This is a genomic window from Rhizobium sp. SRDI969, assembly GCF_025152725.1.
Lineage (GTDB): Bacteria > Pseudomonadota > Alphaproteobacteria > Rhizobiales > Rhizobiaceae > Rhizobium > Rhizobium leguminosarum_I.
The window spans coordinates 1,572,151-1,628,280 of sequence record NZ_CP104035.1 but is presented as its reverse complement, the minus strand read 5'-3'; the positions used below and the strand labels follow the sequence as shown (position 1 = coordinate 1,628,280).

Annotated in this window: 53 protein-coding genes and 1 pseudogene (1 of these 54 only partly in view); 25 read left to right on the top strand and 29 right to left on the bottom strand. The window is 60.1% G+C overall.

Annotated features, from left to right (window positions below; translation table 11 throughout):
• Positions 1–195: 195 nt before the first annotated feature.
• A complete protein-coding gene (locus N2A41_RS08195; RefSeq protein WP_170258133.1) occupies positions 196–477 on the bottom strand; it encodes a hypothetical protein in 282 nt (93 codons plus the stop codon).
• Between the two features lie 121 nt (positions 478–598).
• Here N2A41_RS08195 and N2A41_RS08190 point away from each other — a divergent pair, with 121 nt between their 5' ends.
• The 6 genes from N2A41_RS08190 (at position 599) to N2A41_RS08165 (ending at position 9,717) form a co-directional block, all read left to right on the top strand.
• Entirely contained in the window at positions 599–4,414 is a 3,816-nt protein-coding gene (locus tag N2A41_RS08190; protein WP_260110689.1) for a vitamin B12-dependent ribonucleotide reductase, read from the top strand.
• A 367-nt stretch (positions 4,415–4,781) separates the two neighbouring features.
• Positions 4,782–5,849 (top strand): patatin-like phospholipase family protein, encoded by a 1,068-nt coding sequence (locus N2A41_RS08185; RefSeq protein WP_260110688.1) that lies wholly within the window; start codon positions 4,782–4,784, stop codon positions 5,847–5,849.
• Positions 5,846–6,898, top strand: a complete 1,053-nt coding sequence (locus N2A41_RS08180) for a cyclic GMP-AMP synthase DncV-like nucleotidyltransferase (RefSeq protein WP_260110687.1) — start codon at positions 5,846–5,848, stop codon at positions 6,896–6,898. Before N2A41_RS08185 ends, N2A41_RS08180 begins: the two co-directional genes overlap by 4 nt.
• A 2-nt stretch (positions 6,899–6,900) precedes the next feature.
• Positions 6,901–8,601 carry a ThiF family adenylyltransferase gene (locus N2A41_RS08175; RefSeq protein ID WP_260110686.1) on the top strand — a complete coding sequence of 567 codons (1,701 nt, stop codon included), beginning with the start codon at positions 6,901–6,903 and terminating at the stop codon, positions 8,599–8,601.
• The gene (locus N2A41_RS08170; RefSeq protein WP_260110684.1) at positions 8,601–9,119 is read left to right on the top strand and encodes a Mov34/MPN/PAD-1 family protein; all 519 of its coding nucleotides are present in this window, start codon (positions 8,601–8,603) and stop codon (positions 9,117–9,119) included. The genes N2A41_RS08175 and N2A41_RS08170 overlap by 1 nt, the downstream gene beginning before the upstream one ends.
• Positions 9,120–9,300: 181 nt before the next feature.
• Positions 9,301–9,717 carry a hypothetical protein gene (locus tag N2A41_RS08165; protein WP_260110683.1) on the top strand — a complete coding sequence of 139 codons (417 nt, stop codon included), beginning with the start codon at positions 9,301–9,303 and terminating at the stop codon, positions 9,715–9,717.
• Here the strand turns inward: N2A41_RS08165 and N2A41_RS08160 are convergent.
• The 5 genes from N2A41_RS08160 to hppD all read right to left on the bottom strand — a co-directional run bounded on the left by N2A41_RS08160 (position 9,682) and on the right by hppD (position 16,037).
• Positions 9,682–11,349: an RNA-directed DNA polymerase gene (locus N2A41_RS08160; protein ID WP_260110682.1), complete on the bottom strand. Its 1,668-nt coding sequence runs from the start codon at positions 11,347–11,349 to the stop codon at positions 9,682–9,684. The two genes, N2A41_RS08165 and N2A41_RS08160, sit on opposite strands and share 36 nt — an antisense overlap.
• A gap of 432 nt (positions 11,350–11,781) precedes the next feature.
• The gene (gene maiA / locus N2A41_RS08155; RefSeq protein WP_260110681.1) at positions 11,782–12,414 is read right to left on the bottom strand and encodes a maleylacetoacetate isomerase; all 633 of its coding nucleotides are present in this window, start codon (positions 12,412–12,414) and stop codon (positions 11,782–11,784) included.
• A complete protein-coding gene (locus N2A41_RS08150) occupies positions 12,411–13,436 on the bottom strand; it encodes a fumarylacetoacetate hydrolase family protein (RefSeq protein WP_260110680.1) in 1,026 nt (341 codons plus the stop codon). Before N2A41_RS08150 ends, maiA begins: the two co-directional genes overlap by 4 nt.
• A gap of 67 nt (positions 13,437–13,503) precedes the next feature.
• Entirely contained in the window at positions 13,504–14,865 is a 1,362-nt protein-coding gene (gene hmgA, locus N2A41_RS08145; protein WP_260110679.1) for a homogentisate 1,2-dioxygenase, read from the bottom strand.
• A gap of 62 nt (positions 14,866–14,927) precedes the next feature.
• Complete coding sequence (gene hppD, locus N2A41_RS08140) at positions 14,928–16,037, bottom strand: 4-hydroxyphenylpyruvate dioxygenase (protein ID WP_260110678.1); 1,110 nt, start codon at positions 16,035–16,037, stop codon at positions 14,928–14,930.
• 130 nt (positions 16,038–16,167) lie between these two features.
• Here hppD and N2A41_RS08135 point away from each other — a divergent pair, with 130 nt between their 5' ends.
• The gene (locus N2A41_RS08135) at positions 16,168–16,647 is read left to right on the top strand and encodes an Lrp/AsnC family transcriptional regulator (RefSeq protein WP_003547666.1); all 480 of its coding nucleotides are present in this window, start codon (positions 16,168–16,170) and stop codon (positions 16,645–16,647) included.
• A 53-nt stretch (positions 16,648–16,700) separates the two neighbouring features.
• On the opposite strand, the gene N2A41_RS08130 is transcribed toward N2A41_RS08135, so the two are convergent.
• A complete protein-coding gene (locus tag N2A41_RS08130) occupies positions 16,701–17,162 on the bottom strand; it encodes an Lrp/AsnC family transcriptional regulator (RefSeq protein ID WP_012757075.1) in 462 nt (153 codons plus the stop codon).
• Positions 17,163–17,285: 123 nt separating this feature from the next.
• Between N2A41_RS08130 and N2A41_RS08125 the strand changes: the two genes are divergently transcribed.
• Positions 17,286–18,077 (top strand): phenylalanine 4-monooxygenase, encoded by a 792-nt coding sequence (locus N2A41_RS08125; protein ID WP_168274295.1) that lies wholly within the window; start codon positions 17,286–17,288, stop codon positions 18,075–18,077.
• Positions 18,078–18,186: 109 nt separating this feature from the next.
• On the opposite strand, the gene N2A41_RS08120 is transcribed toward N2A41_RS08125, so the two are convergent.
• The gene (locus N2A41_RS08120; protein ID WP_170280501.1) at positions 18,187–18,891 is read right to left on the bottom strand and encodes a type 1 glutamine amidotransferase domain-containing protein; all 705 of its coding nucleotides are present in this window, start codon (positions 18,889–18,891) and stop codon (positions 18,187–18,189) included.
• 80 nt (positions 18,892–18,971) lie between these two features.
• Positions 18,972–19,478, bottom strand: a complete 507-nt coding sequence (locus N2A41_RS08115; protein WP_260110677.1) for a YybH family protein — start codon at positions 19,476–19,478, stop codon at positions 18,972–18,974.
• A gap of 350 nt (positions 19,479–19,828) precedes the next feature.
• Here N2A41_RS08115 and N2A41_RS08110 point away from each other — a divergent pair, with 350 nt between their 5' ends.
• The 7 genes and pseudogenes from N2A41_RS08110 to N2A41_RS08080 all read left to right on the top strand — a co-directional run bounded on the left by N2A41_RS08110 (position 19,829) and on the right by N2A41_RS08080 (position 26,065).
• On the top strand, positions 19,829–20,554 hold the full coding sequence (locus N2A41_RS08110; RefSeq protein WP_222383759.1) for an SDR family NAD(P)-dependent oxidoreductase: 726 nt from the start codon (positions 19,829–19,831) through the stop codon (positions 20,552–20,554).
• Positions 20,548–21,018: a RidA family protein gene (locus N2A41_RS08105; RefSeq protein WP_260110676.1), complete on the top strand. Its 471-nt coding sequence runs from the start codon at positions 20,548–20,550 to the stop codon at positions 21,016–21,018. The genes N2A41_RS08110 and N2A41_RS08105 overlap by 7 nt, the downstream gene beginning before the upstream one ends.
• Before the next feature lie 40 nt (positions 21,019–21,058).
• A complete protein-coding gene (locus N2A41_RS08100; protein ID WP_260110675.1) occupies positions 21,059–22,063 on the top strand; it encodes an enoyl-CoA hydratase/isomerase family protein in 1,005 nt (334 codons plus the stop codon).
• Positions 22,064–22,216: 153 nt separating this feature from the next.
• Positions 22,217–22,749, top strand: a pseudogene (locus tag N2A41_RS08095) (hypothetical protein).
• A 33-nt stretch (positions 22,750–22,782) separates the two neighbouring features.
• Positions 22,783–23,406 (top strand): isochorismatase family cysteine hydrolase, encoded by a 624-nt coding sequence (locus N2A41_RS08090; protein WP_260110674.1) that lies wholly within the window; start codon positions 22,783–22,785, stop codon positions 23,404–23,406.
• 283 nt (positions 23,407–23,689) lie between these two features.
• Positions 23,690–24,358: a VOC family protein gene (locus tag N2A41_RS08085; protein WP_170258122.1), complete on the top strand. Its 669-nt coding sequence runs from the start codon at positions 23,690–23,692 to the stop codon at positions 24,356–24,358.
• A gap of 420 nt (positions 24,359–24,778) precedes the next feature.
• Positions 24,779–26,065, top strand: coding sequence for an epoxide hydrolase family protein (locus N2A41_RS08080; protein WP_260110673.1), 1,287 nt, complete (start codon positions 24,779–24,781; stop codon positions 26,063–26,065).
• 131 nt (positions 26,066–26,196) lie between these two features.
• Here N2A41_RS08080 and N2A41_RS08075 read toward each other — a convergent pair whose 3' ends face one another.
• Positions 26,197–29,043 (bottom strand): ATP-binding protein, encoded by a 2,847-nt coding sequence (locus N2A41_RS08075; protein ID WP_260110672.1) that lies wholly within the window; start codon positions 29,041–29,043, stop codon positions 26,197–26,199.
• Positions 29,044–29,309: 266 nt separating this feature from the next.
• Between N2A41_RS08075 and N2A41_RS08070 the strand changes: the two genes are divergently transcribed.
• The gene (locus N2A41_RS08070; protein ID WP_260110671.1) at positions 29,310–29,960 is read left to right on the top strand and encodes a response regulator transcription factor; all 651 of its coding nucleotides are present in this window, start codon (positions 29,310–29,312) and stop codon (positions 29,958–29,960) included.
• A gap of 94 nt (positions 29,961–30,054) precedes the next feature.
• Here the strand turns inward: N2A41_RS08070 and N2A41_RS08065 are convergent, their stop codons facing one another.
• Positions 30,055–31,068 (bottom strand): L,D-transpeptidase family protein, encoded by a 1,014-nt coding sequence (locus N2A41_RS08065; protein WP_162118393.1) that lies wholly within the window; start codon positions 31,066–31,068, stop codon positions 30,055–30,057.
• Positions 31,069–31,228: 160 nt separating this feature from the next.
• On the opposite strand from N2A41_RS08065, the gene N2A41_RS08060 reads away from it, so the two are divergent.
• Positions 31,229–32,122 (top strand): LysR family transcriptional regulator, encoded by an 894-nt coding sequence (locus N2A41_RS08060; protein ID WP_170262697.1) that lies wholly within the window; start codon positions 31,229–31,231, stop codon positions 32,120–32,122.
• A 47-nt stretch (positions 32,123–32,169) separates the two neighbouring features.
• Here the strand turns inward: N2A41_RS08060 and N2A41_RS08055 are convergent, their stop codons facing one another.
• From N2A41_RS08055 to N2A41_RS08035, 5 genes are all read right to left on the bottom strand, one after another.
• Positions 32,170–33,054 carry a hypothetical protein gene (locus N2A41_RS08055; RefSeq protein WP_260110670.1) on the bottom strand — a complete coding sequence of 295 codons (885 nt, stop codon included), beginning with the start codon at positions 33,052–33,054 and terminating at the stop codon, positions 32,170–32,172.
• A gap of 71 nt (positions 33,055–33,125) precedes the next feature.
• Positions 33,126–33,440, bottom strand: a complete 315-nt coding sequence (locus N2A41_RS08050; RefSeq protein WP_017963954.1) for a hypothetical protein — start codon at positions 33,438–33,440, stop codon at positions 33,126–33,128.
• Between the two features lie 110 nt (positions 33,441–33,550).
• On the bottom strand, positions 33,551–34,132 hold the full coding sequence (locus N2A41_RS08045) for a BA14K family protein (RefSeq protein WP_260110669.1): 582 nt from the start codon (positions 34,130–34,132) through the stop codon (positions 33,551–33,553).
• A complete protein-coding gene (locus N2A41_RS08040; RefSeq protein WP_170280486.1) occupies positions 34,129–34,296 on the bottom strand; it encodes a hypothetical protein in 168 nt (55 codons plus the stop codon). Before N2A41_RS08040 ends, N2A41_RS08045 begins: the two co-directional genes overlap by 4 nt.
• Before the next feature lie 197 nt (positions 34,297–34,493).
• Positions 34,494–34,892: a DUF1236 domain-containing protein gene (locus tag N2A41_RS08035; RefSeq protein ID WP_162118389.1), complete on the bottom strand. Its 399-nt coding sequence runs from the start codon at positions 34,890–34,892 to the stop codon at positions 34,494–34,496.
• A gap of 201 nt (positions 34,893–35,093) precedes the next feature.
• Here N2A41_RS08035 and N2A41_RS08030 point away from each other — a divergent pair, with 201 nt between their 5' ends.
• Positions 35,094–35,360 (top strand): hypothetical protein, encoded by a 267-nt coding sequence (locus N2A41_RS08030; RefSeq protein WP_017963950.1) that lies wholly within the window; start codon positions 35,094–35,096, stop codon positions 35,358–35,360.
• A 96-nt stretch (positions 35,361–35,456) separates the two neighbouring features.
• Here N2A41_RS08030 and N2A41_RS08025 read toward each other — a convergent pair whose 3' ends face one another.
• On the bottom strand, positions 35,457–36,290 hold the full coding sequence (locus tag N2A41_RS08025; protein WP_170280624.1) for a class I SAM-dependent methyltransferase: 834 nt from the start codon (positions 36,288–36,290) through the stop codon (positions 35,457–35,459).
• 415 nt (positions 36,291–36,705) lie between these two features.
• On the opposite strand from N2A41_RS08025, the gene N2A41_RS08020 reads away from it, so the two are divergent.
• Positions 36,706–38,094: a sensor histidine kinase gene (locus N2A41_RS08020; protein WP_017963947.1), complete on the top strand. Its 1,389-nt coding sequence runs from the start codon at positions 36,706–36,708 to the stop codon at positions 38,092–38,094.
• A gap of 1 nt (position 38,095) precedes the next feature.
• On the top strand, positions 38,096–38,719 hold the full coding sequence (locus N2A41_RS08015) for a response regulator (RefSeq protein WP_017963946.1): 624 nt from the start codon (positions 38,096–38,098) through the stop codon (positions 38,717–38,719).
• 25 nt (positions 38,720–38,744) lie between these two features.
• Here the strand turns inward: N2A41_RS08015 and N2A41_RS08010 are convergent, their stop codons facing one another.
• On the bottom strand, positions 38,745–39,251 hold the full coding sequence (locus tag N2A41_RS08010; protein ID WP_260110667.1) for a hypothetical protein: 507 nt from the start codon (positions 39,249–39,251) through the stop codon (positions 38,745–38,747).
• 285 nt (positions 39,252–39,536) lie between these two features.
• Here N2A41_RS08010 and N2A41_RS08005 point away from each other — a divergent pair, with 285 nt between their 5' ends.
• From N2A41_RS08005 to N2A41_RS07985, 5 genes are all read left to right on the top strand, one after another.
• Positions 39,537–40,034, top strand: coding sequence for a hypothetical protein (locus N2A41_RS08005; RefSeq protein ID WP_017963944.1), 498 nt, complete (start codon positions 39,537–39,539; stop codon positions 40,032–40,034).
• A 10-nt stretch (positions 40,035–40,044) separates the two neighbouring features.
• On the top strand, positions 40,045–40,446 hold the full coding sequence (locus tag N2A41_RS08000) for a GFA family protein (RefSeq protein WP_222383748.1): 402 nt from the start codon (positions 40,045–40,047) through the stop codon (positions 40,444–40,446).
• 41 nt (positions 40,447–40,487) lie between these two features.
• Complete coding sequence (gene xth, locus N2A41_RS07995; RefSeq protein WP_222383747.1) at positions 40,488–41,282, top strand: exodeoxyribonuclease III; 795 nt, start codon at positions 40,488–40,490, stop codon at positions 41,280–41,282.
• Between the two features lie 75 nt (positions 41,283–41,357).
• Positions 41,358–41,588, top strand: coding sequence for a hypothetical protein (locus N2A41_RS07990; RefSeq protein WP_170258117.1), 231 nt, complete (start codon positions 41,358–41,360; stop codon positions 41,586–41,588).
• A gap of 5 nt (positions 41,589–41,593) precedes the next feature.
• Positions 41,594–41,776, top strand: a complete 183-nt coding sequence (locus tag N2A41_RS07985; protein ID WP_017963940.1) for a hypothetical protein — start codon at positions 41,594–41,596, stop codon at positions 41,774–41,776.
• Positions 41,777–41,807: 31 nt separating this feature from the next.
• Here the strand turns inward: N2A41_RS07985 and N2A41_RS07980 are convergent, their stop codons facing one another.
• From N2A41_RS07980 to N2A41_RS07930, 11 genes are all read right to left on the bottom strand, one after another.
• Positions 41,808–43,892, bottom strand: coding sequence for an FAD-dependent oxidoreductase (locus tag N2A41_RS07980; protein ID WP_260110665.1), 2,085 nt, complete (start codon positions 43,890–43,892; stop codon positions 41,808–41,810).
• A 6-nt stretch (positions 43,893–43,898) separates the two neighbouring features.
• On the bottom strand, positions 43,899–45,068 hold the full coding sequence (locus N2A41_RS07975) for a Gfo/Idh/MocA family protein (RefSeq protein ID WP_222383746.1): 1,170 nt from the start codon (positions 45,066–45,068) through the stop codon (positions 43,899–43,901).
• 24 nt (positions 45,069–45,092) lie between these two features.
• A complete protein-coding gene (locus tag N2A41_RS07970) occupies positions 45,093–46,748 on the bottom strand; it encodes a GMC family oxidoreductase (RefSeq protein WP_222383745.1) in 1,656 nt (551 codons plus the stop codon).
• Positions 46,749–46,757: 9 nt separating this feature from the next.
• A complete protein-coding gene (locus tag N2A41_RS07965; RefSeq protein ID WP_222383744.1) occupies positions 46,758–48,296 on the bottom strand; it encodes a GMC oxidoreductase in 1,539 nt (512 codons plus the stop codon).
• A gap of 15 nt (positions 48,297–48,311) precedes the next feature.
• Positions 48,312–49,427, bottom strand: a complete 1,116-nt coding sequence (locus tag N2A41_RS07960) for an ABC transporter ATP-binding protein (protein WP_260110664.1) — start codon at positions 49,425–49,427, stop codon at positions 48,312–48,314.
• Between the two features lie 3 nt (positions 49,428–49,430).
• Entirely contained in the window at positions 49,431–50,414 is a 984-nt protein-coding gene (locus N2A41_RS07955; protein ID WP_260110663.1) for a carbohydrate ABC transporter permease, read from the bottom strand.
• On the bottom strand, positions 50,411–51,364 hold the full coding sequence (locus N2A41_RS07950) for a carbohydrate ABC transporter permease (protein WP_130709086.1): 954 nt from the start codon (positions 51,362–51,364) through the stop codon (positions 50,411–50,413). The genes N2A41_RS07955 and N2A41_RS07950 overlap by 4 nt, the downstream gene beginning before the upstream one ends.
• A 126-nt stretch (positions 51,365–51,490) precedes the next feature.
• Positions 51,491–52,753, bottom strand: coding sequence for an ABC transporter substrate-binding protein (locus tag N2A41_RS07945; RefSeq protein ID WP_260110662.1), 1,263 nt, complete (start codon positions 52,751–52,753; stop codon positions 51,491–51,493).
• Between the two features lie 82 nt (positions 52,754–52,835).
• A complete protein-coding gene (locus N2A41_RS07940; RefSeq protein WP_260110661.1) occupies positions 52,836–54,362 on the bottom strand; it encodes an aldehyde dehydrogenase family protein in 1,527 nt (508 codons plus the stop codon).
• Complete coding sequence (locus N2A41_RS07935) at positions 54,362–55,141, bottom strand: enoyl-CoA hydratase/isomerase family protein (RefSeq protein WP_222384806.1); 780 nt, start codon at positions 55,139–55,141, stop codon at positions 54,362–54,364. Before N2A41_RS07935 ends, N2A41_RS07940 begins: the two co-directional genes overlap by 1 nt.
• Positions 55,134–56,130 carry the 3' portion of an acyl CoA:acetate/3-ketoacid CoA transferase gene (locus N2A41_RS07930; RefSeq protein WP_222384805.1) on the bottom strand. It continues 617 nt past the right edge of the window, so 997 of the gene's 1,614 nt are visible here — the last part of the coding sequence; its start codon lies off the right edge, out of view; it ends in the stop codon at positions 55,134–55,136. The genes N2A41_RS07935 and N2A41_RS07930 overlap by 8 nt, the downstream gene beginning before the upstream one ends.

The following is a 56,130-nucleotide window of genomic DNA, read 5'->3' as shown; positions in this document are numbered from 1 at the left end:
TAAGAACAAGAGCGCTGATTTCACCGGCGAATCGGCATGCTCATTTGCGCCGGAAATGCCATCATAAGATTTGCCGCAGGACTGTTTTTTGCCATTCAGAGGTTTTCCTTAGCCGGCAACGCCTGCAAGCCATTGTAATATCAGCGCTCCCCGGCTTTCCCCAATCTCCACAGGCGCATCCACAACATGTTGTGGTTAGCAATCAATTAAAAGCCAGCCCTTGACGGAATCAGCTGTTTCAAACTTTACTGATCCTGATGTTGCGGCGGCGACAGGACCGGAGGTAACGAGCCCGGTTCCCTTTTGAAAATTAGGACGCGGAATCAGGGCGATGGACCGGAAACGGTTCGGGCCTGACAGGATTTTTGCGCGATTTTCAGCCTCCAAAAAAAGTGACATCGGGACTGGCGATAATAAGCTGTTAATACTATATTTAGCGTTTGCAGCCACCATCACCACAAGATACAGGAAGGACATCTCCGGATGACACCCCTGTCACAATACGGAAACGAGACTGGCTGCGCGACGACAAAGTGCTGCCGGATAGGAATTTTGCGCCGAGGTCACGGGGACCGGGCGCCAACGCGAGGTCAAGACAATGCGCATCGAACGTCGTTTCACGAAGGCCGGCCAAGGCGCCTATGCGGATATCGAATTCCGCAAGGCGACGAGCGAGATCAAGAACCCCGACGGTTCGATCGTGTTCCGCCTCGAGAACATCGACGTTCCCGCGCAGTTCTCCCAGGTCGCGACCGACGTGCTGGCGCAGAAGTATTTTCGCAAGGCCGGCGTTCCCACCCGGCTGAAGAAGGTCGAGGAAAACGATGTTCCTTCCTTCCTGTGGCGCTCCGTTCCCGACGATGCTGCGCTGAAGACCCTGCCGAAGGATGAGCAGACCGGCTCCGAAATCGATGCGCGCCAGGTCTTCGACCGTCTTGCCGGCACCTGGACCTATTGGGGCTGGAAGGGCGGCTATTTCTCCTCCGAGGAAGATGCCTCGGCCTTCAAGGACGAGCTTGCCTATATGCTCGCCACCCAGCGCGTTGCCCCGAACTCGCCGCAGTGGTTCAACACCGGCCTGCACTGGGCCTATGGCATCGACGGTCCCGGCCAGGGCCATTTCTACGTCGACCCCTTCACCGGCAAGCTGACCAAATCCAAGTCGGCCTACGAACACCCGCAGCCGCATGCCTGCTTCATCCAGTCGGTCGAGGACGATCTCGTCAACGAAGGCGGCATCATGGATCTCTGGGTGCGTGAGGCGCGCCTGTTCAAATACGGCTCCGGTACCGGCTCCAACTTCTCGATGTTGCGCGGCGAAGGCGAAAAGCTTTCCGGCGGCGGTCGCTCCTCCGGCTTGATGAGCTTCCTGAAGATCGGCGACCGTGCGGCCGGCGCCATCAAATCGGGCGGCACGACGCGCCGCGCCGCCAAGATGGTGGTCGTCGATATCGACCATCCCGATATCGAGGAATACATCAACTGGAAGGTCAAGGAAGAGCAGAAGGTCGCAGCCCTCGTCACCGGCTCGAAGGTCGTCGCCAAGCACCTGAAGGCGATCATGAAGGCCTGCTTCAACTGCGAAGGCGGTGACAACGGCGATTGCTACGATCCCAACAAGAACCCTGCCCTGAAGCGCGAAATCCGCGCCGCCAAGAAGGACCAGGTTCCGGAGAACTACGTCCAGCGCGTCATCCAGTTCGCCCGCCAGGGCTACAAGGATCTCCAATTCAAGACCTACGACACGGATTGGGATTCGGAAGCCTACCTCACGGTATCCGGCCAGAACTCCAACAACTCCGTCTCGATCAAGGACGACTTCCTGCGCGCCGTCGAAAATGATGGCGAATGGAACCTGACCGCCCGCAAGGACGGCCGGGTGATGAAGACGCTGAAGGCCCGCGATCTCTGGGAAACGATTTCCTATGCTGCCTGGGCTTCGGCCGATCCGGGCATCCATTTCAACACGACGATGAACGACTGGCACACTTCGCCGGCCGGCGGCCCGATCCGCGGCTCGAACCCGTGCTCGGAATACATGTTCCTCGACGATACGGCCTGCAACCTTGCCTCGCTGAACCTGCTGCAGTTCAAGGACAAGGCCACCAAGCGCATCAACATCGCCGATTACGAACATGCGGTTCGCCTGTGGACCGTCGTGCTCGAAGTCTCGGTGATGATGGCGCAGTTCCCCTCGAAGCGCATCGCCGAACTCTCCTACGAATACCGCACGCTCGGCCTCGGCTACGCCAATATCGGCGGCCTGCTGATGTCGACAGGCATTCCCTATGACTCGGCTGAAGCCCGCGCCATCGCAGGTTCGCTGACCGCGATCATGACCGGCATCTGCTATGCGACCTCGGCCGAAATGGCTGCCGAGCTCGGCCCGTTCCCGAACTTTGCGCCGAACCGCGAGAGCATGCTTAAGGTCATTCGCAACCATCGCCGTGCGGCGCATGGCGAGAGCTCCGGCTATGAGGCGCTGTCGATCAACCCGGTCGCGCTGATCCATTCGGAAAACCCGGACCAGGATCTCGTCGCCCACGCCAAATCGGCCTGGGACAAGGCGCTCGAGCTCGGTGAACAGCATGGCTACCGCAATGCCCAGGTTTCGGTCATCGCGCCCACCGGCACGATCGGTCTGGTCATGGATTGCGACACGACCGGCATCGAGCCCGACTTTGCCCTCGTCAAGTTCAAGAAGCTCGCCGGCGGCGGCTACTTCAAGATCATCAACCGTGCCGTGCCCGACGCGCTGCGCACGCTCGGCTATTCGGAAAGCCAGATCGCCGAGATCGAGGCCTATGCCGTCGGCCACGGCAACCTGAACCAGGCACCGGCGATCAATCCGTCGACGCTGAAGACCAAGGGCTTCACCGACGAGAAGGTCGAAGCCGTCAACGCCGCCCTGAAGAGCGCCTTCGACATCAAGTTCGTCTTCAACCAGTGGACGCTCGGCGCCGACTTCCTGAAGGAGACGCTGAAGGTTTCCGACGAACAGCTCGCCGACATGAGCTTCAGCCTGCTCGACCATATCGGCTTCTCGAAGAAGGACATCGAAGCCGCCAACATCCATGTCTGCGGCGCGATGACGCTGGAAGGCGCGCCCTTCCTGAAGGCGGAACACCTGCCGGTCTTCGATTGCGCCAATCCCTGCGGCAAGATCGGCAAGCGCTACCTCTCGGTCGAAAGCCATATCCGCATGATGGCGGCTGCCCAGCCGTTCATCTCGGGTGCGATTTCCAAGACGATCAACATGCCGAACGAGGCGACCGTCGAGGATTGCAAGAACGCCTACATGCTCTCCTGGAAGCTTGGCCTCAAGGCCAACGCGCTCTATCGCGACGGCTCGAAACTGTCGCAGCCGCTCAACTCCTCGCTGATCGAGGACGAGGACGACGAGGATGCGCTGGAGGAACTGCTGCAGGCGCCCCTCGCCGCCCAGGCCGTTACCGTCACCGAGAAGATCATCGAGCGGGTGATCGAACGAGTTTCGCGCGAACGCGAGAAGCTGCCGAACCGCCGCCAGGGCTATACCCAGAAGGCCGCCGTCGGCGGACACAAGGTCTATCTCCGCACCGGTGAATTCGGCGACGGCCGCATCGGCGAGATCTTCATCGACATGCACAAGGAAGGCGCTGCATTCCGTGCGATGATGAACAATTTTGCCATCGCCATCTCGCTCGGCCTGCAATATGGCGTGCCGCTCGAGGAATATGTCGAGGCCTTCACCTTCACCAAGTTCGAGCCGGCCGGCATGGTCATCGGCAATGATGCGATCAAGAACGCCACCTCGATCCTCGACTATGTCTTCCGCGAGCTTGCCGTTTCCTATCTCGGCCGCCATGACCTCGCGCATGTCGATACGTCGGATTTCTCGAACACCGCACTCGGCAAGGGCATCCAGGAAGGCAAAACCAACCTGCTCTCCACCGGCTGGACCCGCGGCTACAAGCCGACGCTGGTGTCCGGCACCGGCGGCGAACGCCAGGCAGGCGAACCCAAGGGTGCAGCAACCGCCGCCCCTGCCCGCGCCGCCTCCACCGGCACCGTGACTGCCTTTGCAGGCGCGGCTGCCCGCAAGCTGGAGCCGACGATTGCCGTCTCCACCTCCGAAATCGTTGCCTTCAAGCGCGACTACGAGGAGCGCGCCAAGGAATTGGCGGAAGAGATCGCCGAAGAGGTAACCGAGGAACTCACCAGCGACGCAACGGCACTCTTCTCCGACAAGGCGGCGGCAGACGCGGCAACGGCGAAATCCGAGGCCAAGAAGCGCGAAGCCGAACGCCGCCAGCGCTCGATCATGCAGGGCTATACCGGCAACATGTGCTCGGAGTGCCAGAACTTCACGATGGTGCGGAACGGCACCTGCGAGAAGTGCGATACTTGCGGTGCTACGAGCGGGTGCAGCTAAGTAGGGCCCGGTCGGTGGTGCTTGTGCCGCGTTGAGAAGTTGAACCCAGTGTAGCGCGCGCACCAATGATACCCAGGAGCACCCAAAAGTCGAAACACCTCTCCAGGCAGATCGATCACAGATAGGTAAGGAACTGGAAATCGCAGGGAGGCTTGGGTGACGTTGGGCCGACCGATCATGCAAACGAAAGAATTCCGGGCGCTTCGGCGTCCGGAAAATGCCTTTGGGAACAAAGAGTGAAACAAGCGGAATAGTTGGAATCAATGCCAACTTCCACCAATCGAACCGCAGGCGAGTGTTCATGACGAATGCAAGCGAAATTTCGCAGCCGAGGCCATACCGAGTTCTTTGTATCGATGGCGGCGGCATGCGCGGAATTTACACGGCGGCGCTTCTTGAGAAGCTCACACGCTACTACGCCACACTCCGCAACGAAGAGGCGCTCGACATCGGCAAGGGCTTCGACCTTATTGCCGGGACCAGTACCGGTGCCATACTTGGTTGCGCTGCTGCCATCGGTCGCCCCATGTCCTCCGTCGTCAAATTGTACGAGGACCATGGCTCCTCGATATTCCCGCACCGGATCAAGGATGGCGTCCTCAGTCCGCTTTGGCGGGCTCTGACGAAGGGTAACAGCATCGTCCGCGCGGGCGACGCTGCCCTGCAGTCCGCATTGCGCAAGGAACTTCAGAACGTCACCATGAAGCAGGTTCTCGACAGGCGCGGGATCGCCCTTTCGATACCTGCGGTTTCGATGGAGAAGCATCGCTCGTGGGTATTCAAGAAGACGCCGAAGAGCGGAGTTCGCGACGACAACTACCGTCTCGCCGACGTGTGCCTGGCATCGAGTGCAGCACCGATCTACCGATCGCTTGCGGCGATCCGAGATCCGGATACGGATTCCAATAACTTCCGCATCTTTGCAGACGGCGGCTTATGGGCAAACAATCCCGTGCTGGTGGCGATGATCGACGCTCTCTCCTGTGCCGCACCGGAGCAGCCGATCGAGATATTCTCCTTTGGCAACATTTCACGCCCCGCAGGATCGCAGATAAAGCCCAAGAAGGTTCACCGATCCATGTTGTCATGGAAGCTCGGCGCCGAGATCGGGCCACTCGCGATCGACGTCCAGCAATTCGCGTACGACCACATGGCTCGCTTTTTCGCCGAGCACATTTCGCGGTTCGGTCGGCCTATCACTCACGTGCGCATTCCGCAGCAGGAAGCCGCGGCGGCGATCCTGCAGTATCTGAGCCTCGATGAGTCCCGGCGCGATGCGCTGAAGGCTCTCATTGCACACGGCCACGGTGATGCCGACATGGTGAAGAGCCTCTGTGATCGCCGCGATCATCCCGAGGGCAAGATGATCCACAAGCTGCTCAGCGAAATCCCGCCGATGCCGAAGGCCGGGATCCCGATGGAGGTGTTTCTGTGAAGAATTGCGATAGTCAGATCCTGAAGTATCAGCGTGATGAGGTGAAGCTGTCGGACGAGGATCGTCTCGACATCAAGGACAAGGCCGACACCAACCGCGAACGGCTCAAAGGCGGTCTGCAAGCGGCCGAGAAGCCAACGCCCATCGGGATGCACACCCAGGGATCGTATTCCATGAAGACGATGATCCAGGAGGACGACGGCGACTATGACATCGATGACGGCGTCTACTTCGAGAAAGACGACCTGGTGGGTCCGCGCGGTGGCGAGATGTCCGCACGCGACGTCCGCGAGATGGTGTGCGAGGCGCTTCAGGACAGTCGCTTCAAGCGCGCTCCGGAAGTCCGTAAGAACTGCGTCCGGGTCTACTACAACGACGGATACCATGTCGATGTGCCGTCTTATCGGAAGATCAAGGTTAAGGATCCGATCTCCGGGGAGCTGAAGACGGCATGGGAGTTGGCCGGGCCTGACTGGAAGCGCTCGGATGCCCGTGCGGTGACGAAGTGGTTCAAGACCGCGAACAGCACGCGATGCTCCGACGCCACCGCGGATGGCAATCGCGGGCAGTTCGTCCGCATCGCGCGCCTGATGAAGAAGTTCGCCAAGAGCAGAGCCTCGTGGAAATCGAAGACGATTTCCGGCTTCGCGATCTCGCGGCTCGTCGAGGAATGCTACCTCGAGATCAGGGGTCGCAACGACCAGACGCTCCGGCGGACCATGCAGCAGATCCGCGATCGGCTCGAAGTCAACGACGAGATCGATCATCCCACTCTGAGCGATGAGAACATTGTCGACGCCGGAAGCCCGAAGGTTGCCTTCTTCCGCGACTGCCTTGATGAGAACCTCAAGCATCTTGAAATTCTCGATGATCCCGACTGCACCCACGAGCAGGCGATGAAGGCGTGGGACAGGGTCTTCAATTCCGATTGGTTCAAGGAACAGCCCGATCCGGATGCGGAGAAGAAGCTCGATGGACGCATGAGCAGCGGCCCCTTCATCAAGCAAGGGGAAGCGCGCTATGCGGCCTCTGAAGGGCGCTTCGCATAAGAATGGTCTACGCCGCCGCGGACATAGACGAATGGTTCGAGACCCTCGAAGGCGCATTCGAGGGTAAGCTCTCGGACGACCATTCACTGATCCGCACTTTCGGCGGACAGGGCTGGCGCGTGCGCACCATGGGAGTCGGGCTTCTGGTTCTCGCTGACCGGGACTTTCCCTATTCCAAGCCGCGGGCGTTCATCGAAAGCTACGACAGGAAGCGTCCGCAGCCTCATATCGAACCAATCGCCAACCTCGGCAAATTGGCACGTGTCTGCCTTACGACACCGACAACGCCGGACGATCCGCTCCTATCCGTTCAGGCCGCGGTCCACGATGCACGCCTTCTTCTGCGCGCAAACGAGAGCGGCGAGGAGGAAGAGGACTTCAGCAACGATTTCGGATCGTACTGGAGCCATTATCTGCCCGACGGCGCCAAGACCGCCCGCCTATGGGGTCTCTCACTCCTTGGAAGCGGAATCGGAGCGTTCGCCCACGCCACCGACGGGACCTATTACTGCTTTCCTGACAAGGCGAGCCTCAGGCGGTATTCACGCCATCTGTGGAGGGGGTTCGCCCGAGATCCTCACCAGTTTCCCATCGTCGAAATGCGGCGGCTCCCCCGCCCGGAAAGGTTTCCGACCGACACGGAGTCGCTGCTTGCCTTCCTGAAGCGCTACACCGTCGACGGGCTGCACGCGATCGGGGAATTGCTCCGTGCGCGCCCCCGGCGCCTCCCCGTTGTCTTCTCCGGCAGGGGTCCCAATGGCCGTGTCTTCAAGGTCGCTGTCCAGCTTGCCGTCCGGCAGGACGCCAAGGGTCGGCCGCCGGTGAAGGCGCACATTCATTCTAAGCTGGGCGACGAGGACATTATCCGCCTCTACGACGCCTCTCCGCTGGATACAGGAAATCTCGATGCAGCTCTCACAAGGCTTCCCGATCGCGACTTGGCGACCACGCGCAAGAAAGTGGTCGTCGTCGGCTGCGGCGCGCTGGGCTCGGGCATCGCGATGATGCTGGCAAAGGCGGGTGTCGCCCGCTTTGTTCTTATCGATCCGGAAATTCTCGAATGGGAAAACATACGCAGGCACGAGCTCGGTGCCGAATTTGTCGGCGAGCCGAAGGCGCTGGCCCTCAAGGGCTGCATCGAGCGCGTCATACCGGATGTCGAGGATGTACAGGCGATCACGGCTTCCTTACAGCAGGCAATCGAAGCCAATCCGGATTTGCTTGAAGATGCTGACCTCGTCATCGCCACGACCGGGGACTGGGGATGCGACGTCCTCCTCGAGCGGGCGGTGTCCGCACGCGAGGTGCCGCCTCCGACCATCTACACCTGGACGGAAGCCTTCGCGCTTGCAACGCACGCCGTTCTCATATCCGGGAAAGGCGGGCAGTTCGTCGACGGGTTTGATATCTCCGGTTCCTTCAAGGGTAAGGCATCGGATGCCCAGCGCGAGGCTCCGCCGGAGTGCGGCAATACCAGTTCCCCCTTCGGAGCAGTGGAGGTCGCCCAGTCCCAGGCCCTCGCTGCAAAACTCGCGTTGGAGCTTATTAGCGGACGGCACGATGGCGCGGATGTCTGGCGCACGCGGACCTGCGAACAGTCGACGCTCGAGGATGCCGATGGCAGATGGACGGAACATTGGATCGAGACTCGGGGGAGGCCGTCTGCACTCGGCGAGGTCTTCGAAACTGTTTGGAAATTCTGATGGCGCCGCTTCTCTATTATTTTGGCGATCTCACGGTCGAGATATTGCCGAACGCAATCTCGATGATGCTCGGCCATCGCCAGCGACGTTTCTATTCCTGGGAGTCCGGCGGGCAGATGTTTGCGAAATTGTCATCAAACCACTGGCGAATCGTGGCGGCAACGGGTCCACGAAGCGGCGATCGGCGCGGTCGCTTTCATTTCTGGCCGGATCGGCGGGCAGAGCAAGATGAGATCAACAGGTTCTACGATCAAGGCTTGGAATTCGTCGGGGATTGGCACACGCATCCGGAGGATGCGCCCCGACCGTCGAGGAACGACATCGAAAGCGTGGACAATATAGTGAGGGAGTCAGTGCACAATCTTCCGGGAATACTGATGTGCATTGTCGGGCGCAATGATCCGCCTGACGGCTTGTGGCTTTCCTTTCACAGCAGTGGCGGAGGCATGCTCGAGCCGCGCGACGAGAGTGGTGTGTCTGCCAACAGACATCAGCGTAGAAAAGTGATCTGGATATAGGGAGACTTCGCGATAGCTTTTTCTCAGAAGCGCGCTTTGGCCCCTAGATCCGGAGCTTCTGTTAGGAAGAGCCGGAGGCCTCCCCGAATGCTCCTCCAGTCTGCTTCTGGTCATGGGCAGAGACAATGTCATACCGTCAAACCCGTTCGCCTAGGTGAACCCGCGCCTCACGACTCCGATCGTGAACATGATCCTCGTTGGCATCGTCATGCTCGCCGCGATGAAGTTCGATATCTCCACCTCGACGGCCGTCATCAACTTCGGCGCATTCACGGCGTTCTTTGCCGTGGATGCCTGCGTGGTTCGATATCTGATGAAGAATGCTGGCGAGCGGAACGTCCGGACCATCGTTCTTCTTGTCGCCGTCGCTGGCGCCCTCTTCTGCGCCAGCCTCTTCTACAACCTTGACAAGCTCGCGATCGAGCTGGGCTTCTCATGGCGGTCGTCTATCTGCTGGCGAAGACGCGGGTGCTGCAACGTCCGCTGCCGACAATGTCGACGGAAGTGTAGCGTGGCGTGGGTGGTGGGGCCGTCCAGGAAGGCCCCACCACCCACGCCACGGTCAGAAATTGCCGTAGAAGTTGCCTGGAAAGTCTAACGGCTCGAACCCGTCGTCCTCTTGCTCCTCCGGCGCGCGGTGGGCGGCAATGTACTGCAGGAAGGAATCGGAAGGTTTCCTCGGCTTGCTTTTCCGGACGTTCCGAAGACGCCGTGCCTGATCGTAGAAGGAAATCCTGCGCTGCCGGAGGACGGAGAAATACGGGTGGGCCTGGACGAACCCCTGGCCGGGAGACGGAAGCCAACCCTTGAGGTCTGCCTCGTAGACAACCAGCCACAGGTTCGATTCCAGCCCCTTCGCGGTCATCGCCTGCGTCCAGAGCGAGACGTCGATCCGGCCGTCCAGAAGGCCCATCTGACGAAGGTCGAGAAGTACCAGCGCGCACACCGAGCTTTCGAGCCGCGTGACGGGCACGACCCAGTCCGCCGGGAGCGTGATCCTGAGCATCTTGGCGAGAAACAGGACCCAGGCGATTTCATAATGCGCGGCCGACGGCCCGCTCTTGGCAATGGTATCCTTGATGAACTTGGCGATCCGCTCCTTCCCCACCGGGAAGCCCTGGGCGTTGTATAGCGCCAGCAGATGGACGACCATCGGAATCGCGGTCCCGTTCGCGCGTGCGGCCTTCAGGAGATAGGTCTCGAACTGGGGCCAGTTCTGCTTGAGAATGTCGACGCTGCTGAGGAGATTGACCGCAAACCGCAGGACGTTCTGGCTCTTGTTTTCCGCAGCGTGATGGAAAGCCAGGGCGAAGTAATGGTCGATTGTTCGTGCCTGGTCAACGAAATACCGGGATATGGGGTTCTGCCGCAGGACGGTCGGCCAGATCGGCTGCACTTCGCTCGCGGCGTTCAGAACCCTGGTCTTCTCCGGATGGATCTCGAGCTCGTAGTCCCGGGCGGCGGCGGCGAGGACCGCTACGGCCTCCTCGGCTTGCCCGACGTTGTCGAAACCGATGTACCAGTCATCCACGTTGCGCACTATGCTGTCGCTTGAGATGCTTAGCTTCGCTTGAACATGGGCGTCTATCGACACTGCCACGATCTCCGCGATCACGCGGGAGGTATCCGGACCGACCGGGATGCCGATCGTCTGATTGTCCTGTCCTTTCCGGATAGCCTTGTCCAGCCGCGCGCCGAGACATGCGTCATAGACCGCGGAATTGTTTAGATTCGCCTTCGCCCATGCCTTCGTGTGAAGCGCCCATGCGATGGCGTGCGTGTACAGCGTTCCGTAGAAGCGGGAGATATCCGCCACGAGCGCGTGGTTGTGCAGAGCCGAAATTTCCGAATGCCGAAGCGAAACGAATCGGAAGTCCGGCGTTGGAACAGCTCTGATTTCGTTCTGCTTTATGACGAGCTTTTCGACACCGAATCCACGCGTGTCCAAGTGGCTGCTGATCTGCTGCCAGTTGTCGGCCACGATCTTCGCAACATGGTACTGGGCGATCGGGTTGACGACCGCAAGCTCCCGCCGCCAGTTGGTGACCTTTGGGATGCTGAACCGCTCAGGGTTCGTGCGGGGATAATTCGGGTAGTTTTCCAGACCGCTCCAAGCGCTGCCTATTGTTCGTCTGTACTTTGCGAAGTCTGCCGTCGTGAAGGGAGGGGGTAGCTCTTCCGGAAAATACCCGGTTTCCAGCAGCGCCTTCAGCCTCTCGCTCTTTGACATTCTCCACCGCAGTCCCGTCGTTGTCCGATATCCGCAAGACTACGGCATCGGGCGTTAACGCAACCCTTATTTGCGATTGGGCGCCGCGGCTGGGTCAATCCTGATTGAGGAGCTCCCCGAGGCTGATCATCGAATCCTGTGCAATGAGGCCGTGAGCCTTCAATGCGATCAAGCCCGTGGCAATCACGGGCACGACGATCAACAGCTTTGGCGAGAACATTTCACCCTACCCCGGCGGCATCCGATCAATGCACAAGGGGCAATCTTCTGACAAGCGGCACAATCAGAAGTGTTGATATAAGGCAAACACCGGTTCCTCACCGCGATCGTGAGATCCCAGTCCACGCGATCCGGTATATGCCGGCCATGGATGCGAGAGCCGCAGGAAGAAGGGGACGCTTCTTCGAATTTCGTCCCGGCCCCGCTCTGCCGTTACGGTTTCACACGGTCGGGATGCGCCGCCTGGAAGGCGGGCAGGTCTGCGCATCTGGCGTCGATATCGACGATTCGCTTGAAAGCGGTCAACTCAACGCCCCAGCGGCGGGCATTGTAGACCTGGGGAACAAGACAGAGGTCCGCCATCGTCGGCACATCCCCAAAGCTGAACCGGCCATCGGCTTCGCCGGTCATCGCTTCCAGTTTCCCAAGTCCGTCGGAGATGAAATGCTTCATCCATTCCTCGCGAGCATCGGCCTTCTCGGTCATGGTCATGAGATGCGATACGACATGCATGTTGCAGATCGGATGGATGTCCATGGCGACCGCATATGCGAGGGCGCGGACTTTCTGGCGATCGGCAATGTCAGGTGGCAGCAATCCGCATTCCGGCCGGGTCTCGGCGAGGTATTCGACGATCGCCAGCGACTGCGTCAGTGTTTTCCCGTCGATCACCAATGTCGGCACGAAGCCCTGCGGGTTGAGCGTGAGATAGTCCGGCGTCCTGTGCGCGCCCTCCAACAGGTTGACGGACACGGTCTTGTAATCGATGCCCAGGAGATTGAGCGCGATGCGGACGCGATAGCTCGCCGATGATCGCCAATAGTCGTAAAGGACGACCTCGTTCATTGCGGCCCGGCCCTTTGGTATTTTTCGACCGTCTGCTCGATCGCGCCGAAGATCGAATGGCCGGCCTCATCTTTCATCTCGATGCGGACCTGATCGCCGAACTTCATGAAGGGCGTTCTCGGCGATCCGGTGTCGATGGCCTCGATCATCCTGATTTCGGCAATGCAGGAGTAGCCGTCTCCTCCCTCTTCCACCGGCCTGCCCGGGCCGCCGTTGAGCTTGTTGGAAACCGTCCCCGAGCCGATGATCGTTCCGGCCAGGAGGTTACGGGTTTTGGCGGCATGGGCGATCAGCTGGCCGAAATCAAAGGTCATGTCGATGCCGGCATTCGCCTTGCCGAATGGCTTGCCGTTCAGGCTGACCAGCAGCGGGAGATGCAGCTTGCCGCCGTCCCAGGCCTCTCCGAACTCGTCCGGCGTCACCGCGACCGGAGAAAATGCCGATGCCGGCTTCGATTGGAAGAAACCAAATCCCTTCGCCAATTCGCCCGGGATCAGACCGCGCAGCGACACGTCGTTGACGAGCATTACCAGGCGGATGGCGTCGCGTCCGGCCTCCGGGCTGGAACCCATGGCAACGTCGCCGGTGATGACGGCGACCTCGCCCTCCATGTCGATCCCGTAAGCCTCGTCGGCCATCACGATCGGGTCACGCGGGGCGAGGAAAGCGTCCGAACCGCCCTGATAGATCAGCGGATCGGTCCAGAAGCTCGCCGGCATTTCGGCGCCGCGTGCCTTGCGCACTAGTTCGACATGGTTGACGTAGGCGGAGCCGTCGGCCCATTGATAGGCTCGCGGCAAAGGTGACGTAGCGTCATGTTCGTGAAACCGGATCGTCGGCTGGGCGCCGGTCTCGACGCCTTCGGCAATGAGCTGGAGTCTCGGAGCCACATGCTCCCAGTCATCGAGTGCCGCCTGCAATGTGCGGGCGATATGACCGACCTCGGAACAGCGGGTCAGATCACGGGAAACGACGACGAGCCGGCCGTCCCGCGTAGAGTCTTTTAACGTCGCAAGTTTCATGTCGGAAATCCCGAGCCGGAGGATGACTTCACTTGATGCATCACTTGATGCCCCTCACTTGATACCCTCACTTGATACCGGGCGTTCCGTCGAACTTGCGTTCCAGGCCATCCCAGCATTCGAGGTAGTCATCCTGCAGCGTTTCAAGCTCGGCTGCGTATTTCGTCAGTTGCTGCGGGTACCGGGTCTCGAACATGAAGGCCATGGTGTGATCGAGCTTCACGGGTTTGAGCTCGGTATTGGATGCCTTTTCGAAGGCAAGTGCGTCCGGCCCATGCGGAAGCATCATGTTGTGCAGGCTCATGCCGCCCGGCACGAAGCCCTCCTCCTTGGCGTCATACTGGCCGTGGATCAGGCCCATGAACTCGCTCATGATGTTGCGGTGGTACCAGGGCGGACGGAAGGTGTGCTCGGCGACCAGCCAGCGCGGCGGAAAGATCACGAAATCGACATTCGCCGTACCCGCATCTTCGGTCGGCGCGGTCAGCACCGAAAAGATCGATGGATCGGGATGATCGAAGCGGATCGCGCCGACCGGAGAAAATGTCCGCAGGTCGTACTTGAACGGGGCGTAGTTGCCGTGCCAGGCCACCACATCGAGCGGCGAATGGCCGATCTCCGTGACATAGAATTTTCCGCACCACTTCACATGGACGCGGCAAGGCGTTTCCTTATCCTCGAATGCGGCGGCAGGTGTCTTGAAATCGCGCGGGTTTGCCAGGCAGTTGGCGCCGATCGGGCCGCGGTCCGGCAGCGTGAATTTCGCGCCGTAATTCTCGCATATATAGCCACGCCAGACCGTCTGCTCGCCGCCCTTCAGAATTTTGAACATCATGCCGCGCGGGATGAGGCATATTTCCAGAGGCTCGACGTCCATGATGCCCATTTCGGTGAACACTCTGATGGCGCCGAGCTGCGGCACGATCAGCAATTCACCATCGGCATTGAAGAAGTAATCATCGACCATGTCCTCATTGAAGACATAGGCATGGGCGGACATGCCCACCTGGGTGGTGGCATCGCCTGCCGTGGTGATGGTCCGAACGCCTTCGAGAAAGGTCAGTCTCTCCGCGGGTGCGGGAATGGGATCCCAGCGGAGCTGGCCGAGGGGAAGCGAATGTTCGTCGAGGCACGGCGCCGTTTTCCAGAGCGGATAGGACGCGTTGGAGAAGCGACGGGTATGACGCACGCTCGGGCGAATGCGATAAAGCCAGGACCTTTCGTTGGTCCCGCGCGGCGCGGTAAACGGCGAGCCGGAAAGCTGTTCCGCATAGAGACCATAATTGCACTTCTGCGGGCTGTTCTGGCCTTGCGGCAAGGCGCCGGGAAGCGACTCGGTTTCAAAGTCGTTGCCGAACCCCGGCATATATTTCAGCGTGTTTGCTGTCGCGGCGTCACCATCCGACGTCTGGATCGATGTCTGGTCCATGCTCACTCCTCCCCGAACACTCCAGCGCCGCGCGTCTGAAAAGACGTGCGGCGCTAGTGAGTTTACTCCGCTGCAGTCCCGATGACACCACGCTTGATCTGATCGGCCTCGATCGACTCGAAAAGCGCCCGGAAGTTGCCTTCGCCGAAGCCTTCGTCGCCCTTGCGCTGGATGAATTCGAAGAAGATCGGGCCGATGACGGTCTTCGAGAAGATCTGCAGCAGGATTTTCGTCATGCCGCCATTCACCACACCTTCGCCATCGATGAGGATGCCGTGTTTCTTCATGCGTTCGACCGGCTCGCTATGGCCGTTCACGCGTTTATAGGACATGTCGTAATAGGTCTCCGGAGGACCCGGCATGAAGCGCAGGCCGTTGTCGGCAAGCCTGTCGGTGGCGTCGTAAATATCCTCCGTTCCAACGGCGATGTGCTGAATGCCCTCGCCCTTGTACTTCTTCAGATATTCCTCGATCTGGCTGGTGTCGTCCTTCGATTCATTCAACGGAATGCGGATCTTGCCACAGGGCGAGGTGATGGCGCGGCTGACCAGACCGGTGATGCGCCCATCGATATCGAAGAAGTGGATCTGCTTGAAATTGAACAGGTTGCGGTAAAAATCCCACCACTTGTCCATGTTGCCGCGGAAGACGTTGTGCGTCAGATGGTCGAGATAATAAAAGCCGATCCCCTGGGGATGCGGGTTGCTCTCGCCGAGCCAATCGAACTCGGCCTCGTAAGCCGATCCCTTGGCACCATAGGTCTCGACGAAATAGAGCAGCGAGCCGCCGATGCCGACAATCGCCGGGACGTCGAGCGCCTTGTCGTCCCCTTCATAGGGAACGGCACCTTTCGACACCGCGTGGTCGAAGGCGTGCTTGGCGTCGACGACGCGCCAGGCCATCGATGGGGCGCAGGGACCATGATTTGCGACGAAACGCGCGGCATGACTGCCGGGTTCGGCGTTCAGGACATAGTTGATGTCACCCTGTCGCCAGACGGTGATGTCTTTCGTCTTGTGCCTGGCGACGGCAACATAGCCCATGCGTGTGAAGAGCTCGCGCAGCGTCTCGGGCTCGGGATGGGCGAATTCGACGAATTCGAAGCCGTCGGTGCCGGCCGGATTGTCGGCGGTGATTTCCGAGGGCGGCGCGTCATGCGGGAACGGACCCATTTTCTTTCCTCCAGAGGAGATTGCATTTGATATGCAAAGTGTGGCCCAAAACGCGTGCAAAGTTCTTGCATTCTTTATGCTCTGGGAAGAGATTATGCACGATCCGTGAGTGTATTGGAGATCTCGTGCAATGGATGAGCCGCTCGATAAATTGGATTTGCGCCTGCTCCAGGAACTTCAAAAAGACGGCAGGCTGACGAACAACGAATTGGGCGAGCGGATTGCGCTTTCACCGTCGCAATGCTCGCGCCGGCGCACGAGACTGGAGGCTGAAGGATATATCCGCAGCTACCGGGCTCACCTCGATCGGCAGAAGCTAGGCCTCGATATGCTGGTGGTCATTTCCGTGACGCTCGCGACCCACAACAGAGACAATGCCCGCCGATTTTCGCAGCTGATCAACGGACTTCCGGAAGTTCTCGAAGCCTATGCCTTGACCGGTGAAATGGATTATCACCTGACGGTGGCGACCCGCGGCCTCGCCGACCTCTCGAAATTCGTCAACGACGTGCTGTTGCCCCACGAGTCGGTGCAGCACGTGAAGACATCGATCGTGCTCGACACGTTGAAGACATTCGAGGGCTTTCCGGTGCTGATGCCGGGACATTGATGGCGACAACACGACATTGATGTCGACGGCATCGCCCTGCGTAAATATCTAAATCAGAGCGGCAGTTCGGTCGAGAATTTCAGCTCGCGCAGCACGAAGCTCGAGACCACCGTGCGCACATGCGGGTTGCGCATGAGATAGCGGGTCATGAAGGCTTCGTAACTTTCCACGTCGCTTGCTCTTATCTTCAGCATGTAGTCGAAGGCCCCTGACAGGGCGTAGCACTCCATGATCTCCGGCCGCTCCAGCACCATCGAAGCGAAAGAGGCGACCGCCTCCTCGTGGTGATCCTCCAGCGTCACATGCGCGATCACACAGAGCTTGAGATCGAGTTTCCCAGGATCGAGCAGCGTCACCCGCTTGCGGATGACGCCGTCGGCTTCCAGTTCCTGGATCTTCCGCCAGGCCGAGCTCTGCGACATGCCGGCCTTTTCCGCCAGGTCGGCCAGCGAAAGGCTGCCGTCGGCCTGGACGAGTTGCAGAAGCTTGCGGCGAAAATTCCCAGGTTCTTTCATTTTCTGTATCTCGTTCGGGAATATTTTCCACGATTATGGCGACAGCCAGCATGAAAGGAAAGAAAATTCTCCAAATTCGGATCATAATGGCAGCAATAGCGCCGTGCATGGGAGGATCAGCACATGACCAAGGAAAGCAGCTACACCGCCAAACTGCCCGGCCCGGATGGTTTGTATGACTACACTCCGGATGAAGATGCGATCTGGGGTGAACTCTACCGGCGTCAGATGACGCTGCTTTCCGACATGGCCTGCCGCGAATATCTGGACGGCGTCAAAATGCTGGGGCTCAAGCCCGACAAGGTGCCTCAGCTTCTCGATGTGAACAGACGCCTGAACGAGACCACCGGCTTCGGCGTCGAAGGCGTGCCGGCGCTCATTCCGCCCTCGCGCTTTTACGAGCTTCTGTCGCAAGGCAAATTCCCGCTCGCAACCTTCCTGCGCCGTCGCGAGCATATCGACTATATCGAGGAACCGGACCTGTTCCACGAGGTTTTCGGCCATTGCCCCATGCTGACCAACCAGAGCTATGCTAATTTCGTCCGGCATTTCGGCGAAACCGCCGTTCGCCTCGGCAAGGGCTATTCCTGGCATCTGTTCCGGATCTTCTGGTTCACCGTCGAATTCGGCCTGATCAACACGCCGCAGGGCCGCCGCTGCTTCGGCGCAGGCATAGTCTCATCGCCCAGCGAAGCGAAGGCGGCAATGGAAGGCAAAGCATGCGAATTCCGGCCGTTCGATCTGCTGAGCGTGCTCCGGACGCCCTACCGGATCGATATCCTCCAGCCGATCTACTATGTCATCGACAGCTTCGCCGATCTTGAAGCGATCGTGGAACAGGATATCGAGGGCACGATCCTCAAGGCCAAGTCGCTGGGTGATTTCGCCCCGGCTTTCGAGGCCAAAGCTTCGTGAGTTGCGGATGATAGGCCGGGATCCCTACATAAGAAGCGTTTCGTGGTCGCAAATCAAAGGGCTTGCGACCACGACCTGAATTTGTCAGCCTGGCCACGTCAGTCGTCGCTCACGCTGCATTCGAACCGGCCGTAGATTGCTTGGCGAGTAGTTTGACCAGGGCCTGCGCCCCGGCAGTGGAAGAAGCCGGGTTCTGTCCGGTGATCAACCGGCCGTCCGTGATGGCAAAGCTCTGCCAGTTCGGCGCTTTTTCATAGAGTCCGCCGAGCCGCTTCAACTCATCTTCAACCAGGAACGGCACGACGTCCGTGAGCTGGACCTCTTCCTCTTCGCTGTTCGCGAATCCCGTGACGCGTTTTCCTTTGACGATCGGCGCGCCCTTGTATGTCACCCGATGCAGCACCGCAGGTGCGTGACAGACAGCCGCAACCGGCTTACCGGAATTGTAGAAGGACTCGATCAGGGAGATCGAATCCGGGTTGTCGACCAAATCCCACATCGGTCCGTGGCCGCCCGGATAGAATACCGCGTCGAAGTCCTGCGAGCGCATGTCCGTCAGCTTCAAGGTGCTGGCGAAATCCTTCTGCGCCGCTGCGTCCTGCTTGAAGCGAGTCATCGCCTCCGTCTGGTTTTCCGGCAGATCGCTCTTCGGGTCGACCGGTGGCTGACCGCCCTTGGGCGAGGCGAGGACGAGTTCAACGCCGGCATCGCGAAAGACATAGTAGGGCGCAGCTCCTTCTTCGAGCCAGAAGCCCGTCTTTCGGCCGGTGCTGCCAAGAATGTCATGGGACGTAAACACCATCAGGATCTTCATCTGTCGACTCCTTCTTGTTCGACCGCAGTCAAAACCGGCTGCGTGAAGAGAAGTATGGCAAGTTTCCGCTCGCACCACAGTTACACATTGGTATCGGCGATACCTTGGTATTGGCTATCTTTCGCCCTCCCCCCAAAAATCAAACGTTGGTAGTCCGCAAGCATCTTGGGGTCTTCGACGGAACCGTGGTGGTGGAGTTGGCGCCAGGTGTCGTTCATTCGAACGAACCAGCGTGTCGTGCGAAAGGCGACATCGAGCCTCTCCTCAGGTGTCTCGCATCGACCTCTTTCGCGGCCGACAAAGAGGTGCCAGTCTTCTCCGCCCTGGCTCGTGAAGTCGTGGAACGCCACCTGGACCTTCGCCTGACCTTCGAAAAGCCTGGAATACCCCTCGGCAATCGCGCCCCAACCGCGTCGGATTCCGCCGGTGGGATTGTCCATGCTCGGAGCGTCGCCCTCGACCCAGATAGCTTCCAGCGCCGTCATGTCGGCAGCGTTGAACGCCCTGTAGAACTCTATCAGCGCGTCTAGAGGACCGTCGCCGGTCTTCGCCTCGTTTCCCGTTATCTCTCGAAGATACCTCTGCATGTCAGAACCTCTTTCCGTTTGGTTTCAAAGGAGCGCCGGCCTGGGCTGGCTTGCTGAGGATGCGGAAAGAAAAAAGCGGATTCCATTAGACGATGGTGTCGTCAACGCGCGGAGTCGGTTTCCTCCGGTGATTAGCGCTCGGTCTCGCCATCCGACCCAAAGGTATCGGCGACACCTTCGTACAATAGGCGGCGACCGGTTTTGGCGAGATGTTCTTGCCAGAACGGTGACGGAATTTTCGAAACCGTTCCCGGCTGAAGGCCGGCATCAGCACACAACTCGCGATCGAGGCAGCGCCGGGCCGTTGGTGGTGGGCGGCTGGTCGGTGCGTACCAATAACGGAGGCGGAAATGAGCCTGCACAAGACAGTGGTGATCACCGGCGCATCCCAAGGGATCGGCGCCGGCCTCGTGAAAACCTTCCTCGATAAGGGATACAATGTCGTCGGGACGTCGAGACGCATCAGCGAGACGACCGCGTTCGAGCGCGATAACAGGCTGGCGTTGATCGACGGCGATGTCGCCGATCCAGAGACCGCCGAGCGTGTGGCGCAGCGGGCCGTCGAGCGGTTCGGGTCGATCGACGCGCTGGTCAATAACGCCGGCATTTTCGTCACCAAGCCTTTCCTCGACTACACGATCGATGACTTTCGACGCCTCACAGCGACCAACGTCGAAGGCTTCCTTCACTTCACTAAGTCCGCTGTCAGGCAGATGCTTCGTCAGAAGTCGGGAGGAAGCGTCGTCACCATCACGTCGTCGCTGACAGATCATCCCATCGCCGGCGTGACGGCGTCCGTGCCGATGATCACGAAAGGCGGCCTCAATGCCATCACCAAGAGCCTGGCGCTGGAATTCGCCAGGGATAACATCCGGGTTAATGCAGTGTCGCCGGGTGTGGTCGATACGCCGCTGCATGCGACGAACCCAAAAGATTATCTCAAATCGCTTTCGCCGATGGGAACGATCACGGCCGTCCAGGAGATCGTCGACGGTGTCGTCTATCTGACCGAGTCAGCGAATATCACCGGGGAGGTGCTGCACGTCGACAACGGCGCACATTTGGGAAAATGGTAGGCCGCGACTCGGAGGGGCGCCTGCAGGAACTGGGGATCGTGCTGCCTCCCCCGCCGATGCCTTTCGGCGCCTATGTCGAGGCGATCCAGTCAGGGCCGCTGCTGTTCCTGAGCGGCATGCTTCCGGTGGTCGGCCACGATCCCGTCTACTTCGGGCGGGTCGGCGAGGAGCTTTCCACCCTTCAAGGCTATGATGCCGCGCGCACCGCCTGCCTCAGCGGCATCGCGGCCGCGAGGTCGCACCTGGGATCGTTGAACTCCGTTCGTCGCATTTCCAAGCTCGGCGTCTATATCGCGACATCCCACACGTTCCGCGAACATCCGAAGGTGGCAGACGGAGCCTCCGAGCTTCTGCTCGACATCTTCGGAGCGGAAAGGATTCCGCCGCGCATCGTTCTCGGCGTCACCAGCATCCCGCTCGGAATGCCCGTCGAAATCGAGCTCATTCTTGAAATCGAGCCCTAGCGAAGGATTGCGCTGACCAACCCCAGACATGGAGACAATCATGACACTTACATCATCGAAAAGGTTGCGGTCCCGGCTTGCTCTTTCTGTCGTCGCCGCGTCATCCACGTTTCTGACAGCCTCGGCGGTCCTGATGCTGCCGGCGCTTGCGCTCTCCGGCCAGTCGCCACTCAAGCTGGACAGCACGGCACAAGCAAAACCCGCGTCCGAAACGGCGCACGAATCCCAGATCAAAGTGGACAGGCGGACGCCGGCCTATTGGCGGGTGACATTCGACAACCCTCCGTTCAATATTTTCGGTCCCGAGACCATTCCGCAACTCGAGAAGGTTATCGCCGACATCGAGACCGATCCGAACCTCAGGGTCGTCGTATTCGACAGCGACGTGCCGGGCTTTTTTCTGACCCATTACAATTTCACGCCGCCTCTGGAGGAGTCGACGAGCCTTCCGTCAGGGCGCACCGGCCTTCATCCGCTTCCCGACATGCTGGTGCGATTGAGCAAGGCGCCGGTCGTATCGATCGCTTTGATCCGTGGGCGCGCCACCGGGGTCGGAAGCGAGCTCGCCCTGGCAAGCGACATGCGTTTTGCGAGCCGCGAAAAGGCCATCCTTTCACAATGGGAGGTCGGCGCCGGCTTCGTGCCGGGCGGCGGTCCCATGGCGCGGCTTCCCAGGCTGATGGGCCGAGGGCGCGCACTGGAAGTCCTGCTCGGATCCGACGACATCAACGGCGAACTGGCGGAGCAATACGGTTACGTGAACCGTTCCTTCGCAGACGACAAGCTCGATGCCTTCGTCGACGCCCTTGCAGCGCGCATCTCGGGATTTGACCGGAGAGCCATCGCGGATACGAAACGGCTGGTCGATTTCGCCAGCCTGCCGACCGACCCGGAAATCGGTGCCGGCTGGGACGCCTTCATTTCTTCGGTCCAGCGCCCCGTCGCGCAAAAGAACATCGGCAGGTTGATGGAGATGGGCCTGCAGACGAACCCCGACATCGAGTCCAGGCTCGGCCATTACACGCAGACTTTGGCCGACAAGTAGGCTGAAGAGGCGCCGGCGTGAACTGGCAGGTCGCACGGCACCTACCGCAATATTCGGTAACGGTGTCCCTGTGATGCCACAGAATCCACTTCACGGGCATCGCAGGCCTTGGCTCGCGAGCCTGCACATCACCATGAACAACGGAGAAATGACATGCACATCGTTGAGAACCAGATCGTCGATTCAAGCTTTTCCGCCATCATCAATGCTCCGATCGAGAAGATTGATATCCCCAAATGGTGCTTCGCCTTATCCGAGAAGGACTATCAGGGTTGCTCTCCAGCCCACATCACGGCTGGCTTCACCACGACGCCGGACGGCAGACGGATGTCGATCAATGTCGAGACCATCGGCGGCAGTCTGATGGTCCAGCATTATGTCGAGACGCTCGGCGAGAGGGATCATCTGATCCTCGACTCCGACTCGGACGTGTTCACACCGTCGGGACGTACAACCATCCATGTGACCTGGGAACTAAGCGCCAAGAGGCTCGACGACGCGAAATGCGAGTTCACCAACCGCGTCAGGTCCTACGCGACTGACGAGATGCTTGCCTTCCTCGACCGCCAGGGGATTCCATTCGACATCTTCCGGACGCAACGCCAGCCGATGTCCATTGCCCATAACAAGGGCGAGACGCGCTTTTCGCCGCAAGCATAGAGCGCGCCGCGCTTCGCAACGACTGATCACCTAAATCCAGTTGCCGCACGGAGAGCACCATGAAACCTCTATCATATGATCCAAATAATACCGGCCTCGTGGTCGTCGACCCCTACAATGACTTCATTTCCGAGGGCGGAAAGATCTGGCCTCGGATCAAGGACGTGGCGGAAGCGAACAACTGCGTGCCACACATGCAGCAGGTCCTGTCCGCAGCGCGTGCTGCGAAGCTTCGCATCTTTTTCGCCATGCATCACCGGTACCGGGAAGGCGATTATGAGAACTGGAAATTCGTGGCGCCGATCCAGCGCGCTGCGTGGCACCGTAAAAGTTTCGAGTTAGGGACCTGGGGCGGAGAATTCCGTGCCGAGTTCGTTCCGGCCAAAGGCGAGATCGTCGCCTCGGAGCACTGGTGTTCAAGCGGATTTGCCAACACCGATCTCGATTTGCAGCTGAAGCGACACGGCATCGAGAGGATCATCGTCATCGGGCTGGTCGCTCACACCTGCATCGAAGCCACGGTCCGCTTTGCCGCCGAACTCGGCTACGACGTCACGGTGGTAAGGGACGCCGTTGCCGACTACTCGCACGAGATGATGCACGCGGCGTTGGAAATCAACATGCCCAACTACGCCAGCGCCATCGTGAATACGAGCGATGTTGTTGGAGCGCTTGCAGCATGACAAGCACGTCGCGCGGCGCCAAAGCGGCCCTCTGCGGACACACTCCGCCGGGGGCGAGCGCACGCCTTGTGAACAAAGGCTCTTGGTCTGCTCTGTCGGACAAACGAAGGCGTTTCTTGCGTGCGGGCGTCAGAGGCGCCTGGCGCGGCCCTCATCGACCATCGCGGATCATCGCCGCAACGATCGACCGACACCATGGGACAATGGACGGCCGCACTGCGCTGGCGCATCGTCCGCAGCGTCAAGGGCAATGCCCATCACGCTCATTACGGGAGAATTGAAAATGTCCATCCAGGAACCCAACAGGACTGCCGCAGAGAAGGTGCATGACGTCGACATGAAGCTCGAAGTCGTGGTTATTCCGGTTTCCGACGTCGATAGCGCAAAGGCCTTCTACACCGGGCTTGGCTGGAGGCTGGACGCCGACGTTTCCGGCGCGAGCGGGTTCCGGGTGGTTCAGGTGACGCCGCCTGGCTCGCCGTGCTCGGTGATCTTCGGCAGCGGCGTCACCTCCGCCAAGCCGGGTTCCGCGCAAGGCCTTCATCTGATCGTTTCCGACATCGAGATGGCTCACGCGGCGCTGGCCGCCCGAGGTGCCGCGATGAGCGGTGTCTTTCATGATGTCGGCGGCGTTTTCCATCATCAGGACGACGAGGGTCGTCTTGCCGGACCGCATCCAACTCGCGGGAGCTACTCATCTTTCGCATCGTTCAGCGATCCCGATGGAAACGGCTGGCTCTTCCAGGAGGTGACGGCCAGGCTGCCAGGGCGCATCGACGCCACCGGCGCGGCATTCTCATCGGAGAGCGACCTTGCAAGCGCCTTGCGCCGTGCCGCGGCTGCCCACGGCGAACACGAGAAGCGCACCGGCGGCAATCATGATGAGAACTGGCCGGACTGGTATGCGCAGTACATGATCGCCGAGCGCTCAGGACGGCCGTTGCCCGACTGATGGCTCATTTTGTACTGCCGACATGTGCCATGGGAGCCTTCGAAGAGTGCTTCCGGCTGCTGAGAGCAAGGCCGCAGCAACTGTTGCGATCGAACCTGGATTGGGGCCGCCATCTGCGATGATGGCGGCCTTTTCTTTTGCCATGTTCGAACTCCCCGTTCCAATGGAACATCGGGCGCGGCCTCGCCCAGTTCGCTCGAATTTTAGCCGACCGGACGAGCGAGAGATGCCCGCTTTGATGACGACATCAACGAGCCTCGTTGCTCCCAATGTCGGCCTGTTCGACACGCTCCAAAGGCCCTTTTTGCCATCCGTATTCGGAACCGATCCAATGGTATCGGCAACACCTTGGTGCAATAGAACCTCACTTCCGCACATGAGAGCTTTGGCGCGTCGAAATTCTGAACCCAGGAGACCCCCATGTCATCCATCTCATCCCCAGTCACTCGCCGCACTCTTTTGGCAACCGCCGCGGCCGCGGGCGCGCTCAGCATCCTTCCAGCCTCAATCGCCCTAGCCAAAGCCGGTGGAGAGGAAATTCGTCCCTTCACATACAAGGCAACCGATGCCCAACTCGACGATCTCCGTCGCCGCATCGAAGCAACGCGCTTTCCGGAGCGCGAGATCGTCAATGACAATACCCAGGGCGTTCAGTCCGCGACCATCGAAAAGCTCGCCAGGTATTGGGCCAAGGACTATGACTGGCGAAAGGTCGAAGCCAGGCTGAACGCCCTGCCCCAGTTCACCACCAAGATCGACGGAGTGGACATCCACTTCATCCATGTGAAGGCCAAGCGCGACGGCACCTTGCCCATCATAGTGACACATGGATGGCCGGGGTCGATCATCGAGCAGATGAAGATCATCGAGCCCCTTACCAATCCGACTGCACACGGCGGCTCGGCGTCGGACGCTTTCGACGTCGTCATCCCTTCAATTCCGGGCTACGGCTTTTCCGGAAAGCCGACCGAAAGGGGCTGGGATCCCATCCGGATCGCGCATGCCTGGATCGAACTCATGAAACGCCTCGGCTACTCGAAATATGTCGCTCAAGGCGGCGACTGGGGCGACGCCGTGACTGAGCAGATGGCACTGATCGCCCCGCCGGAACTGGTCGGCATCCACGTTAATATGCCGGCCACCGTTCCGGAAGATATCGCCGCCGCGCTCGGGCCGGGAGGCACCAAGCCTGCAGGACTGTCGGCCGACGAGGAACACGCCTACAACCAGCTCGATGACTTCTACAAGCATGGGCTCGGCTACGCGATCGAAATGGCAAACCGTCCGCAGACCTTGGTCGGGATCGCGGATTCACCCGTCGGCCTTGCCGCGTGGATGATCGATCACGATATCCGGAGCTACGAGGTGATCGCCCGCGTCTTCGACGGCGAGACGGAAGGCCTGACACGAGAGGATATCCTTGACAACGTGACCCTCTACTGGCTCACGAACACGGCCGTCTCGTCGGCACGCCTTTACTGGGAGAACAAGCTTGAATTCTTCGCTGTGAAGAATGTCAAGATTCCAGTGGCGGTCAGCGTATTTCCCGACGAAATCTATGCGGCGCCCCGGAGCTGGACCGAGCGGGCCTACCCGAACCTGATACACTACAACAGGCTCGCGAAGGGCGGGCACTTCGCAGCTTGGGAGCAGACGGCGGTGTTCTGCCAAGAGCTTCGCACTGCGTTCCGTTCAGTCAGAACGTAAACCCATTTCAGACGCCTGCCTGGTCGCCGGTTTTCCGGCGGCCTTGCTCCATGTGTTGACATGGACGTGGGTCCATATCTGATTTCGGTTGCGACGCAGGGACTGTCGTGCAGCGATTTTCGGCTTTCGTTTCAGCCCAGACCGTCGATCAGCATCTTTGCTCGTGACAGTTTGACGCTGGAAAATCCTTCCGTGAACTGCTGGTAGATCGGAAGGAGGATATTGCGAGCCGATCCACCTCCACCATTGCGATCGAGGAACTCGACCAGGCTGGTTCCTGCTGAAATTTGCCAGTAAATTCCGCCTTGCGTAGAGGCCTGGTGCATTGCCTGTTGGTACAAGCTTTGGACATCAGAGGCGTTGCTGATATCCTGGGTGGCTAATATCTCGCCCTTCTTTCTCAAAATCTCGGGCACCATCCACCGATAGCCTTTTTGCTCTGAAAAATGCAGAGCATTTCCGATTTCCTGAAGCGCCTCATCGAAACGACCGGCTGCCTGCAACGCAGACGCCAGCTCGCATAAGAAAAAAGGATAAAAAAGCAGGTAGGCGGCTTCACGCATTTCACCAATGCCGGATCGAAGCGCGTCAATTCCATTCATAGGATCGCCCGATCGAGCCGCCAGACTTCCCTTCACGCATAGGCCAACCGCGTGAAAAGGGCGCAGGCCATGCTGCAACGCGTGGTCGAGCAACTCTTCGCCGTATTCCTTGGCTCGATGCACCTCGTCAAGGCTTAGTGAAACGAAGGCAGCCGACCACGCGAGAGCAACACATACGACGAATGGCTGCCTTGTTTCGCGTGCTTCCCGGATCGACTCCTCAGCCGTTCGAACCGCCGCGTCCAACTGACCGCGTGAGATCAGGTTCACCGTGTTGTGGGCCATGGCGGACGTCCGAACGTCGGCACCCAGCCTCAGCATATCTTTGCGGCGATTGTCGAAGGGGAAATGCCTCGCCGCCCAATCAAGCCGTTCGCCAGCTTCCTGGTGCTCCGCCTGATAAGTTTGAGGGATTCCCACCAGCCATGCGGCCGTAGCCCGGGACTGTATGTCTCGTCCCTTGACGACGTGCTCGTATTCACGCGCAAACACCAGCGCGTCTTCCAATTCCATCGATCGGGCGGAGAACAGCCAAAGTGCGCATGTCACGCGCTGCTGGTAATCAAAGTCATCGAATGCCTTTGCCAGCGACAAGGCACCGGTCAGCACGTCCCTGCCGCGATGGCTCATGCCCCGGGTGTAAATCAGCGCGAATCCGAGAGCGCATCGCAGGACCATCTCGGTGCGGCTTCCGCTCTCCTCGCCGATCTGTTCGAGCGCTTTTTCCGCCCAGTCGCCCGCCTCGGAAACGAGCGACATGGCAGTCCAGAAGTCGCTCGTGGTGGCGGCGAGCCTTGCGCCCAGAATTCCGTCCCCATCGGGCGAGAGAGCCCATCTCAGCGCGGCACGCAGATTGTCGATCTCCCGGCGATAGCGAGCAATATCTTCGATCGCAGCCTGAAGATGGCTTTCCTCTGAAAACGGCTGAAAGAACGACAGAAAGTACTTCGCCAGCCGACGCATGGCGCGTTGGTAGTGGTCGCGGACCCCGAGCTTTTCGCGCGCGTAGACTCGCACGGTTTCGAGGAGACGCCAGCGAGGACCTGTTTCCGCTCCTTCGAATGTCACCAGAGACTTCGAGACGAGATTAGAAATAGCCAGAGCCGTTTCCGCCTCGGTTTCCCCACTCACCGCCACGGCGGCATCCAGTGTAAAGCCGGCCGGGAAGATCGCCAGATTGCAAAGCAGCTGGCGTTCGGCTTCCGGCAGCAATTCATAGCTCCAGTCCAGCGCCGCGCGGAGTGTCTGATGGCGAGGCAGAGCGGTCCTACGTCCGCCGGTGAGAAGTACAAATCGGTCATCCAACCGACCAGCGATCTGTTGGAGGCCCAAGGTCGCAGCGCGAGCTGCGGCAAATTCGATGGCAAGGGGAATTCCATCGAGATGCCGACATATCGACGCGATGGCAGACAGCCTTTCCTGGCTTGGCGAAAAATCCCATAGCAAGGCCCGGGTGCGAGCAATGAAGAGCTGGACCGCACTATGTTCCAGAGCGTTGCCGAGATCCTCGCTCGCCGGAACCTCGAGCGGGGGCACGCGATAAGCGAATTCGCCCTCGATACGGAGAAGCTCTCGGCTTGTCGCGAGCACCGATACGTTCTGGCAAGCACGCACGATCGCCTCGACCATAGCGGCGGCGGCGTCGATGACGTGTTCGCAATTGTCGATCACCAACAACATCTTCTTCGTGCCGATGGCGCGGGCCACCAGCTCTGCGGAAATGTCGTCTCCCTGAAGATGCAAATCGAGGGCTTGAGCCAGCGTTGTGGGAACGAGGCCCGGATCCGACAGGGATACAAGTTCGACGAAGAAGGCGTTGCCGTCCAGCGATGGCAGCAAACGACGGGAGATTTCCGATGCAAGTACGGTCTTTCCGATACCGCCGGGGCCGGTCAGCGTCACAACTCGGTAGGCAGAAGTCAGGTTCAGGACTTGGGTAATCGTCGTCTCGCGGCCTACCAGATCAGACGTCGAGGCCGGAATATTCGTAAAGAACGAATTCTCAGTCGACCGCGGTTGGATAGCGGGCGTCGGCATCGGCGCGTGTGCCGGTTTACGATGGCACGTCCACTCGCCAAGGATACGATAGCCTCGACCAGAAATGGTCTTCAGCAAATTCCTATCTTTTCCGAGCGCCTTGCGAATTGCCGATATGTGAACTTGAATCGTATTGTCTTCGACGATGAGTCCGGGCCAGACACGCTTCATAAGGTCGTCTTTGGATACAATATCGCCTTCCGAAACCACAAGTGTTTCCAGGATTTCGAAGGCCCGACTGCCAATGGGTACTGGCGCTCCCATGGCACGCAGCTCTCGCTTCGCGAGGTCAAGCTCCCAACCGCAGAACTCGAAAAGGCCTAGCTCGATCTGTCCCAAAGCGCTCTCTCATCCATCCAGGCAATGGTATTTAGGACCATAAAGCCACAGGAACGCCCCCTATTCCAAGGGCACAGGGCCGCGCTCCAAAGCAGCGATTCAGATTTTTTCAGAAACTCTCATAGCACTTAAGTGCCATTTTGAATCGCTATCCGCTAAAAGAAATTCCAGCAGCGATCGCGACGATCAACACTCGGACGCGAGTACAATTCATTTCCAATATCTTTGCCCGCAGAATTCTCGACACGATTCAAAGGAGAATGGCAATGTACACTGGCAACGCGCATGCAACAACGCGCAGAGAGCAGAAACTCTCACCAGAAGACGCAATCGTCGTCATCTTGAGTGACGACGATACTATTTCCTCGGCGTTGAACGCAAACATCTGCTTACAGGGTTGGCGGCCGCACCTTTATAAATCCAGAACGGAATTTCTGACATGCCCCGAGGCGGATGTTCTCGGTTGCGTTGTTCTTGATGCGAGACTCCCCGATCTGACCGCGTCTGATCTGACACATCTGATATGTTCGCATGCAATCCGTTGCCCGGTGATCGTCCTCACCGGCCATGGCGGGCAAGCGATGACCGTGAACGCAACGAAATTTCATGTCAGCTTCATACCCCAGCCCTTCGACTTAAACGCTCTGATGGAGAAGATCCACGCGGCCATTCAGGCCACGATGGAGATAGGTCGCCTGGAGGGAAACTACCGGACGCTCACGCCGCGGGAACGAGAAGTCATGAAGTTCGTGGCAGAAGGGCTCCTAAACAAGCAGGTGGCGTTCAAACTGAAGATTAGCGAGATCACCGTGAAGGCTCATCGCGGTCAGGTCATGAGGAAGATGAACGCCCGAACGTTGCCGCATCTGGTGAATATGGCAGCGAAGCTCGATATCGGTGTGGGATCCCTGCATTAGTTTGCGGTCTGACAGATAGCCGGGATGCCGGGGAGCGCCCGACATCCTATCGGCAGCAAGCACGAGAAGGGATCGGAACAGAAATAATTCCGCCTCACTTCGGGGCGGCGGGGCTGCCTGTGACGAAGTCCACGAAGACCCCTGGCTTGACCATGCCAGCCAACTCTTCGGCATCCCAGTTCGTCAGCCGCACACAGCCATGCGATCCCACCTTATCGATGAGCTTCGGCTCCGGTGTTCCATGTATCCCATAAGTCGGCTCGGTCAGGTCGATCCAGACCGTGCCGACCGGACCATTTGGTCCCTTTGGAATTGTCAGGACCTTGTCGTTCTTTCCCTGCTTGAAGTTGCGCTTCGGGTCATATCTGTAGACCGGCATCCGGGCCACGCCCTTGACCTTGTGCTTGCCTGACGGCGCCGGATTGTCTTCGCTTCCGATCGTTGCAGGATAGACTGCAAGCAGCGATCCATCCGCGGCATAGGCGAGAACCTGTCCCGTCTTCCTGTCAGCCTCGATCCTCTTGACCTTTCCTTGCCTTGGAGGGCCGGGTTCCACGACCCACACCGTATCGCCAGGAGCAAACTGCGAAGCTGGGTTAAGCGCATGCACGAGATCGATCCCCATGTGGAACCGCTCGGATAACTTCTCGGCAACGCTCGTATATCCCAAGCTCTGCATCTTTGCCTTCTCGCCATAATCTTCGGGGATCTTATCAACGAGATCCGCGGCATCATCCGCCGAGACCACATGGCTTTCAACGATCGGGGCAACGATCGGGGCATTGCCTTCCAGGCGGGAGACGACTTCCGGATCCAGCCTCCCATCGACAGGCAGATTGTTCATTGCCTCGAAGCCGGCCACGGCCTTGTTGACGTTCTCCCCGTAGTGGCCATCGATCACGCCGGGAGACGAGCCCGCACGGTCGAGCAGGACCTGAAGGCGGACGATCGCCGGGTCTGGATCTCCCGGCGCAGGCTTCTCAGTCCCAATGGAGGCGATCGACGCCGTGTTGATTTCTTCAGGCCGGAATTCCCGCGCGGAGGCGCCGCCAACGGAAAGGGCCAGAGCGAGCAGCGACATCGGCAGGGCTGTTTTCATGGACGACAAATGGCCAAAGCGGGAACTTGTTCCACTGCGCGAGAGCGGCTGGAGAATTTCGGCGCCAGCTACGTCTTCAGCGGATCCGCCGGCTTCCGTTCACGATGATTTCAATGTCCAAGCTCAGCAAATTCAGTACAACCGCCATTTGATCCGAAGGAGCTGGTGAATGCCGCGCGAGAGCGTCAATGACCTCATGGCCTTTCTGGCGGTCGCCCGAGAGAAGAGTTTTACGCGGGCGGCGGCAAAGCTGGGCGTATCTCAATCGGCGCTCAGCCATATTGTCCGCCAGCTCGAGACGCGGCTCGGAATCCGGCTGCTGACCCGTACCACGCGAGCCGTTTCGCTCACCGACGCTGGAGAACGATTGTTCCAAGGCGTGGGGCCTCACTTCGATGAGATCGAGGCGCAACTCGAAACCCTCACCGAGTTCAGGGAAAAGCCAGCCGGGAACATCCGCATCACAGCATCAGACCACGCAATAAGGTGGATCATCTGGCCGAAGCTCCAACGTTTCCTACCGAACAACCCTGACATCAAGGTGGAGCTGATCCGCGAAAACGGGCTGTCCGACATCGTGACGGAGCGCTTCGACGGGGGCGTCCGGATGGGCGAGCAGGTGGCGAAAGACATGATCTCGACTCGCATCGGACCTGATTTCCGTTTTGCCGTCGTCGGCGCACCCTCATATTTCGATGGCAAAGAGATTCCCGAGCATCCACAGGACCTTGTCCGCCACAACTGCATCAATGAGCGCCTGCCCACCTATGGGGGCTTCTGGGCATGGGAGTTCGAAGACAACGGGAAAGAGATTAAAATCCGGGTCGAGGGACAGCTTGCCTTCAACAACTCCTATCAAGGCGTGGAAGGGGCTCTGGAAGGGCTTGGATTGGCTTACATACCGGAAGACGTTGCTCTTCCCTATATCGCGGAAGGCCGTCTGAGACGCGTCCTGGAAACCTTTTCGCCATACTGGGATGGCTACCATCTCTACTATGCCAGCAGAAGGCAGTCCTCTCCAGCTTTCGTGGCGTTGGTGGACGCGCTGCGCCACCGAGCCTGACGATCGGAATCCGGCATAGTCATCCTCTTTTCTACGGCAAGCAGCGGTCACGGCGTCTTCGCGTATCTCCTGGCCTCACGCGATCTTGCCGTGCGACGGGCCGGCCTCAGTTCTTCGATCGTCGGCAGCCACCACTCGGCGTTCTCAACCGGCAGCGTTTTCGCGGGCCAGGTGCGGACGAGTTCTTCAAGTGTGGGCACCCGCCAATATCCCCAGACGTGATCCTCAGTTACACCGGGATAGAAGTCCACAACGACGTCCGGGTCGACCAGTTCGCTTGAGATGTCGGTAAAGACGACGATTCCATAGATCGTGGCCACCGGACGCCCGATCGGCGGCAAGTCGTCGCTCTGAAGCGCGTAACGATGACGCTTTCGTTCCGCAGAGCGGAGCTTGTTGCGCAGATCCAGTTCGGTCCCCTTCCGCTCCTCGGCGCGACGTCGTCTCTCTTCCGGCTCGTTTCTGCGAGCCGCCGCCTCGATATCTGGCCATCTGCGTCGGAGTTCCTCATAGGACCGGAAGGGAACGTGCCATATCCTGAGATCGCCGTCCCAGCGTGAGAATGGCACCTCGTGCAATTCGTCGACGACGGTTTTCGAATATGGCGTGCGGATTCGAAAGCCTGCCTTGCCGAGTTCAAGATATGGACTGTCGATGGGATCGAAGGCGAAGGCGTCGCGTCCCTTCGCATCCGCATGGGCGTCGGCTTCGGCCTCGATCTCGGCAAGCCATCGCCCGATGCGACGGGACGCCGTCCGTCCGGGAACGAACCAGGCCTTGCGGGCATCGCTCCAGCGGGCACGGGGGAAGCGTCTTCGGAATTGCTCGACGGTCATCCTGTCGTAGGGGAAAGAAATGTCCGCGCCGGGCTTCGAACCGTCTTCACCGGGCGGCGTCGCATCCTGATCGGCGGAGGATTTCGTTTCGGTCATGGAAGGAAACGCTGACGCGCAGCGATCGGTTTCCGCTGAGGCGCTCATTTGGCTGCCCACTGGCGACCTTCTCAGTGAATTGTCTTCGAGGGGTTCTCCGCATGCGAAATGCCATCGAGCGTCGCGATAAGCTTTTCGAACTCGTTCAAGACACGATTGAACTCAGCGTCCTGCATGTTGATGATTTCGGATATCGTCGAGGACACGGACGCGATGAGCCTGTCGATCCAAACACAGCGCTCGGCGGGCACATTTGCGAAAACCTCCCGCCGATGCGTCTTCAGCTCGCGCAGGATGCGAACGACAAGGGCTCCCCGGTCCGCTCGGCTCAAGAGCGGAAGCCTCGTCTGCGCCTGCTGGATTTCCGTTATTAGCGTCGTTGCCATCCCCGATCTCCAAGCTCTGAATGCAACCAGGTATCACAACCGTAGCGTTTGCAACACGGACTTTAGTCCGTGGCCAGGTCGTGCAATTGGGGACGTAGCGTGCGACCACATCAGTAGCTTGTCGCAACGAGATGCGACACGTCGCAGCTGCGGCGCGGTCCTTCCCATGGTTGATACGTATTGTCTTCCGGTCGATACGACTTGTAGCGAGCGGCGCACCAGGCTGCCGCCTGTGCATTCACTTTCGTGCCGACGCCCTCATCGGCCTCGGCGACGATCCGTTGAAACGGCGAAATGCACTCGCGAGTCTCGCCGCCATAGGATCGATAGCTGTTGGTCGCGGGATCAAAGGAGCGGTAGCGGTCCGCACACCAAGCAAGATGCTCGGCCGAGACTCTTGGTTGTGGCGTCTGAACTTTGGTCGACGGGCGACCAGAATCCGGTGTCGCCTTTGACGTCGCGAGCGTCGGCGCTTCGGTCACATAGCTGGAGTAGAGAGGCGGAATTCGTTCATAGTGCTGCTGCCGAAGATCGACTTTCACGGGCGTCGTGGTCCAGAGATCGCGCGATGCAAGGTCATTGAAGGTATGAGACTTCGAATCCGCCACCACGTGGGAGGCGACAGATGCAGCCGCCACGCAAGCCCCGACCGAGCTTAAGATGCCAAAGGCAAGGGATGCGATGGCTTTCATTGCCCCGACTCCTGCTGGTAAGCCTGTGGAACCCAGACGCGGCCGGCAGTGCTGCTACCTCGGCCGCCGGTGGCGACAAGCACGGCGAGAATGCCGGCGATTGCCAGCAGGATGACGATCAGCGGCAAAGCCAGACCACCGGATTTCTCTTCGGAATAGATCATGTTCCTCTCCCCTGTCCCGACGGCGCCGAGCCGTCGGGGCGCCGGCTAGAGCCTTCAGCACGGCGAGTGTCTTGGTCTTCGTAACAATCTTCTCTGCTTTTTCGGCCGCACGACGCTGTCGTCCGTCGTGCGGCGGTTCTCTGGTTTTAACGGTGATATTGGGGGGCAAGACGCGGCAGAGACCGCGTAGGATCAGGTCACTTGATAACCTGGATCACCTTGCGGGACGACGGCTCGACGATGACACGTTCATCATTGACCACCGCGTAAGCATAGGTCGGGTCATCCGGAACAGGCGTGACGACGACCGTCTCCGGCAGGGGCTGGCCGACGACAACCTTCTCCTTCACGACCACGCGCGCCGATGGTGCCGGAGCCTCGCGGACATAGGTGACGACCTTTTGCGGCGGCGGATCGATCGCCGTGCCAACGACTGCGCCGGCAACGCCGCCGACAGCAGCACCAACGGGGCCGCCGACAATCGCACCGGTCACAGCTCCGCCGGCTGCACCATTGACCGTCGAGGACTGGGCGAATGCGACGCCCGACATGAGGGTCGCGGCAGTTGCCGCACCGACGACAAGCTTGGAGATCATTTTCTACTCCTTCTCTTTTGAGGCGGCCTTCGTGACCGCTGCCAAACCAACTAGCTGGAGACGGGGTCGTTCCACGGCCCGGACCTCAGTCCGACAGACCCCGGCCTTTGGTCCCTAAAACCATGTTAATGTCCGTTGCCGGCGCTAGTTCACGATCAAAAGGCCCGGCACACACGGCCATAGGCAGGGAGACTGAAGGAGATGGCACGATCCAACCGTCGGGAAGCTGGACGCCGGCGCTTGGCGATGCGTTTACCGCATATGCGGAAGCTGATCATGGCAGCGTGCGACCCGTTGCAGCTTGAACTCTTCGAAGCCTACCAGATGGCAGTCGAAGCGCGCGATACTGTCCGAGGGCAGCCGTTCAATTCGAACCTGGTGCGGGAATACGACGAGACCTGCTTCGAGATCGAACAACACGTCATCCGCGCAATGCAGGAACCTTCCTTCGCGCAGCGCACTCGCTAAGTCTGCAAGCTGGTACATCTTGGCGGACAAAGCTTTTGGACATTCGATCCAGAGGAATCACGTGATTGCCACGACAGCCTACGCTAAAGGGCGCTATCAAACGCGACCGACGACGACGAACGCGCTCATGCCGCCGCACGGACGAACCCCGTGGCGTGATTCCAATTGCTCAGTCACGGCATCGACTACTTCTGAGATGCGCGCCGGCGCCCGCCTTTCGATCTCTTCCCTGAGCGGAGTGCCCTGGCAGAAGGCCACTGCGATGTCATGGGCGGCTGCAACGGAGGTCAACTCGATCCGATCGCAAGAAACTGCGTCGAATCCGGCCGAAGACACCTGTGCCTTGATCAAGGGTATATCAAAGTAGGAATATGGCAGGCGCCTGAGAAAATCCGGTGGATCGAACGGAAAAAGGTTTGCCAGACATTCGTCCACAGATCTTGCGAAGTCATTGGCCGAGAGTGAGTCCCACGTCGAAAACAAAAAGCGACCTCCGCTCCGCAACACTCTTGCAGCCTCGCTATAGGCCTTCGGCTTATCCGGAAAGAACATCACGCCGAATTGGCAGACGACGAGGTCGAACATCGAAGGCGCGAACGGCAGATTTTGCGCATCGGCGTGCATCCAGTGGGTCCGCGACAGCGTCAGCGACGGTGCGCCGACGTCGATCATCGCCTGGCTGAGGTCGGTGGCAACTAGTTCTGTTTCATGATCGAGTGTCGCCCGCAGAGCGCGTGTCAATGCGCCGGTCCCCGCAGCGACCTCGAGAACGCTGCCCGGCTTCAATCGCTCGGCGACGATGGCCATCTCCGAAGCATAGGGCTCGAAGAGGATCGGCACGAGAAGGCTGTCGTAAAATTCGGCGACGCCTTCCTCGAAGGGCGCGAGAGAAGAGGCCGATGCGGCGCGGACGCCGCTTTCGATATCCATGGAAATAGTCACTCACAAGCCTCCAAACCTGGGTTCGTCGGCCAGGAAATATGCCTGAATCTGCTGACGTCTACAGGGGTCAGACCTTGGTCCCAACCTTCTCCGACCGAAGTCCCCGGAGTGGAACGCGCGTCGCACTCCCGCCGTTTCGAAGGAGATTGAAGGAGATCCGAACATGCACCAGAGTCATAGATCCCGAGTGAATGACGCTTGCAACGCGTCCGTCTTCGCACTTGTTATCGTTCTGGCCGCCCTTCTCTACGTCTTCGGCGCAGCAATGTCCGGCGATACCGTCGGGTTAACCCAAAGCATAAGAGGCGCCGAGGTGTTCGATACCAGGAATGTGCCCTGATCCTGTTTGGAAATCGCTAAAGACGCGGTAGGTTATTCGGGCAGTCTCTTACGGTATCAAAAAATGAATTGGCTTCGCCGCTGGAATGCCCGCTCACTCGCCTCCCAGTTCTTTATCGCGGGTGGGCTCATTTCGATTGCTGCCATGTTCGTGGTGGGCTTGTTTGTAAGCCATCTCATAGACGAGACCGTCATCCACAATTCGGGCGCGGCGACGGCGCTTTATGTGGACAGCGTGATCGCGCCGCTGCTTCCCGATATGCAAACAGAGTCGCTGCTGGACGACGCGAGCACTCAGGCTCTGGACGAGACACTCGGGCAGGGTGCGCTTGGCAAGCGGCTTGTTTCGTTCAAGCTGTGGCGGAGCGACGGCACCATCCTCTATTCGAACGAGAAGGAGCTGGTGGGCAGGAAGTTTGCGGTCAACGACAAGCTGCAGAGAGCATTCGCAGGGTCTCTTGTCGCCCGCTACGAAATCGCCAGCGATCCGGAAAGCGACAAGGAGCGCGCGCTCGGCAAGCCGCTCATGGAGATCTATAACCCGGTGCTCCAGCCATGGTCCGGCCAGGCGGTCGCCGTCCTTGAGTTCTACGAGACAGCGGAAGGATTGGGCGATAGTCTGGCGCATGCCAGGCTCCGGAGTTGGGGCGCCGTCGCCGCCCTCACGGCGACTTTTTTCCTTGTTCTCTCCGTTCTGGTGTTCCGGGGTAGCCGCACGATCGAGGCGCAGCGCAGGGACCTCAAAGAACGGGTCACCGAACTGTCTGCGCTGCTGGCGGAAAACCGTGGGCTCCAGCGACGCCTGCAGCGCGCCTCCCAGCGTGCGGCAGCGCTGAACGAAACATATCTGCGCAGCATCGGCGCCGATCTTCACGACGGTCCGGCCCAGCACATTGCCTACGCCTCACTGCGACTGGACAGCGACCTGTTGATCAATGCGTCCACCCAGCCCGAAGCGCGCGAGAAGGAACTTGCCTGGATACGTTCGAGCCTGGCCGAAGCGATGACGGAGATCCGCAATATCTGCAGAGGACTGGTGCTGCCGCAGATCGAGAAGTCCTCGATCACGGAGATCGTCACGCGGGTTGTCGAAGCGCATCAGCACAAGACCGAAAGCCATGTCGAAACGATCGTCGACGAGGATGGACCGGATCTTGCCCCGGCCGTGAAGATCTGTATCTATCGCTTCATTCAAGAGGCGTTGAATAACGCTTACCGCCACGGCGGCGGCGTTCAGCAGGCCGTAAAGGCTGTCTCGCGCGACGGCCATGTTCGTATCGAGGTCAGCGATCACGGCGACGGCTTCGATCCGACCGAGGTGAGGCCAACGAGCCTCGGCCTCGTGGGGTTGCGGGAGCGGATCGACAGCCTGGGAGGATCTTTCGACATCAAGACAGGCGAAGAAGGAACGACCGTGACCATGATCTTCGAGCCAATGGAAGTGGGAGAGTAGGATGACAGCAATCACCATCGGCGTTGTGGACGATCATCCGCTTTTTCGCGAGGGCGTCACGCGCAGCCTATCGGAGATGAGCGACTTCGTCGTCGTCGGTGAAGGCGCCAGCAGCGACGACGCCGCCATGATCGCTGCGGACAATCGCCCCGACATCATGCTCCTCGATGTCTCGATGCCCGGCGGCGGACTGTCTGCGATCGAAGACGTCCTGGCGCGTAGCCCCGCAACAAAAGTGCTGATGTTGACGGTATCCGAGGAGGTGGACACTTTACTGGGAGCTCTGCAACGGGGCGCGATGGGTTATGTTCTAAAAGGCGTAGGTTCGCGTGGCCTCGCCGAAGCAATCCAAACCGTCCTGCGTGGCTCACGATATATCTCGCCGACCATGTCGGCGAAAGTCATGGAAAATTCCTTGAATGGCGGAACCTCCGACAAAAACAGTCTGACGCCACGGGAACGCGAGGTGATGGATCTTGTCGCTCAAGGCCTGTCAAACAAACATATCGGTCTGCGTCTCGACCTGCAGGAAAAGACCGTGAAGCACCATATGACCCAGATTCTGAGCAAGCTCGGCGCTTCGAATAGGACTGAAGCGGCTCTACAATGGCGCGAACGGCGCTGAAAGAGTTTATTGTCCCACTACCACTTCAACGAAGAAAGCGGCTCAGCCTGCGGGCATCGTTAGCCGTCGCCAGCCGATTTATGATCGTCCGACCCTTCGAGTCCTTCATAATGTAGCGACCGCGCTGCAGGACTTCAGTGATACCATTTGAATGACGGACGTCGATCGAGCCATCGGACGCTGCTGTCGCTTTCGTTCCAGATCCTACCGACGATCCTGTGCTCGAGGAAGAAGACCCTCCGCCGCCGGAGGAATTCCCACCGGAGGAATTCCCGGATCCGCTGCTGCCGTTGCCGCCACCGTTGCCATTCCGTCCCCCGTTGCCATTGCCATTACCGCCGCCGTTGCCATTCCCTCCACCATTCCCATTTCCTCCACCATTCCCGTTATTGCCGTCCTTTGCCTCCGCAAAGTCCACCGCCAGAACAGGAAGGGAACTGTCGAAATTCAAACTGGCTGGCAATGCGGCAGCGATGAGGGCGACGGCCGCGCCGCCGCCCAATCTCAGAAAATCGCGTTTCCGGATACTCATACCGCAGCCTCGTTCGTCCGTTCCGCTTAACCATGCAATACGACCTACGAGACTTTTCGCTGTTCCGAGTAAAGAATGCAACCGACCTAGGTAGTAGGCGCGGCAAGACTTTGGTCCGCCCCACGCAAATTGCAATGCTTTTCATCGGAAAAACGTCGCATGGTGACCTCAAGCGCACTTCTGCGAGAGGCTGTTCGTGCATCGCTGCTAAGCGCGGAAGCATTCTATGGAACTTCTCCGCTTTTCGCCGCTTTGTTTGTTCAAGGTGCAACAGAGGAAACTTCCATGGCAGATCCAAACGAATCCCCAGCAGTCCAGTCCATGCGAAAAGAACAGGCAGAGCAGCGGAAGCAGGCGCGAAAAGGCGAACTCGACAAAGCAATCGAGGATACTTTTCCTGCGTCCGACCCCGTGTCTGCCACTCACACTTCTATTCCGGCCGGCCGCAGCGACGTCGAGGCGGCTGAACGTGTCAAGCGGGAGCCGGATCCCACTAGGCTTGACGAGCAATATCCGTTTGTCGATCAAGCTCTACGCTCGACCGGCGACACCGTCCGCTCCTCGGAAGCCTCCGATGTCGATCGCCAAGGAATGCGATCTCTTCAGAGAGAAGCAAGCCGCGTGGCCGAGTCCGCATCTGAACTGGCATCCGGATCGGCTCGCTTGGCAAAGGCGGAAGCCCGTACGTTCGTCCATGATCTCGAGGATCGCATACGCCGGCAGCCACTGACAGCCGTCGCGATCGTTGCCGGCCTCGCCTTCGTCTTCGGTGCGACGCGTTGAGGAGCCAGTTATGGCAGCGCGATGGACTGGCGGCTGTCTTTGCGGATCCTGCCGGTACGAAGTTGACAGTGATCCGCCGCATTCGGGGTACTGCCACTGCAACATGTGTAAGAAAGCGACCGGAGGCCCTTTCGCGGTTCTGGTCCAGGCCAGGATCGACGATCTTGCCTGGACGGCTGGCACTCCCACCTCATACCGATCGTCGCCGATCGCGACTCGCGGCTTCTGCGGCAAATGCGGGACGCCGCTCTATCTTCAATATGACGGCGACGAACTGATCCGCGTAACGGTCGGCTCGCTCGATCACCCCGAGAGGATCCGGCCGGCCGGGCATTATGGTGTGGAGAGCCGCCTTCATTGGGCCGATTGCGGTCGCGGGCTTCCGGAGGAAGAGACACAAGAGCGTTTCTAGGGCGCCAAGCCGCTGACAGTGCCTCGACTTTCGGGAGCCTCATGAAAATCGCAACCTACAACGTCAACGGGATCAATGGCCGGCTCGACATTCTGCTACGCTGGCTCAGGGAGGACGCGCCCGATGTGGTCTGCCTCCAGGAACTGAAGACAGACGATGCCAGGTTTCCGCGAACGGAGATCGAGCGGGCCGGCTACGGCGCGATCTGGCACGGACAGAGATCCTGGAACGGGGTGGCCATCCTGGCGAAGGGCAAGACACCGATCCTGACGCGTCGCGGTCTTCCGGGCGATCCCGATGATAACCATAGCCGGTATATCGAAGCAGCCGTCGACGGCATCCTGGTCGGATGCCTATACCTTCCGAACGGCAATCCGTTTCCGGGAGCAAAGTTCGATTACAAGCTGCGCTGGTTCCGCCGTCTGCAGGATTACGCCGCCGAACTCCTCGAACTCGAGGTGCCGTCGATCCTGGCCGGCGACTTCAACGTCATGCCGACGGAGATCGACGTATACAAGCCGGAACGCTGGCTGGACGACGCCCTCTTCAGACCGGAAGTGCGCGACGCCTATGCTCATCTCGTCGCTCAGGGCTGGACCGATGCCCTTAGGCATCTGCATCCGGGAGAGCGTATCTACACCTTCTGGAAATACTGGCGGAACAGCTTCGAACGTGATGCAGGGCTTCGGATCGACCACTTCCTGCTCAGTCCGGCAGTCGCCCCGTTGCTTCGATCGGCAACTGTGAGGAGAAAGCCGCGCAGCTGGGAGCATACGAGCGACCACGCGCCCGTCATGATAGAGCTCAACGTTTCCGAAGCTGGAGCAGATATGTAAGCTGCGATGCCGATCTCAGAGGAACCACGGAACCTGGAATGTCGGTCGGAGTTAGCTGGTAAAGGAGACTGTCCAATGCCTACAAATTCCATTCCCAATTCCGCAAAGCTTCCGCCGAAGTCACTGAATGAGGACACCCAGGACGACGAACTGCCCGAGACCAATGTCGATGACCAGCGCAAGCCGCCAATCAGCATGGGCAACAGCCGCGAGGCGGGCGACGGCGTCACCGATACCAACCCGGGAACAGGCCGCGCCGACCGGAAGGACCGCATCCCTGCCCCGCAATTCTTCAATCGCAAGTGACTCCCATGAACGAGAGCAAGAATTACCTGAACACCGACGAGATCCAGGCCGACGACCAGTTGTCGCCGAAGCCGGTCGAGGGAAAGGACCCGCCGCGGCACGTGCGCAAAAGCGAGGAAGCCGTCGCCGAAGGTTCCGACGACACCGAACGTATCCGGGTTCCGCCGCCGGTGCCGAATCCCGATTGATCAACACACCCCGCGAAGGTGATGCACAACCTTATCCATCCGTGCCGCGGTCGTAGATGCGGCCGGTCAACCAGGCTGGCCAGTCCCGCTCGAAGAAGGATCTGGCGTTCTCGTCGAAGCTGCGGTTTGGACGTGTGGAAAGCCTGATCTCACTGCCATTCAGCCGGACGATAATCTGCTCTTCCCGGTGTGCCTGACGTTCCTTTCGGAAGCGATAGTCCTGTAACGGCCCTGAGCGCGCCAGCGGAAGAGATTCGCCTTCCCGATCGCATATCGCCCGAGCCCCGCGGCTGCCGCCGCCATTGCGAATGAAGAAATCGAGCGCGCTGAGCACCGCTTCCGAAGCAAGCGCCATATGCCGCCACTGCACGCCGCGAACCGCCTCCGCTGCTCGACCGTAGGCGACGCCGTTATCGCGAATTTCAGCATTCAGCTTGCGCGCTTCGATCAAGCCCCGGACTACGCTTTCTTGATCACAGAGGATGCCAGCCTTGTCGCTCATTCGCGCCTGCACTTGCGAACGGATCGATTTGACGGTGAGCGGGCTCTCGGTCCGAAGGCCGGCAAGGATTTCGGCAATGCCTGCCTCTGCCATGGCGCCTATATCCTCGGTGGCGGCCCTCTTCGCCCGACCGCTCGCGCCGATGTGCTCGGCCGCTCGGGTGCCGAAGACCTGCCCGGCATTGAGCGCTGCTCCGCCTGGCCTCGTCACGCCATGTGTGCCCGCTGCTTCTCCGACCGCGTAGCAGCCCTTAAGATTGCTACGGCCCCAGATGTCAACCATGATGCCGCCGTTCATGTGCTGATTGTTGACGGCGAATTCCAGCGGCTCCTCGGCGATATCGATCTTGTAGCGGCGGTAGAGCTCGATCGCGAGCGGGTTCATATGCTTCAACCGATCGATCGGCATGTCCTGGCCGGCGCCGGCCTTGCCGAGATAGAGACGGACGTCGTCATCCAGTCTTTCCAGGCTGAACGAAAGGTCCCCCGGCACAGGCAGCGGATTGCGATTGAAGTCCATGAAGACGCGCCGTCCCTCGGCGGTCTCCCTGAAGATGGCCAGATCGACCAGGCTCGAGCCGAAATCGAGCATGCGCGTCGCGTGAAATGGCCACTGATAGCCCTTGCGAAAGACGTTCGAAGCCAGCTCCTGCGTGCTGCGGTAGTATTCTGCCAGGAAATGGTGCTCGGCACCTTCGGAATCGAGTGAGTAGATATGCGGGATCGCCTGGACGTATGTGCCTGACAGATTCCATGGGAACCCTTCCCTGCGTGTTCCGATGCCAAACTGGCTTTCGGTCAGGTTGACGAGCTCGACGCCGGCCTCCAGCGCCAATCCGAGAGAGCCGAAGCAGCCGTTGGGATAAACGCTGTCGCGATAGAGTTCGCCCGGCCCGCCGGCGGCGAGCACGATCACCCCACTGACGAACAGCGCGATGCCCAGCGGGTTCTCCTCCCTGCGGTCACTGGCGCGCATCGCGACTATCCCGACGACGTGGCCGTCTGCGCCATCGCCCTCGGTGAGGATCTTTACCGCGATCGTCTGGTTGTAAAACGGCACTCCGAGCCGGATCGCCTCCTCGGCCAGCACCTTGACCATCAGGCGCGAGGTGCGCGGTCCGCAACTGGTGGCGCGGCCGACCTCGTCGTGATCGGTCTGATATCTAAGCGTCCCGCCGAGCGGATCCTGAGGCAGCGGCAGGCCTAAGAACTGGAGCGACGCCATCATCCGTGACGAGCCCACCGCCTCGACATAAGCCGTGTCCTCGTCCATGGCGCCGCCGCTGCGGATGGCGCGCGCCATCGCCTTGTAATTGTCGCCCTGATCCGCCGTGTTTGCCGTGTGCAGGGTCTGCTTGTCCGATCCTGAACAGGCCGAGGTTCCGCCCCAGGCGCTCTGGCTGATGATGACGACGTCATCACCGCGCCGCTTCAATTCCACTGCCGCCCGCAGACCCGCCGCGCCGGATCCGACGACGACGCAGCCGGATCGATAGATCGGCACCTCGACGCCGGCGAGCCCGATCACTTCCGAGGGGGCGGCCTCAGGTGGGAGCCGTGGCATGTCGATATCGGTCAGCGCGTCAAGAATTTCCTGGGGAACATCTATGGCCATCGGCGTTCAATCCAGCGGGATGTCGACCCAGCGCTTCTGGCGGGAGGACTCCATGCACGCGTCGACGATCTGGCAGATATGGTGGCCGGTATCGAATGTCGGCCACATCGGTCTGTTGGTAACGATCGAGCGGATCACCTCGGCTACCTCGATGATCTTGCTTTCATTGTAGCCCAGGCCGAAATTTGGCAGAGGAAGGAAAGCCCTGAAAGTGGGGTTCTCAGGACCCACGTCGATCTCGCGAAAGCCGCGCCGCCCCGTCCGGTCGTCGTCGGAGTAGAAGCGCAGCCGGTTTATCTCGTCATAGGTATAGGCGATGCTGCCTTTCGTTCCATAGATTTCGTAGGTCTGCATGAACTTGCGGCCGGTCGCGACACGGCTGAAATCGACGATCCCGCCGGCACCGTTCTCGAACCGGCACAGCAGGTTCGTCGCATCGGGGTTGGTGATATCAGCCCAGGACTCATTACCTGACAGTTTCACCTGCTCGCCATAGGCAAGGCCCTCGACGACAGGCCGGCGCGGCGTAACAATGAGATTGTCGGCGATCAGGGAGCTGACGCGGCCAACCAGGAAATCCATGAAGCTGAAGATGTGCGAGCCGGTATCACCGACGATCCCGGTCGGCGCGAGCTTTCCATCCGCTCGCCACATGAAGGGCGCGTTCGGATCGCCATACATGTCGACGTGCTGGCAGCCGCGGAACAGCTTGATCTCGCCGATTTCGCCGGATTGAATGATGTCTTTCGCCAGATCATGGACGGGATTCCGCGGAAAGGCGTGTCCGACGCGGGTAATGACACCCTTTTCCCTGGCGATCTCGGCCAGTTCCCGCGCTTCGGCGGCGGTGTTTGCCAATGGCTTCTCACAGTAGACATGTTTGCCGGCCAGCAAGGCCGCCTTGGCCACGGGGTAGTGAAGATGGTCGGGCAGGCAGATATCGATCAGATCGACGCCAGGATCAGCGACCGCGAGGTTCCAGTCCTGAAGAATCCTGGCGCCCGGCGCTCTCTGCGAAAGATCCTCGGCTACCTTAGGATTGCCTTCGACGAGAGCGACGATCCGCGCCGTTCCGTCCGACACTCCAAAGAAATGCGGAAAGGTCTGATAGGCCATCGTGTGGACCTTTCCCATCCAGCCCGAGGCGCCAAGCACTGCAACTCTGACTTCAGACATTGTCGTCCCTCCTCTCGATACGGTTTACCGGATTTCGGCGCGGGCCCTGGGCCTCGCATCGTTGCGTTCGTAGGCGAAGATGGTGGGGGCAAGTGCCGGCAAGCCCCGAACGAGGTCCGAGCCTTTTTCGCCGACCATGATCGTCGGCGCGTTGGTATTGCATGACGGCACGCGCGGCATGACGGATGAATCGCAGACCCTAAGGCCTTCCAGGCCATGGACCTTGAGATCAAGCCCGACAACCGCGTTTGGCCCTATCCCCATCTTGCAGGTGCCCACCGGATGATGGTCGGTCTTTGCGTTGGCGCAGCCGTAGTCGAAAAGCTGATCGTCGGTCATGACCTTCGGTCCGGGAAGCCTTTCGGCCATGACATAAGGCTTCAGTGCCGCCTGCTGCATGATCTCGCGCGCGATCTTCAGCCCTTCCAGGGACATCGTCCGGTCATGGGGATCGGACCAGTAGTTGGGATCGATCAATGGAGCGGCAGCCGAGTCGGAGGATGACAGACGCACTGTCCCCCGCGAGCGTGGATGCAGATAGGCGGAGTTAAGGGTCACGCCGGCATTCTTGAGCCGCTCGACACCCGCTTCGATGCCCGATCCGAGGCCGAGGTGGAACTGGATATCAGGAGAACGAGCCTCGGGATCGGCATACCAGAAGCCGCCGGTCTCGAAGAGCGACGAGGCGACCGGTCCTGTGCGGAACAGGACATATTGTATCCCGGCCCAAAGCGTGCGGTGGAGTTTTGCAACGCCGTCATAAGTGTGATCGCCGGTGCATTCGGCAATGACGAAAAGATCCAGATGATCCTGGAGGTTGCCGCCGACACCCGGCAGATCGTGGAGCACCTTGACGCCCACCGACTTGAGATGGTCAGCCGGTCCTATGCCGGACTGCAAAAGCAGCTTCGGCGATCCGATGGCGCCGGAGGAAACCAATACTTCGCGGTCGGCGCGAACGATCTCGGAACCGTGCGAGGTCACGATCTCGACGCCTGTCGCACGGCTTCCTTCCACGATGACACGCGCGACGCGCGCGCCGGTCCGCACCGTCAGGTTCTTCCGGTCTTTGATCGGCGAGAGATAAGCGAGCGATGCCGACGACCGGCGGCGGTTGCGCTGCGTCAGCTGATAAAATCCGACCCCCGCCTGCTGGCGTCCGTTGAAGTCGTGATTATAGGGAATGCCGAGCTCCTGCCCTGCACGGATATAGGCGTCGCAAATCGGTAACGGTGCAGCAGGCATCGAGACACCAAGCGGACCGCCATATGAGTGATAGTCGTCAGCGAAGCGCTGATTGTCCTCCGCGCGTTTGAAATAGGGAAGGATCGAACGGTAGTCCCAGCCCTCGCAACCGTCTTCACGCGCCCAAAGGTCATAATCCACCGCGTTTCCGCGCGTGTAGAGCTGCGCGTTGATGGACGAGCCGCCACCGATGACTTTCGCTTGTGTATAACGAAGCACCCGGCCTTTCATGTGTTTCTGGGGAACGGTTTCCCATCCCCAACTGGCGACGCCTTTGGTCATCTTGGCGAAGCCCGCGGGCATGTGAAAAAGCGGATTCCAGTCGCCTCCGCCCGCCTCAAGCAGGAGCACGCCGACGTCAGGATCTTCGCTCAGCCGATTTGCCAGCACGCATCCTGCAGGCCCGGCGCCGGTTATGATATAGTCGAAACCCATTTTTCTGTCCTATTTTGTCCGTTCGGTCCGCCAGCGCGCGCCTGATGCATGCAAATCCTTCGACGCGATGTGATCTGCCACTCTCAGCGCCTGGGCGGCGACGGTGAGCGCAGGATTGACCGCGGCCGATGTAGCGAGGAAACTGGCGTCGACGACGAAGAGGTTTTCGTGATCGTAGGAACGGCAGTACGGGTCCAACGGCGCAGTCGCGGGATCGTTTCCGATGCGGATCGTTCCGCACTGATGAGAGGGCGTGCGTTTGTCGAACGGCCTCGACAGCACAACCGGAAATCCAATCGATCGCAGGATAGTCTTCAGTCGGGCGACAAGTGCGAGATGAGCGTCCCAGTTGGTTCGCTGCCATTTGAGAACGATTCTATCGTCATCGACCATGACCCGGCTTTCGGGATTGGGAACGTCCTCGCTCATCGCGTAGAAGTCGATGGCATGGTCCGTCATGAAACGGAGAAGCCACTCCGGAGCCCGCGGCAGAGAGCCCTTGAGAACCTTTTCGGAGATGCGCCCCAGGAGCTGCACGTTGCCGAGGGGCGGCCCTCCCTCCCCGTCGGAGAGATAGAAATCGTTAAAGGCAAAGGTCTTCTGGTAGATGGAGGTGTTCCTGAATCGCGGCGAGACCCCGATGACGGCGGAAGCATTGTGGTTCATGAAGTTGCGGCCCACCTGGTCGGAAGAATTCGCCAGGCCCCTTGGGAAGCGGTCGTTTTTCGAACGCAGCAAAAGCACGGACGATTGGACCGCCCCGGCAGAAAGGATCACGATCTCAGGTGAAACAGTCACCGTCTGCCCATTCTTGACATAGGTCACCCGGTCGATCCGGCTCGCCGCTCCCGTGTCGAGCCTCGTCACGCGCGCATTGGTTTCGAGCCGCACGTTCTCGTGCTTCAGCGCCACCGCGAGCGCTGCGGTCTCGGCATCCATCTTGCCGTCCCGTGAATTCGGATGAGCATCCCAGGGCGTGCTCGCCTTGGAGAGCCAAGCGTCTAGATCCAGGCCGAGCGGCAGCGAAAAAGGATACAGGCCTTTCGCCTTGAGGCGTGCCCTGACTTCGGCGATCGGCGCCTCGTCGGGCACGGGCGGGAATTGGTAGGCAACCGAGTGATACGGTTCGGTCGGATCTTCGCCAAGACTGCCGCGGACTTGATACATCAGCTCCGCCTTCGAATACCATGGCTCCAGCTCTTCATAGGGAAAGGGCCAGGCCGGCGACACGCCTTCCCGATGTTCGATGACATCGAAATCTTCCTTGCGATAGCGCGACAAGACGGCGCCGTAGAATTTCGAATTGCCGCCGACATTGTAATAATTGCCGGGGTTGAAGGCCCTACCGTTCGCCTCGTACCAGATTTCTTTCGGTCGGAAATGTCCGCGCTGGAAGATGGCTCGCTGGTCGCGATTGACGGGGAGATCGGCGATATGATCGCCGGCTTCGAGGATCAATATCTGGGCGCCGGTCGCGGCCAGGCCGGCCGCGACCGTGGCGCCGCCGACGCCTGAACCGATGATGACGATGTCCGGTGAATTGCTCATCTTAGCGCCTGACCCTCACCCAATCCGGACCTGGCTCGCTGGATCGAAGAACACGGCCTTATCGAGATTGAAGGCAAGGCGGGTTTGTTGTCCTGGAGCGATGCCGGTATCGGCGCGCAGGCGGGCGACGACGGATTTGCCGCCGAGCTTGGTGACGGCGAAGGTGTCGGAGCCGGCCGGTTCGACCACCTCGATCAGGCAATCGCCCTCGGTCAGCGAGCGCGCCTTGCGGTCGGCGCCATCGGGATCGGTCAGCGCCTCGGGGCGGATGCCGAAGATCACCTGTCTGCCGGTATAGGCAGTCAGGCCGTGATTGCCTGAGATGACCGGGAGCCTGAGCGGAGCGGCATTCGGCCGCTCCAGCGAGACTTCGAGGCCGCCGGCGCCGTTTTCGACGGTGGCGGTCAAGAGGTTCATCGCCGGCGATCCCATGAAGTCGGCGACGAAGATGTTGGAGGGGCTGTTATAGATCTCGGCCGGCGTGCCGAACTGCTGCAGCACGCCATCCTTCAGCACGGCGATCTTGGTCGCCAGCGTCATCGCCTCGATCTGGTCATGGGTGACATAGACGAAGGTGGTGCCCATGCGCTGATGCAGCCGCTTGATCTCGGTGCGCATGTCGACGCGCAGCTTGGCGTCGAGATTGGAGAGCGGTTCGTCGAACAGGAAGACCTGCGGATTGCGCACCAGCGCCCGGCCCATGGCGACACGCTGGCGCTGGCCGCCGGACAGCTGGCTCGGCTTGCGATCGAGCAGATGGCCGATCTGCAGCATGTCGGAGACCTGGGCGATCGCCTTGGCGCGCTCCTCCTTCGGCACGCCGCGGATCTCCATGCCGAAGGCGATGTTGCCCGCCACCGTCATGTTCGGATAGAGCGCATAGGACTGGAACACCATGGCAATGTCGCGCTTGGAAGGATGCAGACCGCTGATGTCGCGCCCGTCGATCCTGATATCGCCAGAGGTGATCGTCTCCAGCCCGGCAATGGTGTTGAGCAGGGTCGACTTGCCGCAGCCGGACGGGCCGACCAGCACGAGAAAGCCGCCCTTTTCGAGTTCGAGGTCGATCCCCTTGAGAATGTCGACGGCGCCGAAACGCTTTTTGAGACCGGAGATTTCGAGGAAGGCCATGGATTACCCTTTGACAGCGCCCGCCATCAGACCGCGCACGAAGTAGCGGCCGGCGAGGATATAGACGATGAGCGTCGGCACGGCGGCGATCATCGCCGCCGCCATGTTGACATTGTATTCGACGACGCCCGTCGAGGTGTTGACGACATTGTTCAGCGCCACCGTCATCGGCATGGATTCACCGGTGCCGGCATAGGCCGAGGCAAACAGGAAGTCGTTCCAGATATTGGTGAACTGGTAGATCACCGTGACGACGATGATCGGCAGCGAGTTCGGCAGCATGATGCGGCGGAAGATCTGGAAGAAGCTGGCGCCATCGACCTGGGCGGCCCTGACCAGCTCGGTCGGAAAGGCCTCGTAGAAATTGCGGAAGAACAGCGTCGTGAAGCCCAAGCCATAGACGACATGCACGAAGACCAGATTGACCGTCGGATTGCCGAAGCCGAAGCTCAAACCCGTGGAATTCTGCAGTGTGGCGCCGAAGCGGCCGAGCGAGCCGAGGATCGTTGCCATCGGCAGCAGCACCGACTGGAACGGAATGAAGCAGGCAAACAGCATCAGCCCGAACACCAGCGTGTGGCCGGGAAAGCGCCATTTGGTCAGCACATAACCGTTCAGCGCCCCCATGGTGGTGGAGATTGCGACCGCCGGCACCACCATCTTGATCGAGTTCCAGAAGTAGCCCTTGATGCCGGCGCAGGTCAGCCCGACGCAGGTCTCGCCCCAGGCCTTGATCCAGGGATCGAAGGTCGGCGCTTGCGGCAGCGCCAGCATGTTGCCGTTCTGGATCTCGTCCATGGTCTTGAACGAGGTCGTCAGCATGACGAAGAGCGGCATCAGATAGAGGACGGCGAAGATCAGCAGCAGGCCATAGATGACGGTGCGGCCGATCCAGCGGGTGTTGTCATTCCTGTTGTCGCGGGCCTGTGGCAGCGTTGCAGTCGAGGTTGCTGCCAAGGTCTGGGTTGAAGAGGTCACGCTGCTCATCGGGCCTTCTCCTTCAGTTCGGAATAGAGATAGGGAACGATGATCGCCGAGATGGTCATCAGCATGATGATGGCGCTGGCCGAGCCGACGGCCATCTCGTTGCGCTTGAAGGTGTATTCATACATGAAGTTGGACGGCAGCCAGGCCGAGCCGCCGGGACCGCCCGAGGTCAGCGCCACCACCAGGTCGTAGGACTTGATCGCCATATGGGCGAGCACGATGAAGGCCGAGAGAAAGATCGGCCGCAGCAGCGGAATGACGATGCGCCGGTAAAGCTGGAATGGCGAGGCGCCATCGATCTGGGCGGCCTTCATGATCTCGCCGTCGATACCGCGCAGGCCCGCCAGGAACATCGCCATGACGAAGCCCGACGCCTGCCAGACGCCGGCGATGACGACGGTATAGATGACGAAGTCCTTGTTCTTGATCCAGTCGAAGTGGAAGCTGGTCCAGCCGAAATGGTGCAGCGTCTGTTCCAGCCCGAGGCCGGGATCGAGGAACCATTTCCAGGCAACGCCGGTGACGATGAAGGAGAGCGCCATCGGGTAGAGGAAGATCGGCCGCAACACGCTCTCGCCGCGGATCTTCTGGTCGAGCAGGATGGCGAGGAACAGACCGAGCGCCAGGCAGATGCCGATATAGAGGAAACCGAAGATCGCCATATTGGTGATCGAGGTATACCAGGAGGACGGCGGATCGCTCTCGAAGGTCCAGCGCCACAGCCGCTGATAGGCGCGTGGCCCGGTCAGCGCATAGGAGGGAAAGGTCTTGGAATTGGTGAAGGAGAGATAGGCCGTCCAGACGATGAAGCCGTAGACGAAGATGATGGTGATGACGAAGCTCGGCGCCAAGACGATCTTCGGCAGCGCATCCTGCAGCCGGCCCCGCAACGAGATCGCCGTCGATTGCCGCGGCGTCAGAACCGGATCGGTGGTCGCAACGGTGCTCATGGAATATCATCTCCTCCCTGCATAATCGTCCGGGCAATCCGCCCTGCATGATCATCCCGCATGATCGGCGCGGAGCCTGAAGCTTCCCCGCGAGATGCGGGGAAGCATTTGTCATCACACGTGGTCTCAGCGGGCGTCGTCGATCGCCTGGACGAGCTGCTTGACGGCTTCGTCGGAGGTCTTGATCTGGCCGTGGACGAACTTCGAGACGACATCCTTGTAGGCATTGGCAATCGCCGGCGGGGCGCCGTAGCCTTGCGCCAGCGAACCGAACAGCGTGCCGCCCTCGTTGGCTGCCTTCAGATCGGCGATGCCCTTCTTGCCGCAAGCGTCGAAGTCGGTATCGGGAACGTCGGTACGAGCCGGCACCGAACCCTTGACGACGTTGAAGGCCGACTGGAAGCTCTTCGACAGCGTTGCCTTCGCCAGCGCCACCTGGGCCGCCTTGCGGTCATCGGGAACGTTGAACATGCCGAACATGTCGGAGTTGTAGACCACGCTGCCGTCGGTGCCGGGGAAGCGGTAGCACAGGAAGTCGGTGTCAGGCGTCTTCTTGGCGGCGACGAATTCGCCCTTGGCCCAGTCGCCCATCACCTGCACCAGCGCATCGCCCTTGATGACCATGGCGGTCGCCAGGTTCCAGTCGCGGCCCGAGAAGTTCGGGTCGACATACTTGATGATCGTGGCGAGGTTATCGAACGACTTCTTCATCGTGTCGGACTTCAGCGATTCCTCGTCGAGGTCGTTGAAGGCCTTCTTGTAGAACTCCGGCCCGCCGGTCGACAGCACGATGGAATCGAACATCGTCGCTTCCTGCCAATTCTGGCCGCCAAGCGCCAGCGGGATGACGCCGGCGGCCTTGGCCTTGTCGAGCAGCGCGATCAGCTCGTCGAAGGTCTTCGGCTGGGTGCCGCCGATCTTGTCCATCACCGCCTTGTTGATCCACAGCCAGTTGACCGAGTGGACGTTGACCGGGGCGGCAACCCACTTGCCGTCATAGACCGAGAACTTCTGCAGGGCTGCCGGAACCGACTTGTCCCAGCCTTCCTTCTTCGCCGTCTCCGTCAGATCGCCCATGACGCCGGCCTGGGCATAATCGAGCACGGTATAACCGAGCATCTGCGAGGCCGTCGGATAAGTACCCGCCGCCACCATCGCCTTCAGCGCCGTCATCGCCGCATCGCCGCCACCGCCGGCAACCGGCACGTCCTTCCAGGCAAAACCTTCCTTCGAAAGATCCTGCTTCAAGACGTTCAGCGCCGCTGCCTCGCCGCCTGACGTCCACCAGTGCAGCATCTGCACTTCCTTGACGTCGGCGGCGTGGGCGGACACACCAGCGCCGGCCAGAGCCAATGCGATTACGGCAGTCGTAGTCAGAAACCTATTCATCGAAGAACCTCCCAGTTCCATCTTGGAAGATGCGGGACCTATTCCCGCACCGATCACCCCGCCCTCCTCAGGCGTAGTTTGATTACCGGCTAAGCCGGCTTTCCGTCTGCGGCATCCACCAGCTGGTGCGCTTGCCGATATGCATGTTGAGTGTCTTGGTCTCGGTGTAATCCTCAACCGCATGGCGGCCGAGCTCGCGGCCGAGGCCGCTTTGCTTGTAACCGCCGAAGGGAAGTTCCGAGGCGCCGTCCATGAAGGTGTTCATCCAGACTGTTCCCGCCCGCACCGACCGGCCGATCGTCAGGCACGTGTCGAAATCGCGGCTCCAGACACCGGCCGACAGGCCGTAGTCGATGGAATTCGCAATCCTGATGGCTTCGGCTGACGTCTCGAATGTCAGGACCGAAAGCACCGGCCCAAAGACTTCCTCGCGCGCCACGGCCATATCGGGGGTGACCGCTTCGAGGATCGTCGGCGACATGAACTGCCCCATGCCGAGATCCAGCGTCTCGCCGCCATGCGCGACCCGGGCACCGCTGCTCCTCGCGCCGGCAACGTATCCTGATATTTTCTCCAGATGCTCAGGCGTGATGATCGCGCCGACCTGCGTCGAAGGATCGAGCGGGTCGCCGACCTTGACTGCCTTCGACAATTCGGCAATCCGCTTGACGACATCGGAAGCGATTGATTTGTGAAGGATCAACCGTGAGCCGGCATTGCAGCACTCGCCGGCATTGAAATATGCGCCGAAGACCGCGGCATCGATGAAGGCATCGAGATCGGCATCCGGCAACACGATCTGCGGGTTCTTCCCGCCCAGTTCCAACGAGACCTTCTTCAGCGTCTGTGCGGCATTCGACATCGTCAGCTTGCCGACGCCGGTCGAGCCGGTGAAGGACACCATGTCGACGTCGGGATGCGACGTCGTGATCGCGCCGACCTCTGGTCCCGTACCGGTGACAATGTTGACGACGCCATCCGGAATGCCTGCCTCCTGCAGGATCTCTCCCAGCACCAGCGTCGATCCTGAGGTCAGCTCCGAAGGCTTGACGACGGTCGTGCAACCGGCCGCCAAGGCGAATGGCAGCTTCTGGCCGACGATCAGGAACGGAAAATTCCAAGGCGTGATGATCGACACCACGCCGATCGCTTCGCGCAGCACGACGCCAAGCGTGCCGTCGCCCAGCGTGTTGTAGCTCTCTCCGTGGAGGTCACGGGCAAGCGCCGCCGCGTAGCGCCATATGTCAACGGAGCCTGCAATTTCTCCCCGCACCTGTGTGATCGGCTTTCCCGCCTCGATCGCATCGAGATATGCCAGCTCCTCTGCACGTGCCGCGATCAAATCGGCAGCCTTGAGCAGGATGGCGGAACGTTCGGAAGCGGTCATTCGGGGCCACGGCCCGAGGTCGAACGCCTTGCGTGCCGAAGCGATCGCACGCTCGGCGTCCCTCTTGCTGCCGGTCGGAAACCGGCTGACCACGACACCATGGCTTGGAGCGACACGCTCGATCGGATCGGAGGAACCAGCCTCCCATTTACCATCGATGAGCATCTTGAAATCACGCGCTTTGTGGTCGCTGAGCGCGGTGGGGTTGACGAGAACCGTCATTACCATTCTCCCTTGAACGTTGCCGGGCGCTTCTCGCTGAATGATGCGACGCCCTCCTTCAGATCGCCGGTCTTGGCGGCGAGGATCGAGCCCAGGGCTTCGACCGCGGTTCCATTGTCTTCGCCGTTTGCCGATGCGATCATCAACTTCGCGATCTCAATGGCAGCCGGCCCCCTTGCAGCAATCCGCCCAGCATATTCCCTGGCGGCGGCGAGCGCGTTCCCTGTGGGAACAACCGCGTCGACGATCCCGAGAAGGCGTGCCTCCTCGGCGGTGAATATCTCGCCGCCCAAGGCCATTCGCCGGACGGTCTGCGCCCCGAACCGGCGGACAAGACGCTGGGTTCCGGACCAGCCCGGCACCATTCCAAGGCCGGTTTCCGGCAGACCGATCTTAATCTGTTCCTCTGCGAGGCGAATGTCAGCGACCCCTGCAAGTTCAAGCCCTCCCCCGAGGGCATGGCCATTCAGAGCCGCGATCAGCGGCATCCGGAGCGTCGCCAGTCTTTCGAAGATACGGTGGCCGTGGCGAACCCAGAGATGACCGAACTCCTGAGGCAACATTCCGCCCCAGGCCTTGATATCGCCGCCGGCGGAAAAGCCCTTTCCTTCGCCGGTGAGAATGGCAGCGCGCACATTGGCGTTCGCCTCCACCTCGTCGGCTGCATCTGCCAGCGCTTTCAGCATGTCCAGGTCGAGCGCGTTCAGCTTCTCCGGACGAGAAATCGTCAGCGTCGCAACATGTCCATCGACGTCAATTCTGACCGTTCCGCTAGCCATGGAAGCTGCCCTCCAGCGTCCGTGTCTTTTTTTCTGGAAGCGACAGGCCGATGTTTGCCTCCGCAAAGAGCGCCGCGTCCATGACCTTCAGGTCGGGCGCCACGATCAGCGGAAACTCCGACTGATCCAGGATGTGGAACTGGAGATCGACGCCGGGCGCAATCTCGGTGAGGACGATACCACCAGGCGTCAGCTTCATCACGCACCGCTCGGTGACATAGGTGATCTCCTGCCCCTGCTCGATCGCGCGCCTGCCGCTGAAGGTGACATGTTCGACCTCATTCACGAGCTTCTTCAGCTTGCCTTCCTTCTCAATCAGAAGAGCTCCATCGGCGATCGAAAGCATTGCTCCGGCGTTGAACATGCCGGAGAAGACGATCTTCTTTGCCCGCGCCGTGATGTCGACGAAACCTCCGGCGCCGGCCGTCACATGCGGCCGGAAGGAGAGCTTGGAGACGTTGACCGAACCGTCTTTGCCGATCTCGAGGAAGGACAGCAGCGATGCATCGAAACCTGCACCCTGGAAATAGGTGAACTGATAGGGAGACGGCATATAGGCGTCGGCGTTGGAGGCGCAGCCAAAGGCGAAGTCGAGTAGCGGCACGCCACCGACCGCGCCCTGCTCGATGACCCAGGTGACCGCCCCGTGAAGCCCTTCCTCCAGCAGGATGCGCGGCACGTTGGCGGATATGCCGAAGCCGAGATTGACGCAGCTTCCCGCTTGCAGTTCCTGCGCGACGCGACGCGCGATGACTTTTTGGACATTGAATTCCGGAACGCTGAAGCTATCGAGCGGACGGAAGATCTCCCCGGAAATTGCCGGATCGTACCCCGTTTGCGTCGTCTGCTTCTGTTCCGGGTCGACGACCACATAATCGACCAGCATTCCAGGCACCCGGACGTCATGGGGCTTCAGCGAGCCTTCCTTGGTGATCCGTTTGACCTGTGCGATGACGATGCCGCCGTTGTTGCGTGCGGCCAGCGCCTGA

What these genes read in the sequence shown, in the direction of transcription:
- N2A41_RS08195 (WP_170258133.1), bottom strand. Translation starts at nt 477, where the DNA reads ATGTCCTTCCTGTATCTTGTGGTGATGGTGGCTGCAAACGCTAAATAT.
- N2A41_RS08190 (WP_260110689.1), top strand. Translation starts at nt 599, where the DNA reads ATGCGCATCGAACGTCGTTTCACGAAGGCCGGCCAAGGCGCCTATGCG.
- N2A41_RS08185 (WP_260110688.1), top strand. Translation starts at nt 4,782, where the DNA reads ATGCGCGGAATTTACACGGCGGCGCTTCTTGAGAAGCTCACACGCTAC.
- N2A41_RS08175 (WP_260110686.1), top strand. Translation starts at nt 6,901, where the DNA reads ATGGTCTACGCCGCCGCGGACATAGACGAATGGTTCGAGACCCTCGAA.
- N2A41_RS08170 (WP_260110684.1), top strand. Translation starts at nt 8,601, where the DNA reads ATGGCGCCGCTTCTCTATTATTTTGGCGATCTCACGGTCGAGATATTG.
- N2A41_RS08160 (WP_260110682.1), bottom strand. Translation starts at nt 11,349, where the DNA reads ATGTCAAAGAGCGAGAGGCTGAAGGCGCTGCTGGAAACCGGGTATTTT.
- maiA (WP_260110681.1), bottom strand. Translation starts at nt 12,414, where the DNA reads ATGAACGAGGTCGTCCTTTACGACTATTGGCGATCATCGGCGAGCTAT.
- N2A41_RS08150 (WP_260110680.1), bottom strand. Translation starts at nt 13,436, where the DNA reads ATGAAACTTGCGACGTTAAAAGACTCTACGCGGGACGGCCGGCTCGTC.
- hmgA (WP_260110679.1), bottom strand. Translation starts at nt 14,865, where the DNA reads ATGGACCAGACATCGATCCAGACGTCGGATGGTGACGCCGCGACAGCA.
- hppD (WP_260110678.1), bottom strand. Translation starts at nt 16,037, where the DNA reads ATGGGTCCGTTCCCGCATGACGCGCCGCCCTCGGAAATCACCGCCGAC.
- N2A41_RS08135 (WP_003547666.1), top strand. Translation starts at nt 16,168, where the DNA reads ATGGATGAGCCGCTCGATAAATTGGATTTGCGCCTGCTCCAGGAACTT.
- N2A41_RS08130 (WP_012757075.1), bottom strand. Translation starts at nt 17,162, where the DNA reads ATGAAAGAACCTGGGAATTTTCGCCGCAAGCTTCTGCAACTCGTCCAG.
- N2A41_RS08125 (WP_168274295.1), top strand. Translation starts at nt 17,286, where the DNA reads ATGACCAAGGAAAGCAGCTACACCGCCAAACTGCCCGGCCCGGATGGT.
- N2A41_RS08120 (WP_170280501.1), bottom strand. Translation starts at nt 18,891, where the DNA reads ATGAAGATCCTGATGGTGTTTACGTCCCATGACATTCTTGGCAGCACC.
- N2A41_RS08115 (WP_260110677.1), bottom strand. Translation starts at nt 19,478, where the DNA reads ATGCAGAGGTATCTTCGAGAGATAACGGGAAACGAGGCGAAGACCGGC.
- N2A41_RS08110 (WP_222383759.1), top strand. Translation starts at nt 19,829, where the DNA reads ATGAGCCTGCACAAGACAGTGGTGATCACCGGCGCATCCCAAGGGATC.
- N2A41_RS08105 (WP_260110676.1), top strand. Translation starts at nt 20,548, where the DNA reads ATGGTAGGCCGCGACTCGGAGGGGCGCCTGCAGGAACTGGGGATCGTG.
- N2A41_RS08100 (WP_260110675.1), top strand. Translation starts at nt 21,059, where the DNA reads ATGACACTTACATCATCGAAAAGGTTGCGGTCCCGGCTTGCTCTTTCT.
- N2A41_RS08090 (WP_260110674.1), top strand. Translation starts at nt 22,783, where the DNA reads ATGAAACCTCTATCATATGATCCAAATAATACCGGCCTCGTGGTCGTC.
- N2A41_RS08085 (WP_170258122.1), top strand. Translation starts at nt 23,690, where the DNA reads ATGTCCATCCAGGAACCCAACAGGACTGCCGCAGAGAAGGTGCATGAC.
- N2A41_RS08080 (WP_260110673.1), top strand. Translation starts at nt 24,779, where the DNA reads ATGTCATCCATCTCATCCCCAGTCACTCGCCGCACTCTTTTGGCAACC.
- N2A41_RS08070 (WP_260110671.1), top strand. Translation starts at nt 29,310, where the DNA reads ATGTACACTGGCAACGCGCATGCAACAACGCGCAGAGAGCAGAAACTC.
- N2A41_RS08060 (WP_170262697.1), top strand. Translation starts at nt 31,229, where the DNA reads ATGCCGCGCGAGAGCGTCAATGACCTCATGGCCTTTCTGGCGGTCGCC.
- N2A41_RS08055 (WP_260110670.1), bottom strand. Translation starts at nt 33,054, where the DNA reads ATGACCGAAACGAAATCCTCCGCCGATCAGGATGCGACGCCGCCCGGT.
- N2A41_RS08050 (WP_017963954.1), bottom strand. Translation starts at nt 33,440, where the DNA reads ATGGCAACGACGCTAATAACGGAAATCCAGCAGGCGCAGACGAGGCTT.
- N2A41_RS08045 (WP_260110669.1), bottom strand. Translation starts at nt 34,132, where the DNA reads ATGAAAGCCATCGCATCCCTTGCCTTTGGCATCTTAAGCTCGGTCGGG.
- N2A41_RS08040 (WP_170280486.1), bottom strand. Translation starts at nt 34,296, where the DNA reads ATGATCTATTCCGAAGAGAAATCCGGTGGTCTGGCTTTGCCGCTGATC.
- N2A41_RS08035 (WP_162118389.1), bottom strand. Translation starts at nt 34,892, where the DNA reads ATGATCTCCAAGCTTGTCGTCGGTGCGGCAACTGCCGCGACCCTCATG.
- N2A41_RS08030 (WP_017963950.1), top strand. Translation starts at nt 35,094, where the DNA reads ATGGCACGATCCAACCGTCGGGAAGCTGGACGCCGGCGCTTGGCGATG.
- N2A41_RS08025 (WP_170280624.1), bottom strand. Translation starts at nt 36,290, where the DNA reads ATGGATATCGAAAGCGGCGTCCGCGCCGCATCGGCCTCTTCTCTCGCG.
- N2A41_RS08020 (WP_017963947.1), top strand. Translation starts at nt 36,706, where the DNA reads ATGAATTGGCTTCGCCGCTGGAATGCCCGCTCACTCGCCTCCCAGTTC.
- N2A41_RS08015 (WP_017963946.1), top strand. Translation starts at nt 38,096, where the DNA reads ATGACAGCAATCACCATCGGCGTTGTGGACGATCATCCGCTTTTTCGC.
- N2A41_RS08010 (WP_260110667.1), bottom strand. Translation starts at nt 39,251, where the DNA reads ATGAGTATCCGGAAACGCGATTTTCTGAGATTGGGCGGCGGCGCGGCC.
- N2A41_RS08005 (WP_017963944.1), top strand. Translation starts at nt 39,537, where the DNA reads ATGGCAGATCCAAACGAATCCCCAGCAGTCCAGTCCATGCGAAAAGAA.
- N2A41_RS08000 (WP_222383748.1), top strand. Translation starts at nt 40,045, where the DNA reads ATGGCAGCGCGATGGACTGGCGGCTGTCTTTGCGGATCCTGCCGGTAC.
- xth (WP_222383747.1), top strand. Translation starts at nt 40,488, where the DNA reads ATGAAAATCGCAACCTACAACGTCAACGGGATCAATGGCCGGCTCGAC.
- N2A41_RS07990 (WP_170258117.1), top strand. Translation starts at nt 41,358, where the DNA reads ATGCCTACAAATTCCATTCCCAATTCCGCAAAGCTTCCGCCGAAGTCA.
- N2A41_RS07985 (WP_017963940.1), top strand. Translation starts at nt 41,594, where the DNA reads ATGAACGAGAGCAAGAATTACCTGAACACCGACGAGATCCAGGCCGAC.
- N2A41_RS07980 (WP_260110665.1), bottom strand. Translation starts at nt 43,892, where the DNA reads ATGGCCATAGATGTTCCCCAGGAAATTCTTGACGCGCTGACCGATATC.
- N2A41_RS07975 (WP_222383746.1), bottom strand. Translation starts at nt 45,068, where the DNA reads ATGTCTGAAGTCAGAGTTGCAGTGCTTGGCGCCTCGGGCTGGATGGGA.
- N2A41_RS07970 (WP_222383745.1), bottom strand. Translation starts at nt 46,748, where the DNA reads ATGGGTTTCGACTATATCATAACCGGCGCCGGGCCTGCAGGATGCGTG.
- N2A41_RS07965 (WP_222383744.1), bottom strand. Translation starts at nt 48,296, where the DNA reads ATGAGCAATTCACCGGACATCGTCATCATCGGTTCAGGCGTCGGCGGC.
- N2A41_RS07960 (WP_260110664.1), bottom strand. Translation starts at nt 49,427, where the DNA reads ATGGCCTTCCTCGAAATCTCCGGTCTCAAAAAGCGTTTCGGCGCCGTC.
- N2A41_RS07955 (WP_260110663.1), bottom strand. Translation starts at nt 50,414, where the DNA reads ATGAGCAGCGTGACCTCTTCAACCCAGACCTTGGCAGCAACCTCGACT.
- N2A41_RS07950 (WP_130709086.1), bottom strand. Translation starts at nt 51,364, where the DNA reads ATGAGCACCGTTGCGACCACCGATCCGGTTCTGACGCCGCGGCAATCG.
- N2A41_RS07945 (WP_260110662.1), bottom strand. Translation starts at nt 52,753, where the DNA reads ATGAATAGGTTTCTGACTACGACTGCCGTAATCGCATTGGCTCTGGCC.
- N2A41_RS07940 (WP_260110661.1), bottom strand. Translation starts at nt 54,362, where the DNA reads ATGACGGTTCTCGTCAACCCCACCGCGCTCAGCGACCACAAAGCGCGT.
- N2A41_RS07935 (WP_222384806.1), bottom strand. Translation starts at nt 55,141, where the DNA reads ATGGCTAGCGGAACGGTCAGAATTGACGTCGATGGACATGTTGCGACG.